Origin of the sequence: Paenibacillus sp. FSL H3-0321 (genome assembly GCF_038002865.1) — a bacterium.
GTDB lineage: Bacteria > Bacillota > Bacilli > Paenibacillales > Paenibacillaceae > Paenibacillus_AQ.
The window spans coordinates 807400-865070 of record NZ_JBBODH010000001.1 but is presented as its reverse complement, the minus strand read 5'-3'; the positions used below and the strand labels follow the sequence as shown (position 1 = coordinate 865070).

Genomic DNA, 57671 nt, shown 5'->3' with positions numbered 1-57671 from the left:
CGGAATATGTACGTTCCGACATTTCAGCGCTGGGCTATGAGACCCAGCCGATGGGGGGAACCATCATTAATCCGGGCAGCAGCTTCCTCAAGAATCTGAGTATTTCCCGTTCCGGAATGATTCCTGCATATGAGAATGAATCCTGTATCCACTGTGCACAGTGTGATACCGTTTGCCCCGATCAGTGTTTTGTCTGGGAAGAACGGCTCGACCGCAAAGGCCGCTCGCAAATGTTCCTGCTGGGCATTGACTATCAATATTGCAAGGGCTGCCTGAAATGTGTAGGCGCCTGTCCGACCTCTGCGCTGTCCATTCTGCGTGAGAAGGAAGGCTATGCGGACAGTCATACGGTGCACCATCAATTCGATCTTATATCGCAGTCTTAATCTTCTGAAGAAAGGTGGAATGAACAGTGGCTATTGATTATGAAAAAGAAATAGGTTCCGCCAAGGTGGAACAGAAATTCCTGTATGAATCAGGAAATGAAATGGCGGCATATGCTGCACATCAGATTAATTACCATGTCATGGGTTATTTCCCGATCTCCCCGTCGACGGAGGTTGCCCAGTTTCTTGATACGATGAAAGCAAGCGGACAGCATGATATTATGCTGGTTCCTTCGGACGGCGAGCACAGCTCGGCAGGGATTTGTTATGGTGCTTCTACAGCAGGCGGACGCGTATTCAACGCGACCAGTGCTCAAGGCTATATGTTCATGCTGGAGCAATTGCCTGTACAAGCCGGTACGCGGATGCCTATGGTCATGAACCTGGTCTGCCGCTCCATTTCCGGTCCGCTGAATATTCATGGCGACCATTCGGATTTGTATTTTGCCCTGAACACCGGCTGGCCGATCCTGATGTGCCGTGATCCTCAGTCCGTCTACGACATGAACCTGATGGCGCTGAAGCTGGCAGAACATGCCAAGGTCCGTCTCCCGGTTATGGTTGCTTCTGACGGTTATTTCACCTCCCACCAGAAACGCCGCGTGCAGGCTTTCGCCCACCGCGAGGATGTTCAGAAATTCGTAGGCGAACAGCCGCCAACCGGTTTTACCGATACATTGGACCGCAACAATCCGGTTACGGTAGGCCCTTATATGAATGAACCGGATTATATCAACAACCGTTACCAGCAATCGGTAGCGATGTACAATGCCGGTGAAGTGTTCGAGGAAATCGCCCAGGAATTTGCTGAGCTGACCGGACGCCATTACCCTATGATTGAGGAATACCGGATGGAGGATGCCGACGTAGCGGTATTCCTGATGAACTCCGCTTCCGAAATCATCAAGGATGTGGTAGATCAGCTTCGCCTGCAAGGCATCAAAGCCGGTGCGATCTCGCCGAATATGATTCGTCCTTTCCCGCAGAAGCAAATTGCCGAAGCGTTGAAAAACGTTAAAGCGATCACTGTCGGGGACCGCGCTGACTCTGTTGGCGGACACGGCGGCAATATGGTCAACGAAATTAAGGCGGCCCTGTTCACTTACGGCAACACCACTACCAAGGTAATCAGCCGCATTTATGGACTGGGCGGTAAGGATTTCTTCGCTGAAGATGGACATCATTTCTTCCAGCTCGCCATGGACGCTGTGGTCGCGGATCGCGTAGAAGTGCCGTTCGATTATTATGGACATAATCCTGGTGAAGCGGAAAAAGCTCCGAAACGATTGCTGAAACCGATGAATTTCGAGTCGCTCAAGACCGGACTGATTACGGTGAAGCAGGATGAAGTGACCGGCAAGCTGAGTGTGAAGGTGCCTCCGGTCCGTAGCCTGATGAAGAAGCCTAGACGGTTGTCACCGGGTCATGGTGCTTGTCCGGGCTGCGGTATTTTCTCGGGCCTGGAGCTGTTCTTCAAAGGGATTGAAGGAGATATCGTAGCGCTCTATCACACGGGCTGCGCAATGGTAACCACAACAGGTTATCCGTACTCCTCCCATAAATCAACGTTTATTCATAACCTCTTCCAGAACGGTGCAGCTACGCTGTCCGGTGTCGTGGAAATGTTCTGGGAACGCAAACGCCGCGGTGAGCTGGATGGACTGGGCCTGCAAGAGGACTTTACCTTTGTCATGGTTACCGGCGATGGCGGTATGGATATTGGTATGGGACCGGCCATCGGCGCAGCGCTGCGCGGCCACAAGATGATCATCGTAGAGTACGATAACGAAGGTTATATGAATACAGGCGCACAGCAATCGTATTCTACGCCGCTCGGACACCGTACTTCGACATCCAGCATCGGGAAAACCCAGCAGGGCAAAGTAACACAGCATAAAGACACCGCGCAAATTATGGCGGCTACGAACATTCCTTATGTGTTCACCGGCTGCGAGGCTTACCCGCAGGATCTGCTGAAGAAAGCGGCCAAAGCACAATGGTATGCTCAGAATGAAGGTCTGGTCTATGGCAAGATTCTGATTGCCTGCCCGCTGAACTGGATGTCCGAAGACAAGGATGGAACCGACATCGTATCCCTGGCTGTCGAGTCTTGTTTCTTCCCGCTCTACGAAGTAGAGCAAGGAGCGACGAATATTACGTACAATCCGGAAGACAAAAATAAACGGGTAGAGGTCTCGGCTTGGCTGAAGACGATGGGCAAAACCCGCCATCTGCTGAAGCCTGAGAACGAGCCTGCGCTGCGCAGCTTCGAGAACGAGGTACAACGCCGCTGGAACCGCCTGAAAGCGAAACATGAGCATCCAGACTTGTAAACAATGTTAAGCCAAGTAGTTTATGTCCAGTAAAACTCAATATGAGGGTATAGACAGTCCTATAATCATCTCCCAAGATGGTTATGGGACTGTTCTTTTATTTTTTTGTTAAATGTAATTGAAACGGACGACAGCGTTGCGTTAAGATGGCATTATTCTCTCGGAATTCATTTTTGAGGAGGTTAAGCCGTTTGTTTTGTAACCGCTTTAAATTTAGCACCAAGCTGATAGCCGCGTTGTCAGTGGCAACACTTATCATCTCGGGTATAACCGGACTGATTACATACAAGGTGCATCTCTCGCTGTTTAATCAGGAGATCAGCCGCCAATACAGACAGACTACAAAACAAGTGCTGGCTCGTCTCGATTCCCGGGTAAAGGACATGTACAGGATTACAGACTATATCACACTTAATCCTTCGGTGAAAACAGCGATTCTTAATCAGACGGCAGGGGCAACTTCTTTTGAAAGAATGCAGGTTGAGAGAGTATTGGATGAACAGTTATACCAGGTCCGGCTAGACGCTCCGGAAATGATAGGTATGCGAATCTATGATCTCAAGGGTAATATTATGAACCTGGGAACTTTATCCGGTTCTTTCCAGCGTCTGGACCCAACCTGCTTGGAAGACATGATAGACAGGCTGGAAGGAACCGCTGGGGAATATGTCTGGAGCCGGGTCAAACTTGACCCCGGGAGCCAGATGGAACCTACAAATTGGGTAATGGCGGGCAGATTGATGCGTTCTGTTGATCTGGAGACCTATGGAATGATGCTTATTCTGTTTAATACCTCTTTATTTGAGTCTCATCTTAAAGATTTGCGCGTGCATGAGGATGCGAATGCTTATCTGTTCGATGGTGACGGTAAGCTGCTGTATTCATTGAGCGGGGACGCAGAATCTGTTCCGGATTTGCCGGAATTGGGCACTGATGCGAATCTGATCCAGAAAGAGGGCGGAATCTCCTATTTATATACGAATCAAGTAGCGGACAAGGTAAATTTCTCGCTGGTGAGCAAGGTTTCGCTTGAACAGATCCAAAGCCGGAGTAAAGTGATTTTACAAGTGGCCATTATATCCGCCCTGGCTAGTCTCTTCTGTTCCTGGTTAATCATTACCGTAATCAGCAGAAGGCTGCTTCGCCCGCTGGGAAGCCTTGTGCAAGGAATGAGGCGGGTGCGTGAAGGGAAGTTCGACACACGGGTCAGCATCAGGACACGTGACGAGCTGGCTTTTATTGGGGACAGCTTTAACCGCATGACTTCCCGGATAGAAACGTTGATACATGAGGTTTATGAACGGGAGATCAGTGAGAAGGAAGCAGAGCTGAAAGCTATTCAGGCACAGCTTAACCCCCATTTTCTGTACAATACATTGGGTATGTTTTTTTGGAAGTTCTACATGCACGGCGATGAGAATTCAGCGCAACTTGTCAATAATTTGTCGGAGATGCTGCAGTATACGTTGGAGCCGGTACAGCATTTGACGACCTTGCATGATGAAATCAAGCAGATTAACAACTACCTTGAAATTCAGAAGGCGCGTTATCAGGAGGCGCTCTCAATAGAGATTGATCTTCCAGACGAGCTGTTGAACTGCCCGGTTATCCGGCTGCTGCTTCAACCCATTGTGGAAAATGTGTTTGTGCATGCTTTTCGTAACAAAAAAAACGACCGCCGCCTAACGATCAGCGGATACCGGATGCTGGCGGCCGGAGAAAATCCGGAGCAGCTGGTTCTGGAAATCGCCGACAACGGCAGCGGTATGGATCAAGCTCTGATCCGGAGCATTTTGGAGTTGCCAGGCATCGCGGACGATGGCGGCCGGCATATCGGTACCAGGAGCGTCATCCGCCGTATTGAATTGGTGTATGGCGCTCCTTACGGGGTGGATATTCACTCAGCAATAGGGAAGGGGACGCTGGTACGCCTGCGTCTTCCATATCATTCTGCGGGAGGGGGGAACGGATATGATCGGAAAGCTGCTCGTCGTGGATGACGAAGCTTGGTTCCGCGAAGGGCTGATGAAGTTGATCAGCACCAATGAGCTGGGATGGGAAGTGGTCGGCGAAGCGGCAGACGGGGAGGAAGCTCTGGCTGCAATGGAGCTGTGCATGCCCGATTTGGTCATTACAGATATTAATATGCCTGTTATGGATGGTCTTTCGTTGACGGAAAGGCTCTCGGACAGCAATCCAAACGTCATGGTGATTATTCTGACCGGTTACCGGGAATTTGAGTACGCACAGCGGGCGGTACGGTACGGTGCAGTCGAGTTCCTTCTGAAACCGTTTTCTCTGGATGAAGTTTACCGCGTCCTGCGCAAGGCCTATGAGAAGTTCCGCCTGAACATGCTGGAAAAAAAGGTCCGGCTCAAAGAACGGCAGATCAATCTGTTCCGGGCGGCTCTCTACGGATGCTCCCACGATCTTGAGGCGTGGGAGGCCTGCAGCAGGGAGTGGGCAGGCTTCTCCTTCTGTATTCTAAGAGTCCGAAGCTATTATCCGCATGAGAAAACTTATACGCAGCGGGATGTAGGGCTTCTGCATTATGCGGTATCCAACATTATAACGGAGTTGATGGTGAGGCATGGTGTGCGGGGAATATGGTTCCCATTGAGGAGTGAAGAGTTTGCCTTCCTGCTGGAGCCGGGGCCCGTTGCCGCCGCTTATCAATCGACAGTTCGGAGCACGGTAAGCCGCTATACTGGTATTCAGGTCTGCTGGCTGGATGGAGGAATTCTCCGGCAGCTTGACGGCTTGGCGGCACAATACCAAAAAATCGGGAAAGCAGCCGGCGGGGAAACTCCCCCCGACGGGATGAATCCGCAGCGCTCCTACCCGTTCAAGGAAGAATTGCTGTCCTTGTTGATCACAAGTAACCTGCAGGGGGTAAGGGAAAGGATAACAGCTTATCTTCAAAAAGCATCAATCATGGACCTTCAGTCCGGAAAAACGGAGGTCTACACGATGATGACCGCTTTCTCGGATATTCTAATGAATGACTTCAGGCATTTGAAAGCTGCCGGATATGAAGCCCTGAATCCTGGAGCGATCCTGATGCTTCGCTCTGTACCCGAGCTTATGGAATGGGCCGAGGGCAAGAGCAGGGATTTCATCGCCTTATTCGTACAGTGGCTGCAGGAGAAGCAGGGTGATGTCGTCTTACGGGCGAAGCAATACATTGACTCTCATTACCGCGGGGTATGCACGCTGCAGACAGTGGCCGGGCATGTGCATGTGACGCCTAATTATCTCAGTAACCTGTTTAAAAAGGAGACAGGCATAGGGTTTACCAGCTATGTTAGCCACCTGCGGATTGAGCGGGCAAAATCGCTTTTGGCCGGAACTAAACTAAGGATGCTGGAAATTGCCGAGGAGAGCGGATTTGATAATTCCAGTTATTTCACGACCGTTTTTAAACAGCTTACCGGGAAATCGCCCAGCGAATACCGTAAACAAACAGGTGAAGGCTTGATTGATTAATGTATAAAGGACTCCACACAATAACATCCAAAACTCAGCCATTGGCTGGTTTTTTTTGGGTTGCAAGAGATTGAATATTTCTGCAATCAATCCGTTTTGTATTTCTCAGATAATGAGGTACACCTCGTTCAGAGGACGGCAAACCTGTTCTACTTGTGTAGAATTTCAATAAATCATCGGTAAATATCAAATGATTGCGTTTGCAGATGTCACTAGAATAGATTACAGATGGATACAGCCTTGAGAGGAGAGAAGAGATGAAGGCAGCACGCACAGTGAGAGGCCCGGTATTCCGGCCGGGAGATAAGGTCGCGAAGCACAGAACAAGACAGCAAGCGTTAAGACGGTTCAAATCAAACATTCCCCTGCTGATCATGTTTGTGCCCGTCATATTATTTTATGTGATTTTTCGGTATGCGCCAATCGGAGGGTTGGTTCTTGCGTTCAAAGATTACAATTTTTACGATGGAGTTTTGAACAGCCCGTGGGTGGGATTTCAGCATTTTCAAACTTTGTTTCAGGATTCCAGGACACTTGAGATTATTCGAAACACTGTGGGTTTGAGTTTGCTGAGCGTTGTATTCGGATTTCCCATTCCGATTATTTTGGCAATTATGCTTAACGAGGTAAGGAATATGGGATTCAAACGTACAATTCAGACGATTGTCTATATGCCGCATTTTCTCTCGTGGGTCATCATTGCCATGATGGTCACGACAGTTTTCTCTATGGAGCATGGGATAGTCAACAATCTGGTGGAAAAGATCTACGGTGAACCTTTTGCCTTCATGTACAGCAAAGGCTCTTGGATCGCGATATTTGTCGGCTCCGGCATATGGAAGGATATGGGGTTTAATGCCATCATTTTTCTGGCGGCCTTAACAACCATTGACCCGAGCCTCTACGAGGCCGCAGGGATGGACGGAGCAAGCAAGCTGCGCCAGATCTGGCATGTAACCATTCCGGGCATCCGGCCGACCATTATCCTGTTGCTGATCCTGTCGATGGGGCGTGTCATGGAAGTGGGCTTTGACCAGGTCTACATGCTCCAGAATTCAAACGTTAACCAGATCGCGGATGTAATCAGCACATACATTTACCGGACCGGTCTGCAGGGCGCCCAATTCAGTCTGACCACCGCCATGGGGCTGTTCGAATCGCTGGTTGCGTTCCTCCTGATTTTCAGTGCCAATTATATCGCCCGCAAATTTAACGAAGGATTATGGTGAGGAGGGGATAGCTGTGAAAGATACAAGAGGTGAACAAGTTTTTTATACGCTCAACTATATTGTCCTGTCCCTGATTGCCTTAAGCTGTATACTGCCGCTGCTGAATGTCACAGCATTATCTCTCAGTGGTGCTAATGCTGTGATGGCGGGACGTGTAGGACTGTGGCCAGTCGACTTCAGCTTATTCTCTTTCGAGAGCCTGTTCAAGGGAACGCCGATTGTGCGTTCATTCTGGAACAGTGTGGAGATTACATTGATCGGTACTGCGCTCAGTATGGCTGTAACAATCATGGCTGCATATCCGCTTTCCAGAAAACAATTCTACAGCAGAAGATTTTTCACCATGGCTATGGTATTTACAATGATTTTTAACGGCGGTCTGATTCCGACTTATCTGGTTGTCCAAAAGCTCGGCTTGGTCAACAGCTACGGGGCATTATGGCTGCCTGGACTGGTCAGCACGTACAACATGCTTATTATGCGTTCTTCATTTGAGAATTTGCCGAAGGAAGTGGACGAAGCGGCACGTATCGATGGATGCAGTGAGCTGGGGCTACTATTCCGGATTGTCCTCCCGCTATCCAAACCGATGCTGGCTACGCTGGCCTTATTTTATGGAGTGGGCTATTGGAATTCATTTATGAGTGTGATGATTTATATCAATGACACTGTCAAATTCAATATGACGGTACTGGTCCAGAATATGATCAAGTCTACTTCGCTGGTCCAGGATTTCTCCGATCCTACGATGGTTTCCAACCTGACACCTGAGGGTGTAAGATCAGCGGCGGTCATTGTTATGATTGTTCCGATATTGGCCGTATATCCATTTCTGCAGAAATATTTTGTGAAAGGTGTAATGCTTGGCTCCATTAAAGGCTGAGTGTTGTTATAAATTCCATAAGAAAGAGGGGCTTATGTATGGCTGACGGATTCAAGAAATGGATGAAAGGTTTGATGGTTGGAGCATTGGGAGCTGGACTACTGGCCGGATGTTCCGGCGGCAATGGTGGAGAGGCAGACGGCAAGCAAGCGAAGGAGGAAAGTGGGGAAAAACGGGGCAATATTTCATCCACCATCTATGACCGGGGAGCAGTACCCAGCGGTATGGGGACGATCGAAGATAACATGTGGTCAAAGTGGATCAACGAAAACGGCCCAGCGAATGTGAAGTTTACCGCAGTCCCACGCTGGGAATCACAGTCCAAGCTCAATGTGCTACTTGCATCGGGAAGTGCACCGGATTTAATTTTTGAGTTCGGCACCAGTATCCGCAATACGCTGTTTGATCAGAAGCAGCTTCTGCCGCTCGACGATCTGATTGAAAATACCAGTGTCGAGTATAAGGCGCTGCTTGTGAAATATCCGGAATTAAGAAAAGCCGGTACCAAAACGGATGGCAAATTGTATGAAGTAGGGCGCATAAATGAGGTATATCCATTAATGAGCTTCTTCATTCGTGAGGACTGGCTGAACAAGCTTGGACTCCAGCCTCCGGCAACCGAAGAAGAGATGATTGAGGTGGCCAAGGCTTTTACCGATCAGGACCCGGACGGTAATGGCAAGAAGGATACGTATGGGATCGGCGGCCTGCAGTTTGGAGACACAGCGGGGCTGTTCCGCTATATGTTTAACGCTAACTGGGTGAATGTGGATAAAAATAATGATATCGTCGTGGGGCTTAACAATATGAAAGAATCTACTGCGTTTAAGCGCAGCCTCTATGAAGCGGGAGTGGTGGACAAGGATTTTCTGACGGATAAGGATGGCTCTAAAACCAAACAGGATTTCCTGAATGGGAAAATAGGCATGTATGCCTTTATGACCGGCGATTACACTGGCTTTGCAGCTAAGGAGCTGGATACGCTTACGCAGAATGTTCCAGGTGCAAAACTTAAAGTGATACCGCTCCCTACTACGAGTGTAGGACAGTATACGATGGTATGGAACAATCCGGTTCAAATGACGGCTGTGGTGAATGCGAGAGCAAAAGACCCGGAGGCGGTCATGAAATATATAGATTTTATGACTAAAACCGAGACTGGACGAACGTTTAAAAACGGTTTCGAAGGCACTCATTATAAAGTAGAAGCCGATGGCCGGATGGTGATTACCGATCAGGAGAAATACAAAAATGAAGTGAGCTGGGCGAGTGACTATGCAATGCTTTACAGCCGTCTTGAGGAAGGCAAGGCCGGGTATACAGAGAGTCTGTTTAATGAGGATATTCCGGTACAACAAGAAGGGCTGCGCCTGTTCAGAGAGGCCCGCGATGTCTACATGAACCATTTGCAGGTAGGTGAAGGCCTCACCCATTCCGAGCATATGCCGCAGCTGCCCAAAGGGTTGCAGGTGAAATTCAACAATGTCACTACTGAGGTAAACGATATTTTCACCCGGTCCATTATCAGCGGCAGCAAATATACCGTCGAACAAGCAGCGGCGGATGCGCAAAAGAAGTGGGAAAACGGAGGCGGCAAGGAAATAGAAGACTGGTACAAGGAATGGTGGGGCAAGGAAAAAGATAATGTTCTGGTATGGAGCGATTTCTATAAGATTTACGAACAGCAACAGGCAGACTACAAGAAATAAGGGCTTGAACAGGCGGATAACATTGGGCAAGACCCAAAAGCCAGTAGTTAACCAACGTCGTTCCTGCATAAATTAGGTATTATTTTGCCACCACACCCGGCTTAATTTCAGCGCACAGCATTTATAAGCTTCATACCGCCGCAATGTTAGGTTATATTGTTGTTATGGTAATTTGTGCCTAGCAAGTTAATGGCTGATGTGAAAACGGAAAGTGGAGGTACCTAAATGGTAAAGACGAACAACTGGCAGGATGGGATATGGACCAATGAACCGAAGAGCTGTACCCTACAGGGAGATCAATTGATTGTCGAAGCAGTAGAGGGCAGCGATTATTGGCAAAAAACGATGTATGAATTTCAGCATGACAACGGGCATGCACTGCTGGCTCCATGGAAAGATGGAGAAGCGGTTGAAATCAGCTTTTCATTGCAGGGCATCACAGAACTATACGATCAGGCGGGAATTATGCTGTGGCATAGCCCTACAGTCTGGATTAAAGCAGGCATAGAGATGAATGATGGCGTGCCTCATGCCGGTGCAGTTGTAACTGACGGATTCTCCGACTGGTCGTTGTCACCCGTGGCAGAATGGGCCGGAGAGACCGTAACTTTCCGCGCTTCGCGCATGAAGGATGCAGTCATCATCAGAGCCAGAACGCAATCGCATCCATGGCGGACCTTGCGGGTTGCCCGTTTTCCTTATGAGTCCGGTGTACAAGCGGGACCCTTCGTCTGTGCTCCTACAAGGGCGGGATTAAAGGTTGTCTTTACACGCTGGATAACTACGGGTCCCGATAAAGATGTACATACGGATCCCCCGCTGCTCTAATCCTGCTGCATATTTTTTGAACTCCCAGCCATCCTATAGTTAACAGGATCTAAGAATACTTGGCTTAGGGGGTATCGGATATGAAGCGCTATATTGCGGGATGGCTTGCTGCTGTTTGGACTGTAGGGAGTATGCTGACAGGCACTAACCAGCCTTCACAACATGATACAGATCAATCATTCACCATCCGGGCAGAGCTGAGAGGCAATACTCCGGACGTATATGGAGCGGTCGCTCCAGGAGAAACGTCTGTGACAGAATCAGAAACGGGCAACAAAGCCGGAATTCCAATTGTGTATACCTCGATGGATAAAGAGAGGGGCAAATACTCTAAAAAGGTAAAAGCGTTTTTTAACGGACTTTGGGGACATATGGGTGCCCATTGAATTTGTGGTGAAATGCAAAAAAACTCAAACTGAGGGAGATCCCGCAACGCATAGAAACAGGCCAGCCCGATTCCCGGCTGGCCTGTTTCTATCTGTATTTCTTGTGTATGAGGTGAGCTAAACCCTATCTACGTGTAATGCTGCGATAGTATCAAAATAAAGTCCAGTTGCCTTTCATTCTGGCATGTCTTTCTGCCCGGTACAGCGTGTAGCGGGTGCAGCCGATCAGCGCGAGGCTGCCGATAATCAGGATGACGAGAGACCACCACCAGCCTGTGCCGATGTCGTTATAAAGTGCCCCGCGCACCAGAATCAAGCTGTAGGTGACCGGGAACAGTGCAGATAATCCTGTAGCCCAAGCCGGGAAGACCGCCGGAGGTATGCGCACGCCCCCGAACAGCTGCATCGGCGCCTGGAAGATATAGTACAGAAACGAAGATTCCCTGGAGAACAAGGATACCGCACAGAGCAATGCTCCCCAGACTATGGCCGCTGCCAGCGTTACCAGGAGGACCATTAGCAGCGCGAGCCAGTTTACAGAGGACATATCCGCTACAAAGATGAAGGTGAGCAGTGAAAAGGAGGCGAACATCCAGATGCCGTGAAGCAGAGAATACAGAGAACGCCCGTACAGAAAACCCATCTTTGAGGACGGGGTCAGGAAGACGGTCTCCACCGTTCCGCCTTTGCGCTCCAATTCGAACAACCATGCCGATTCTACCGCTGTCCAGAACAGCTGAAAGACCAGATAGCCGCTCAGCAAAAATAGGGGGATTCTGCCGTCAGGGATGACCTGCGAGAGCATGGAGCCCTCTCCGCTGCGATAAGGCTTCATCGAATAATAGGAAGTCAAGAAGGCGAGCGCCGGCCAAAACAGCAGGGAGAAAAACACAGTCCGGCCCTTCGTACGGTTCTGGTGCTGCTTGCGCAGCTCGGCTGCAACCGTCAGCCATAAACCGCCGGGCCTCATGACACCCGTCCTTCCGAGAGCAAAATGATCGCATCCTCCAGATTGGGCTTGTCGCAGGAAAAACCGGTGATCACCAGACCGTTTGCTGCGGTCCAGGGCAGCAGCTCCGTAATCAGCCTGTCGGCGGAAGGGGTCTGCACGGAGATACGGTAGAAGGCATCGCTCCCAAATGAGGATTCATCGCTTCGGCAGCTGCCCGCCAGCTCTGCCGGATGGCCCAGCTGGCCCAGATGCTCCAGCAGTTGCGGGCGCAAGGCTTCATCCCAACCGGTGACATCGAGATGTGCGGTCTGCGATCCGGCAACCTGCCGGACAATCGCCTCCGGCTTGTCGCACAGCAGCAGCTCGCCGCGATTCAGTACATACACCCGGTCACAGAGCTCTTCAACCTCCTGCAAATAATGGCTGGTCAGGAGGATGCCTTTGCCTTGCTCTTTGGCGAGCTGCCGCACAGTGCCCCGCAGCTGCCTGGCAATAGGCGCATCCAGCCCGAGTGTCGGCTCATCAAGAAATAAATATTGCGGGTCATTGATCAGACCGCGGGCAATCTGCAGGCGCTGCTTCATTCCTTTGGAATATTGCTCCACAGGCTGGTCTGCGGCTTCAGTCAGGCCGACTTCAGCAAGTAGTCGATCACTTTCCACACGAATTTTGGAAGCACTGAGACCGTATAATTTGCCGAAATATTGCAGGTTTTCTCTTCCTGTGAGTCTCCAGTAGAGCATCCGTTCTCCACCGGCAATCATGTTGACCTTCTGTTGCACATCACGCCGGTTTCCGGCTAAAGAAACGCCGTCAATCTGAATATCCCCTGAGGTGGGATCAAGCAGGGTGGATAACATACGGATGGTTGTCGTTTTGCCAGCACCATTCAGGCCCAGCAATCCGACAATTTCCCCTTTATCAATGTTCAGCGACAGGTTTTTAACGGCAGTCACTCTCTTTAGCTCGGAGCGGAATAAGCCAGTTCTGTTCCTCGTTTCGTACGTTTTGGTAACCTCATTCATTTGAATCATTTGCTATTCACTCCTTCACTGGCTAAAATCGCTCAAACATTCCACGCTCCACGCGCCGGTTGCACCATAAGCCTACTGCGATGTAAAGGAACGACAGCAGCAGGACCAGGGGAACATCACGCAGTCCAACTACCTCTCCGGTAAGCAGACTGCTGCGCAGAAGCTCAAGTGCAGAGGTCAGCGGAAAAATCTCGGCTGCCTGCTGCAGATAACCGGGCAAATATTGCCGCGGGAACTGAAATCCGCAGAGCAGCGTAGTTACCGCAAAAAAAGTGTTTTGTACGATGTATGTATCTCTTGTGTACAGCATGATGCTTCCCAGCACCAGAGCCATCGCATAGCAGGACAGCAAGAAAAGCAGTCCGCTGGTCAATACCGACAGCAGATGGGGGGTGGGGAGGCGAAGGCCTGCCAGATATCCAAACAACAGGATCGTGATCAGTTCAAAACCGCTGCGGTACAGCTGCTGGGCGGCGTTGCCCAGAAAATATCCGTTCCGTCTGGAGGGGGAGAGCAGCAGCGCTTCCAGGGTTCCTTCCCGCCATTCTGTCATCAGCGCGCGGGAGACATTCATGATCATGCTGGTGGAGAAAATGCTTAGTGCCCCTCCGATGATTACATAGGCCAGGTAGTTGCTGCTGCCTGCAAAAACAGAGAACTGCGCATCCAGTTCGCCCCGGATCAAATAGTAATACGAGAAATAAGAAATTAGGACAAGATAGCCTCCTTCAATAATATGACCGAAGGTAAAGGTCCAGGGGTAAGCTCTCAGATTGGATCTCTGGTTCCTGACTGCGGTTGCGATTGCGGTTTGCCACACAAAGAAACAACTCCTTTTTCAGTAATCGGCGTTATTGTTCGAAAAACTGCCTTTGCAAGTTGATCAGACTGTCAAAGGCTTCCTTGTTGCAGAAGTAGAACAAGTAATTGCCTTTCCGCTCGGAACCCGCCAGTCCGGCCTCAACCAGTTGCTTCAACTGCTTCGATACAGCCGCTTCTGAGATGCCGAGAAGCGGGGCCAGTTGTTTCGTGCAATGCGGAGCCTGCCACAGCAGCTTTAGAATTCGCAGGCGGCTTCCATCACCGAGCGCCTTCAACTGGCGCAGCAGATCCTCCGGAGGTGCTTCGCTGTAAGGCAGGCCGGGAATATCCACGGCCAGCGGAAGGGTCAGTGTATCCTCGCTCCAGTCCATTAGCAGATGCGGGTGGATGAAGGTTGAAGGCAATACATACACCTGCTGCAGACGATCATAGGGGAAATAGTAGGTGACTGCCTTCTGGGCGGTAAAGGTTCCGCTCCCGGCGAGCAGGCGCGGGTGCAGCGAATTCAGTGCCTTTTCGGCTGAGCGGATTACATCTGCCTGAAACTGTGTGGCGGTTGTGCTGATCCACGGGGCGATGTAATCCCATTCCTTGCGGAAATACTCCCTCTCGTAGGTCTCCAGCACAGCAAGCAGCAGGTGGCGGACGTCTTTGAGATTCTTCAGCAGATACAGCCCGGCTTCATCCGGCTGTTCTCCGTGAGGGTTTGCTAACCTGCCCTGCTGCCATTCAAGAATCGTTCCAAGCGAGACCTTGCTGTTCAGCAAAAGGTGCATAAATTCTGCATCGGGCAGACTCTTGAGCAGTGCGATGCCTTCGGAGCATGTCAAGGAGGAGCCGGGACGAACTGGTGTCATCAGGGACAGCCATCCGTCCGATATCCTCCCGATAGTCTGAATCTCCTCGCACAACGAGTGCGGCATTTGCGCTGTAAGTTCCCTGGCCCAATGCAGCCGTTTCGGATGATGCTGAGGCTGATGCAGCACATGCAGACTGCACAGCAGTTCATGATACGGACTGATGACGGTTTTGATCTTGCGTTGCAAGGTTAAGAGTGAGCTCATCTCGTTCCTTTCCGATTAACCATTTGGTTAATCAAAAACCACTTTCGCGTAAAGTGTTCAATATTATAAATTTCACAGCCCCGGTTGTCAATGGATTTTTCCACAGCTGAAAAAGGCGAAAGAACACCGCGTGAATACCGTGCACGCATTTGTTCTTTCACCTTTGAGGGCAGCATTATTATGATTTGGAAGAGCTGTTATCGCTTCTTGCCGCGCATGGAGCCGGAGATAGTGCACATCTCATCTCTGACAGAGTAAGTGTAAATATGGGATTGCTCATTTGTCCATGCTCCAGTAAATATGGGCATTCCATTACTCTGTCCTATATTCCAGTTACGGCTGTTTATATATTTCACGCATGACATGGCGCAGCTCGGGAATAATCAGCCGTTCCATGGCCAGCTTAATTGCACCGGTGGAACCGGGCATGGAGAAGATAGCCGTGTTGCCGATCGTCCCGGCTATAGCCCGGCTGAGGATCGCAGCGGAGCCGATATCTTCCGTGAAGCTCAGCAGCCGGAAAATCTCCCCGAAGCCCGGCAGCGACTTGTCAAGCAGGGAAGCAACGGCTTCGTAAGTGGTATCCCGCGGTGAAATCCCTGTTCCCCCGGTCAGCAGTACGGCTTCGATGCCGGAGTGCACGGAGCTTTTGTAGACCAGTTCGCGGATATCTTCGTAATCGTCCTTGACGATGTCGCGGCCAGTGACTACAAATCCAGCCTCTTTAAGCATAGATTCTATCAGGGCGCCTCCGGTGTCGGTCTCCAGGGTACGCGTGTCCGAGACCGTTATAATATGGCAGGCCACCGTTTGGGGCGCTTCACGCCGGTGTTCCTCTACAGATGACATGCAGACCAACTCCTTCATCATTCATTATGGCTGACAGCTATCCAACGAGACGGCAGGGGCTCAGCCTAATCCTTCTTTACCCCATATTAGGGGAAGGATTACTTAAAGACAAGCTGCGGCCTTGACTGAAGTTGAAATCCCCCGCTCGCCTCCGGCCTCCTTGCGTGCATATGGGCACTTGTAGTACACTCGCTACCATAACGGAATTTTGTTGGGAGAGATGAAACTTGGAACAGGCATTGCCAGTTTACATATTGTCAGGATTTCTGGGGAGCGGCAAGACGACTCTGCTGCAAAGGCTGCTGGAACACTGGAAGACACAGGGACTCAGACCGGCAGTTATCATGAACGAGCTTGGCGAGGTGAACCTCGACGGGCTGCTGGTCGAACAATCCGTACCGATGGCAGAAATGCTGGGTGGCTGCATCTGCTGCACAAGCCGCGGTGATCTCAGTACGGAACTGACTACGCTGGTGAAGAAAGAATCACCCGATGTTGTTATCATTGAAGCGACAGGTGCGGCGAACCCGCTGGAAATCGTAGATGCCGTTACCGAAACCTCGCTGTACCAGCTGGTGGAGCTGAAGGGGCTGATTACCGTTGTGGATACCGCACATTTGCTGGAGCTGTACCGGTCCCAGCAGGGCGCTACCTACAGGCTGATGCAGGAGCAGATCCGCTGCGCATCCGTGCTTATACTGAACAAAACCGACCGCGTAACCACAGAGGAAGCGGAAGAGATATCCGCCGTGCTGCGCAAATGGAATGCCTACGCCCAGATCATGCCTGCGGTGCGCTGTGAATTGGAGCCGGAAGTGCTGCTTGGCAGCGTCGGCGGAGTTCATGCGGAGGCCCGTCCAGAGGATGAAGCAGCCGGTCCGGCGGACGGCGGTTTGAGTACGGAGAATGGGGGAGAATCCCATCATACCCATGATCATGTAATGGCATATACCCATTATTTTAAACGTGCGGTGAACAGTGAGGAGTTCGAGCAGTTCGTTAAGGAGCTTCCACGGGATGTATACCGGGCTAAGGGGATCGTAACTTTTAATGACACTGCGAGCCGCTTTCTGTTCCAATATGCCTACAGGGAAGCCGATTTCATGAAAATAACTCCTCAGGGCGATGTCCCTGATGTTGCTGTATTTATCGGTGAACACTTCTCATCAAGCGAGCTTCGCAGCAGGCTGCTTCAGCTGGAGAAACGTACATTGATCCGGCCAGGTACGGTGAAGAGGAGCCTTTAATCAAGCTTCCTTTGACAGGGGAATTGGTTCGTTCCTTTTCTTGCAGGTTAATAGATAGGCATACCCTATAATAATTGCAGGAGGTTTTAGGCTATGACCCGAATTCAATATCAGGAGTGCATTGACGCTTGTATAAAATGTATGAACGCCTGTAACTATAGCTATGTCTCAAGCCTGAAAGAATATGATCTAGCATCACTGCGGGAGAGCATCCGGCTTGACCGGGAATGCGCGGATATTTGTTCTTTCGCCGTTCAGGCAATGACCCGCCAGAGTCCATTTGTAGCGGAAATCCTTCGCTTGTGTGCTGAAATCTGCGAACGTTGTGCCGACGAGAGCAGCAGACATGAGCATACTCATTGCCAGGAATGCATCGATTCCTGCCGCAATGCCGCATTAGCTTGCCGTCTAATCAGCGATGTCGTTGAGGTATACGCGTAAATTTATAATTGCTGTTTTGCAGCAGATTATACAAGACCAGACCAACGCAGTAATTATACTGAGGGTTCTGGTTTTTTTGTATAGAATGGCTCCTCAATCTGTTCTTTCTCAAAGGAATTCAGTGCAGTTCCGGCGAATTATAGAGTGGAAGAACCAGTTGTCCATTAGATGCGCTAAGCAAGCATGGCTTCTGGCTAAGGGGGAAGACAGCCGAATGGCGTTTCGAAGTATTAGTGAACACCGACTGACGGACCGCAGCGGCCCTTTGATCGAACTTACCCGGGCTACCAAGGTTTATGGAGGGCGCCCGGTTTTACGTGAAGTCTCACTCATGGTGGAAAGCGGAACGGCTCTGGCTTTGATCGGACGTAACGGTTCCGGCAAAAGTACGCTGCTCTCCATTTTAGCTGGACTTACCCAGCTTACTTCCGGGACAATCCAACGCAGCAAGGATACGATTTCAATTGGTTATGCACCCGAGGCTTTCCCGGGTCTTAAATTTTCTGCTGAACAGTACTTACGCAGTATGGGCCGGATCGGCGGGATGCCGGAGGCGGGACTGAAAGAGCGCATAACAGCGCTATTGGAGGCTTTTCATCTGGAGCAGTTCCGGACGTATCCCATGACGAGCTTTTCTAAAGGAATGCTGCAAAAGGTGAATCTGATTCAAAGTCTGCTTCCGAAGCCAGAATTGCTGCTGCTTGACGAGCCTATGTCCGGCCTGGATCTTCCGGCACAGCATACGCTGATTGAACTTCTTCAAGAGTTGAAGCAAGGCGGTACAGCGATGGTATTCTCCGTTCATGAGCCGCTTTGTGTGGAAACCCTTGCCGATGGCGTACATGTGCTTCAAGCAGGCCAAACGGTCATAAAGGTATCAGAAACAGCGAGTCTGCAGGATAAGCCTTCCACATACATAATGTGCACAGCTATTGCTTCTCCACAAAAATCGGCTTTGGGGGAGATGCCCGGGTTGCTCTCTATAGAAGCGGTTCGGGATGAGTACGGGATGGAGTGTTCCGGTTTAACTGTGGAAAGGGAATGGACAGATCAATGTCTCAGGTATGTGCTTGATGCGGGCGGATCGGTGATTTCTGTAGAACGGCGCCGCGGCTTATCAGGGCTTATGCAATGGATGGACCCGAAGACTGTCCAGGAGGAACAACCTTTATGAGATCGCTGATCGCGTATTTTCTCCGCAGTTATACCTTTTCCCAGCGGTATTTCGCTCCCGTTGCCGGAACTCTGATCGCTGTGCTGATTCTCTACTCCTATAAGCCTAACCCGGTGATGAACAGCTATGCGGCGTCGGCAGTGATGTTATTTGTCGGTTGTGCCTGGCTGGGACTGAGCTTTCTGAATCATGAGCAGGCGGTGCAGCGGCAGGTAGCTGTAGTTCATCTGCGAAGTGCGGTTAAGCACAGCATTGGGGAAATGCTGACAATGGGGGTGCTTACTCTGCTGCTCAGCCTCGTGATTGTGCTGTATCCTATAGTTACGGGGAATTTTAGCGATCCCGTGGGAGGGTACCGTTTAATTCTTGCTTTAGCCGGACATGCGCTGCTCGGGTTCCTGGGAATTGCAATCTCGCTCTATTTGCAGTCCTCCTGGGTTTCCAAAAACAGCTATGCTGCGGGATCAATGCTGATCATCATCACGCTGTCTATAGGGGGTACCAAACTGCAGGAGCTTGTCCCGGGTCCTGTCATGCCGATCCTGCTGCCGCCAGTGTCACCGGTTATGGATGCTTTGATGAACGCGGATGATTTGCCTGCTTCATCACTGCTGGGGTCCTTCGCCCACACGCTGGCCTACATTTCCGTGCTGACCGGCTTTTATTTGTACCGCACCAGCCGAATGGATGTTAACAAAAACTTGTGAGAAACAGACTTGGCGTGAAGCCATTAAAATTCATTTTCTGAAAAATGAAGAGAGAGAAACGGGAGGAAAGATGAAGGATACACAAATACCGGAGAGTGAACAATCCAAAGAGCTATTTGCTTATTTCGGGCTGGCAGTCTATTATTGTCAGGCTCTGGAGCAGCAGTTGACCAATCTGCTGCTGCTTACGAAGCTGTCTCAGGGGAAGACACCTACTGAAGCGGATCTCGCAGATCTGTATCAGCGCAAACTCAGCAATTCACTCGGCCAGCTCATCAAAGAAATCCAGCATCATTTTCCATTCTCGGAAGAGGAGACGGTGCAGCTGCAAGCAGTCTGGAAGCAGCGCAACCATATTGTCCATGACTATTTCAAGGAACGTATTCAGGAGACCTTCACTCCGGCCGGCAGGGCCCACATGATCCGTGAGCTGAAGCGTTTCAAGAACAAGGCCAGAAGACTGGAAATCAAGCTGCAGGGCTACTGCACGGAGATGTACACGAAATTGGGTCTTGAAGAGGAGGATTTAATGTGAATGAAGTTTATAAGCAAATTCCACTGTACAGATACCTTAGTTTCTGTAATGAAAGTGACCTCGAACGCACTGTGCTGGATTGCGGAGCCGGTGGAGACAGCCCTCCACTTGGCTTGTTCGCCCAATATGGGTATGTGGCCAGCGGCATAGACTGTAATCCGGAGCAAATAGATATGGCTCAGACCTGGGCTGCAGAAAAGGGCTATGAACTGGATATACAGCAAGGGGATATGCGGCAGCTTGCCTTTGAAGATGAGTCATTCAGCTTCGTCTACTCCTATAATTCTATCTTTCATATGAGGAAATTGGAGGTCGCCCAATCCATAGAAGAGATGAAGAGAGTGCTGAAGCCTGGCGGGATCATGTTTGTTAACTTTTTGACGGTGAATGATTTCCGCTGCGGTGAAGGCGGCGATCTTGGACAGAACCAGTACGAGCAGTTGACGATGATCTGCCGGTGATCCACTCTTACTATACCGCTACAGAACCGGATGAATTGTTCAGCGGGATGAAGTTGCTGTATAAGGAAGACAGGGTGCTGGAGCGAATATATGACGGTCAACTGATCACTCAGGGTTTTGTAGATTATATCGTGCAGAAACCGCTTCGATAACGTGCATACATAGAATGGCAAAGAGACTCTCCCAGATAGCAGAAATGCTGTCCATAGGAGAGTTCTTTTGTGTGTAATTAAGAGCTGGGCTACAGACTTGCAGTCTCCAGTGCTTCAAGTCCACATGTCTTGACTACCTCCGGGGGAAATTGGATAGCGGATGCTCCTGTGCAGCGCGCTAGGCAGGACAAAGCTTGCCGCAGTGCGGGAACCATCTCTGCAGTAAGCACCTCTTCAGGCTCCCACCACCAGCGGGTAATGGTAAGGATGCCGCTTTTTCTGTTCATGACCGGCTCAAACCGGCCGATAAAACGGTCACCGTACAGGAGCGGAAGCACGTAGTAACCATATTCCCGTTCCACCACAGGTTTGTATACCTCCCAGCGGTAATGAAATCCGAACAGCTGCCGGATCAGTTCTCTGTCCCACAACAGATTGTCCAAGGGAGCCAGAGCAGCGGCGAAATTCACCGTAGAATGACTTCTTCCGGAATCTTCTGCCTCTTCCTCCAGCTGCAGCACAGCTTCAAGCTCGGGCGCATCCATTGTCCGCATGTAAAGCGGCAGCTTAATACCCTCCACGTGCACCTCGCGCAGACTGTCAATCTGCAGCAGACGCTGCACTGCCGCGGTCCGCTCTTTGCTCTTCAGACCGGATATGCCAAGCCATCCGTCACCTGATTTATTCCACTGGAGTCCGATGCTGCCAATGCGCCGCTGCACGTACCAGTCATGGTATTGTTCGGTCGTGGGATTGGGATCGGCTGCTGCAACGACCTGCTCCGGCAGCAGTCGTGACGTAAAATCGTAGTAGCGGCGGGTGTGCACACGGTGATGAATGGACACTTCACCCCGGAAGTACATGGTTTCCAGAGCTGCCCGCGACAATCTGGCAGGGGCCCAGGCCCAGTCAATCTTCTCTTTGCCTTCCAGGTCCAGAGAAGAGAGGGGGCCGCGCTGACTCAGCGCATCACGGACTTGCAGTACCGTTGCTTCCAAAGGTTCATTTCTCTGGTGATGCCCGGAGGCTGCTTCCCTCAGCCGCTGAAAGCAGGGCCAGTCCTCCGTGCAATAGATCGACATGTTCTTGTCCCAGCCGTCGGTCAGCAGCCTGTCCTGGTACAGAAGCTCATTGGCTTGAGCGGGAATAAAGCCGGGAACCCGTGCCTGAAGCACAAGCTCATGATTATGCCCGGCAATATTCAGCGGATCATACTGAATACAGCCTACATGGCGTACGAATTCATAAATACCTGTCTTACCGCCAGGAAGACCACCGGAGATCAGCCCCTGATGCTGCAGCAAAAAAAGTCTGGCCTGCTTCTTGCTTATATTGTAAGTAATCATTATCAATCACTCCAATCATATGTATTAGTTCCCATTATATAGAACAAATGTTCTGTGCACAAATACAATTTAGCAGGACTAAGGGAAGTTTAGTGATAGACTGGAGAGTATCATTAAGTTAATATGACAATTGGTGGTAAAGGGGATTTATCGTGTGAAGACTGGTGGTGTATAAAATGATTCATTTAATAATGCTAATTCAAATAGTAAGCTTCTTTTTTATTTATCAATCGGTTTCCCGCTATCACTTTAGTGTCAAAGAAATAACAATTTGGCTAATGATATTCATAAGCATTGGAGTTGTTTCTACATATTTTATCGGAGTATGGGGGGCCGTTGCTCTATTTTTCTGTTTTGTGGGCATGTCTTATTTTAAAAATCAAAAAACGTTTACCTCTTTAGGTGTGTTTTACGGGGCGTATGCGTTGGTCATGAATTCATTTTTAGGTTATCTCGCAGCAGATCCGATTACAAACTTAATTGAGTTTGTTTTTAGACAATCATCGGCTAATATAGACTATCTTCCTTATCTTTTTACAGCTATGGCGCCCCCCATTATGAATGAAATCGGTCTTAGAGTAGTACGCCACTATGTTCCACAGCTCAATAAAGAAATTCTGCGGGAATCCAGCAAAGTGATTCTTTTTCCGGTGATCATTCTTTTAATCATCATCATCCTTTCGGTATATCCGATTTTAACCATTGGTAATAAGACCGGTGATTTTAGCTCATTTCATAGAACATTATTATTAGGGATGTGGCTGCTATTTATCATTGCTTTGCTGTATATGCAGTTTCAATACAATCATATCCGGAAAAGAGAAATTGAAAAATCTAAAAGTGAGCAATTGATACAATTAACGGATTATGCAACGCAGCTCGAAAAAATTTATGATGAATTCAGAAGCTTCCGTCATGACTACGCGAATATCCTATTGACTCTGGAGGAAGGGATTCATCGGGAAGATTGGGATCAAGTCAAGCAGGTATATGAACAAACAGTTAAGCCGACGGGGCAATTGATGCGTAATAATGAGTATAGCTTTGTCAAGCTGCGCAACCTGCATGTATCAGAGATCAAAAGTATCCTAGCCGCCAAAATTTTAATCGCCCAGCAAATGAAAATTGATGTTGCTTTGGAAATTGAAGAACCCGTTCACGCCATTCAAATGGAACTGATTTCATTTACCCGGATTCTCTCCATACTACTGGATAATGCGATTGAAGCAGCAACAGATACGGAGGAATCAAGAATTTGCATTGTGTTATTGGAGGATACGGACATACAGCTGATAAGAATTGAAAATAGTTGCGGAGAGGAAGTCAATTTGCGACGGTTGGGAGAACGCGGATATTCCTCAAAAGGCAAGGGCCGCGGATTAGGTTTATATAATGTGCAGCAAATTTTAAAAGAAAATAACTTTGCGTCATTAGAAACAGCGCTCCAATCTGGCCTATTCTCACAGACGCTTATTTTAAGAAAGACTGGGGTACAGAAATGAATATATTTATTTTAGAGGATAATATATTTCAGCAGCAACGTTTAGAACGGCTCATCAAAACATTAGCGCTGAAGCATCAGATTCGTTACCGGAGTTTAATTTCGACCGCAAGACCTGATGATCTGTTATCGCAAATCGAGAAAGTGGCTGACCATCAATTATATTTTCTTGATTTGCAGATCAATCATGAGGATCAGAAGGGGCTGGAGGTTGCTAAGGAGATCCGGAAAAAAGATCCTTTTGGGACGATTGTTATTGTTACCACACATTCCGAGTTAGCGCCAATAACTTTTACATATCGAGTGGCTGCTTTAGATTTTATTGAAAAGGATTTACCGGAAGCAGAATTTATTGAAAAGGTTACAGAGTGTCTTTTAATTGCTGATTCGCGCCGGACGGTTCCGGTAAGTTCTGATAACTTTTCTTTTGAGAATAAGTATACCAGCTTCCAAATTCCATTTTCGGATATCCTATATTTTGAGACCATGGAAATTGCACATAAAATAAGATTAATAACAAAATCCAAAGTTCTTGATTTTTACGCTGAATTAAATGAAATTGCAGGTTATGATGAACGTCTGTTCCGTTGCCACCGGGCATTTGTAGTTAATTTAGCTAACATTAGATCCGTGGATAAAAAGAACAAGCTGGTCTTGTTTGATAATGATGAAAGTTGTTCAGTTTCAAGAAGACTGCAAAAGGAAACCCTTGAAAAGATGGAAGCGTTAAGAAAATGAGTTTTGAGTTACATACGAAGTGCTGGCAGCTATATCTTATATGGCTGTTAGCGCTTTTTTTGTATGAAAAAGTACCGTCTATGAAGGTTAAAGGACATTTGGTGCGATGAGGCTCTTGAATGGAGGGCAAAAGCCTTATGCTGTAAATGCACAACAACAATAGACCACACTTCATCGTTATCGTGGTTTGGAGTTGTGAAATTTTATCAATATAAGTTGAACAAAAGAACTACCTAGAGGCAAAAGCAGCGGAGGGGAAGTTTGGAACTGTAGGAGCGATAGCGACCGCCTTTGTCTACGGATTTCAACCGCAAATAGCGGTATAAATCAAGAAATCTGTAGACAACAGCGGCCGGAAGTCCAAACATTCACCGGAGTTGCGTTCTATGCCGGCTTGGTAAGTCTAAAGTTCAACTTATATAGAACGAGAGGCGGGGAACAATGGGGACCATGATCATGATTAACCAACTATCAAAGGCTTATAAGGGAAACGAAATAGTGTCAAATGTAACCATGCATATTGAATCTGGTGAAATCTACGGTTTCTTAGGACCGAACGGTGCGGGGAAAACAACAATTATGAAAATGATTCTAAATTTGGTGAAGCCAACATCCGGCGAGATTTTTGTGCTCAATCAACCTGTGTTACAAACCTCTTTTCAATACTTGGGACATATCGGCAGTATCATTGAATATCCCGTTTTTTATGAACGGTTAACGGCTGCCGAAAACTTACAATATCATTGTGATTATATGCAGATTCATGCTGAGGACCGGATTCACGAAGTCTTAGAAACGGTTGGCTTAACCGGTGTGGAGGATAAAAAAGTACATGAGTTTTCTCTAGGAATGAAACAGCGATTGGGTATTGCCAGAGCCATCCTCACAAAGCCGGAAATCTTGATTCTGGATGAACCGATTAATGGTTTAGACCCTGTGGGAATTAAGGATATTCGAATGCTTTTGCTGAAGCTTAAGAACGAGTGCGGTATGACAATTTTAGTCTCCAGCCACATTGTTTCAGAGATTGAATCGATTGCAGATACGATCGGAATCATTAATCATGGACAATTAATTAAGGAAGTTAAGATGAGTGAAATCATCAGCGAAAATGTTGAATACCTGGAGATAAAAGTGACTGACAGTAAGCAGGCTTCACTAGTGCTGGAGAGAAAATTAAACATCCATGACTATGAAGCGGTTGATCTGGAAACCATCCGGGTCTATCAACAAGATGTATCTCAATCGGTCATTAATAAAGAGCTGGTGCTCAATAATATCGTTGTAAATCGTATCGGAACACAGCAAAGCAACTTAGAAGAGTATTTCCTGGATCTCATTCATGGAGGCAGACAACATGCTTAGACTAATGAAGATTGAATGGAAGAGAAATAATCTGGCGGGATATAGTATTAGGGCCGTGATTAGTATGATGATTATATTTGGAATGGTTGCAGGAATGGCTGTCATGTCAAATGCTCAGGATGAACCTATGTTTTTAGATTTTACAGCCTTTATGTCACTGGCTAACATCTTTATTCGCGTTACCTTTGTCGTTTTTTCAGGGATTATTATTTCGAGGTTAGTGATTGATGAATTTAAGAATAAAACCATACAATTGTTATTTACCTATCCCATCCAACGCAAAAAAGTGATGCAAGCAAAGTTAATGATCGTATTAGTCTTTTGTTTCACATGTGTAGTGATTTCCACCTTCATCATTGAAATATTGACAGTGTTATTAAATCCGGCAGCTCATTTTTTTGAAACAACTGCATCAAAAGAAGATGTGTTGGCTACCTTTCCAGCCATTCTTATGGCTTCGGCAATGACGGCTGGTCTAAGTCTTATTCCATTGTCTTTCGGGATGCGTAAAAAATCTACTGCCACAACAATTACTAGTTCAGTAATCTTAGGGATTCTGCTGAATTCTATGATTTCTGATGGGAGCAGTTCTGTATCTATGTTTCAATTTATCGGCATACCTATAGTTTTCTGCTTGTTAGGGTTGGCTGTAGCTTATTTATCCTATCGAAAAATTGACAGAACGGATGTTGCATAAACCATGAAAACAAATAAGTGGATTTGGATATCGATGGCGGTTGTTCTGGTGGGAATCCTTGTTGTTGGCTTGCAAGGTGGAGCTCAAGATTTTGAGTTGACTGAAGACATTCCGGCGAATGAAATTCAGAGCATCGAAATGAATAATGATTCATGGGATCTTGTAGTGAAGGAATCAACAGACAATCAAGTCCATATAGACATTGAGGGTTATCAGACGGACAAGCAGAAGGCTCCTGTTGTAGTGACACGTAATTCTAATAACTTAGTTATACAACAAGATAAGCAAATTGGCGGGGCCTTTTCAGCTTTTTCTTTTCATAAAGAGGGAACTATCACAGTTTTAATTCCCAAAAATACAGTAGAAAGAGTCAGAATGGTCAACAATGATGGAGATATCAATATTCGAACGTTGGCAACCCATAATTTAATCGTTGAAAATAAAGCAGGTAGTGTGAAATTTAATCAAGTTGAAGCAGACTCGGGGGACTTAAATCTAATAGAAGGGGACCTAAATGTAAAGGATAGCTCATTTGATAGAATAGACGTAGCTGCCAGGGGGAATGACCTTTATTTTAAAAATGTAACCAGTTCTGTTATGAATCTTTATTCTAAAAGTGGCGAAATCGTTCTTGGAGGGGTAGCGGAAAAAGGTGAAATGAGAGTCGAAACATCAACTGGAGATATTCAAGTAGGGTATCAAACCGAGCCATCCAACCTGAAAGTAGCAGTGGAAAATGCAAAAGGAGATACGACGGTTCACTTGAAGAATCTCTTGACTACGAAGAATACAGACAAGAATGTAGATGGAACTATTGGCGATGGGGAGAATTTACTACAGGTCAAAACTAAATCAGGAAGTATTAATATTAAGTAAATCAAAAAGAGACAGGCTCCTCAATACATGAGGAACTGTCTCTTTTTAAGGAGAAGCAGTTCAAACACTAGCCCTGCTTGAACGAAGGCTGCAGGACTGCGGCAGAGGCGGAAGAAGATGCGGAAGCCGAGTCGGCTGCAGCTCCATTTTCCGCACCGGCACCGAGTTGAAGCTGGTACATGCGGAAGTAGCGACCACCCAGCGCCATGAGTTCATCATGGCTGCCGCGCTCAACGATTTCACCGTGATGCAGGACAAGAATCTGATCCGCACTGCGGATTGTGGATAAGCGGTGAGCGATGATGAAGGTGGTGCGGCCTTTCTTCAGCACCTCCAGCGCTTCCTGAATGATGCTCTCTGTCTCGGTATCGATGTTGGAGGTCGCTTCATCCAGGATAAGAATGGCCGGATCAAAGGACAACGCCCGGGCAAATGAAATCAGCTGACGCTGGCCGGCCGAAAGTGTGCTGCCTTTCTCCACCACTGGTTCATCGAAGCCTTTGGGCAGATGAGACAGCAGCTTATCCGCACCGACTTCCCGCAGTGCCCGTTCCACCCGTTCCCTTGTGATCCGCTCGTCTCCGAGACTGACATTGGAAGCGATGGTCCCTGTGAACAAGTAAGGATCCTGAAGCACAATTCCCATATGGCTTCGCAGCCACTGCTTCGGCAGATCTTTAACTTCTTGACCATCAATGGTAATGCTTCCGCGCTGCGGATCATAGAAGCGGAACAGGAGATTGATGATTGAGCTTTTACCGGAGCCGGTATGTCCTACCAGAGCAACAGTTTCACCAGAACGGGCTTCAAAGGAAATGTCACGCAGGACGAAGTCTTTTTTGTAAGCAAAGGAAACGTCTTTAAACACCACATCTCCCTTGTAACGCGGCATGGAACCATCGGTCACCGGCTCGCCGGGTTCATCCATAAGTGTAAATACGCGGCCGGCAGAGACCATCGAGGAATCCAGATTGGCCAGTTGGTTGACCATTCCGGTAATCGGCTGGAACATCCGTCCGAGCACGTCGACGAAGGCGTACAGCACACCCAGCGACACAAAGGTAGAGCCATCCAGGCTGCCGAATCCAAAGTACCATAATACTAGTACAAAGGAGAGACTGCGCAGCGAGTTCACCAGGTTGTGGGAAGTGAAGGCATTCAGGTTGAGCATTTTATTCTGGTATTTCAGATAATCATCGTTCAGGCGCTCGAATTCTTCACTGCTCTGCTTCTGGCGGCGGAAAATGCGGATGATCGACATCCCTTGAATCGATTCATTGATGATGGCGTTGATCTCACTAAGCCGCGAGCGGATGATGGTATTGTATTTGGTGGCAACTTTGCGGTAGAGCACAATCCAGAGAATCACAATCGGGACAATGAACAGACTGACCAGTCCGAGGTGAATATCCAGCAGGAACAGGGCGACATAAACACCGATGATATTGATAATCCCTGTGCTGAAGTTGGATAATACCGCTATGAACAGATCCTTGACTGCTTCCGTATCGTTCGTAACCCGGGAGACGACCTTACCCGCAGGCAGATTGTCGAAGAAATAAACAGGCAGCCGCTGGATATGGGCATATACATCGGTCCGCAGCTTGCGGATGACCTGATTGGCCGACGATTGCAGCCAGTAGGTTTTACCGAATTCCGCTATGATCGAGATGACCAGGAATATCGCGTACAGTCCTACCAGTTTATAAATGCCGGGGAATTCAGGTTTGTAAAAAGCGAATAATTCATTTGCCGAGAGCTTCTCGGCAGGATAGACACTCAGAGTGTCTCCGTATTGGATATGCATCTCTCCGTCACGGAAGGTCCGCTCGCCTGCAGGCTGCGCTACGGCTTCATTGATGAAGTAGAAGCTTTTTCCGACCTGTAGCAGGCGGATTTCCTGGCCTTTGGCTTCGCCTTCGGCAAACCGGTCACCGCGTTTGTAGAAGGAATTATTATATTCAGCGGCATCCTTGGAAGAGTCCGTCTGGAAGTAGGGCTTCTCTATGGCCAGCAGATGATTGTCAATCATGCTCTTGGCGATAAAAGGCCCTGCCAGCTCGGCTGCCACTCCGATAGTAAGCAGCAGTAGTGCTGCGATAAATGTTTTTTTGGCAGTTAATGCGTACTGCAGCAGGCGTTTGCCCGTACTTTGTGTCAACGGTGACACCTCCTAAACGTTTTTAGGGAGCTTCAAAAAGCCTATGCTCATCATTTATTCATTCGTTAAATTGTTCTCCACCTGCTGGCGGTCGAACTGCTCACGATACCAGCCGTTCATGTTCAGCAGCTCCTGATGGGTGCCCCGCTCTGTTATATGTCCGTTATCCAGCACAACGATCAGATCGGCATGCTCAATAGCAGAGAGACGGTGAGTGGAGATCAGCGTGGTTTTGCCGGCACGCTCCGAGCGGATGTTCTCGATGATTTTGGCTTCTGTACGTGCGTCTACGGCAGAAAGTGCATCATCCAGGATCAGAATATCAGGATTTGCGATAAAGGCTCTGGAGATCGAAACGCGTTGTTTCTGGCCTCCGGAAAGAGAGACACCGCGTTCACCCACTAGGGTATCAAGGCCGTCAGACAAGGTACCGAGGTCATTCTGAAAAGCCGCTGCCGTGATGGCTTCCATAATCCGTTCGTCGCTGGCGTTATTGTAGCCGAACTGGATGTTCTCACGAACCGATTTGGAGAACAGAATTTGCTCCTGCGGCACATAACCCATCCAGCCGTGCAGGCGGTCGAGGGCGATTTGCCCAATCGGCACACCGGAGATCAGGATGTCGCCTTTACCGGACGGATATTCATGAAGCAGCTGTTTCAGCAATGTCGATTTGCCGCTGCCTGTGCGTCCGACTACCCCGAGTGTCTGTCCCTGGGAGAGGGAGAAGCTGACGCCGCTTAGATTGTCGATGGTCGAAGTGGGGTAACGGAACGTTACATCCTTCAGCTCAATACGCGTCGGGTGTTCAACCGGAACCGGATGAGCAATATCCTCAACATCGGGACGGGAATTCAGCGTCTCATCAATCCGTTCTAGGGATGCTCCGCCGCGCTGCATAATATTGATCAGCTCACCGATCGCGAACATCGGCCACACGATCATCCCTAGATACATATTGAAGGAAACCAAATCTCCGAGTGTAATTTGATTGCGGAATACAAGATAAATGCCGTAGGTAAGCGCGATAATGTAGCTTAGTCCCACACAAAAGCGGATCGTTGGTTCAAAAAAGGCATCAACGCGGGCTACCGCCATATTTTTGCGGTATACATCCTCCGTAATGTCGGAGAATCGTTTCTCGTCCATACGTTCCTGTACGTAAGCCCGGATCACGCGAATACCGGATACGGATTCCAGTACCTGGTCGTTCATATCTCCGAAGGCATCCTGTGCCAGGCTGTAACGGTCATGAATGGCCTTGCCATAGTAAATCATGGCGATGGCGATCAGCGGCAGCGGCAGCACTGCCGCGAGAGTCAGCTTCCAGCTGACCAGAAAGCCCATGGCCAGCAGCACAACGGTAAGGTAAACCGTTGAATCCACCAGAGTCAGCATCCCGAAGCCTACGGTTGCCGATACGGCTCGGATATCATTGGTTGCCCGGGCCATAAGGTCACCGGTACGGTTGCGCTCGAAGAAGGAAGGCGTCATCGTCATAAGATGATTCATAAAGCGGGAGCGGAGCAGACGCTCCACAAGGTTGGAACCCCCGAACAGCTTATGCATCCATATGTAGGTGATCCAATAAATAATTAGAAGCATGAGGACGATCAGGCCAATATACTTCATAAGGGAACCGGCGGTTATCGAGCCGCGTACGATCTCGTCAATGGCATTGCCGAGCAGACGAGGAGGCAGCAGTTCAAGCACACCAACTACAATTAATAAAATCAGGCCTACTGTGTAGCGCCTTTTCTCCCGGCGGAAGAACCAACCGAGATTTCGGAGAACGGAGAACAAGGGAAATCCCTTCCTTTCGTATTGAATTGATTGCCGGCTGTTGAATGGTGCGGATAGTGGTTCAGCTCTTAACAGCATACAAAAAGGCATATCATCCGAAAACGGATGATATGCCTGTGATATACAGCAGTTATCATGTCCACGGTGCTAAGACAGCACAGAGACATGGAAGAGACTTGCATAACCTGAAATCAAGATGTACGCGTTACATACATGATTCTTCAGGTGCTTTCCACTACTTGGGCTGCTTTGGTATTCAGTTGTGTACAGTTGCCGACAATAGTATAAAAATCAACTTTAACAAGGTTAAACACCGCGCTCACCCTTTCCTTAGTTTTGGTAATAACTTGAAGACGCTTCGTTATGTTCAGAGTTTATCATCCGCCGTTAAGAATTGTCAAATGTAATTTTGAACAAATTTCGAATTAGCGGTATGATAAAATACGTTGCGATCATTTGGAATGTGGACTTTTTTTCAGTATGATAAGAAGAAACGGGAGGAGCTAAAAGACATGAAGATGGTAATCAGCCCAGAAGCCGCCGCCTGGTTTATGCGGGAATTAGATCTGCAGACAGGGGCGCATATCCGGTTATTTCCCCGTTACAGTTCAGGAGGAGGACTGCATCCCGGGTTTTCACTGGGGATCGCCACCGAACTGCCGGGACGTCCTGCTGTGCAGACTGAGCAGGGAGGCCTGATTTTTTATATGGAAGAGCAGGACTTGTGGTATATGGAGGGATACAGCCTATCCATTGTCTATGTGGAGGCTGAGGATGATATCGACTACCAGTATGAGCTTCTGCCGGTGGCCGGTGGAGTGCAGCAGTAATTCTGCCCTGTGCAACTGGGTATTACAGCACAGGTTGCTATCTTAAAAAGCCCTTGCCAAAAGGCAGGGGCTTTTTAAGATAGAGAATTTACGGATACAAGAATCTATAAGGTTGGGCCTATAAATCCTAAAACGTCATTAGTGCGAGCTGCGGAAGGTCTCTTCCTCCATAGCGAAATCAAAGTCATCAATGTCATACACCTGGACGGGGACTCCGCCTTCGATGATGCGCTGAATGAGCTCGAACTGGTCGGTAAGAATCGGTACTTTCTCACGCTGGGAAGAGAGCAGCAGCTCGGTTTCGATCGGATCAAACAGCTCTCCGTATGTAGCATTATCAATGCTGTTGATGATGGTGATCTGTGCCTGCCCTCCGAGCAGAATGCCGGAGCTCTTGGCCCATGGAACAGCCAGACAGCGGTTGATCTTCTTGGAATTGAGCGGTTCCTCGAAATAGGCGATCAGTTCACGGATCTTCAATTTGACGTGCTGATCATCATCCGCCCGGTTCATTAACGGCTCGTCACTGTCCCGTAGTTCATACAATTCCATGATGGTTGTATAGGGCACTATATATTCTACAGGGCTTTGCGGGATGAGAAGCTGGCCATAAATTGCCATCATGACCGCTTCTGTCACAAATTGTCTAGACATCGTTATCCTCCTGAAGTTCAGGTACTGCAATCGTACTTATGGACTTAAAAATATAAAAACACTGTGGAGCGCAAATGTCAACAGTACCCAGTCAACAAGGTGAAGAGAAAGGGCGTAACCATCTGTGAAACAATGGAAATCTTATTTTGTTTTTGTCCGGCCTTATATGAAATGGATTGTGCTGACGCTGATTATCGGCATGATCAAATTTAGCATTCCGCTAACACTGCCGCTGATTCTGAAATATGTGGTGGATGATCTTCTGAGCAACTCCGTACTGACTGTCGCGGAACGTGTCTCGAAGCTGATGTATGTCCTCGGAGGCGCATTATTCCTGTTTGTCATTGTCAGAGGTCCTGTTGAGTATTTCCGTCAGTATTTTGCCCAGCTGATCACAAGCAAAGTGCTGTTCGACATGCGCAACAAGCTGTACAGCCACTTGCAGCGCCTGTCACTGCGTTACTATCAGAATACCAAGGTAGGCGAGGCCATATCCAGATTCATCAATGATGTGGAGCAGTCAAAGAATCTCGTGGAAGTCGGGATGATGAACGTCTGGCTGGATATGTTCACGCTCGTCTTTGCACTAGGTTTCATGTTCTACCTCAATCCGGTGCTGGCGCTCGTATCCATAGCCATCCTGCCGCTGTACGGCATTGCCGTGAACACACTTTATAAGCGGCTCAAGCTGCTGACCAAGGACCGTTCCCAGGCGCTGGCAGCGATTCAAGGCTATTTGCATGAGCGGATTCAGGGCATTGCGATTATCCGCAGCTTCACGATGGAGCGGGTGGACCAGAAGCAATTTGAGGCTATCAACGGCAAGTTTCTGGAAAAGGCGATGGCCCAAACGCGCTGGAATGCCGTTACCTTTGCTATTATCAATACCTTAACGGACATCGCCCCGCTGCTTGTGATCGGTTATGGGGGATATCAGGTGATACACGGCAATCTGACGCTGGGTACATTTGTTGCCTTTTTCGGTTACCTGGACCGGATGTATGCCCCGCTGCGGCGGCTGATCAATTCTTCCACCGTGTTGACTCAGGCCTCCGCATCGCTGGAGCGGGTCATGGAGCTATTGGACGAACCTTACGATATCGTCGATCAGCCTGGAGCAAAGCCGCTGAACAATCCATCAGGAGATATAGAGTTTGATCAGGTATGGTTCAAGTATGGCGATGAGAACGAATATGTGCTGAAAGATATCAATCTGCGGATAAATCCCGGACAGACGGTGGCCTTTGTAGGGATGAGCGGCGGGGGGAAGTCCTCCCTAATCAGTCTGATCCCGCGGTTCTATGATATCAGTAAAGGCAATCTGCGAATGGACGGGCATGATATCCGGGGGCTGACGCAGGAGAGTCTGCGGCGGACTGTCGGCATGGTGCTTCAGGATAATTTCCTGTTCAGCGGTTCGGTGCGCGAGAATATTCTCTTCGGCAATCCGGCGGCTGGTGAGGCGGAAATTGTCTCTGCAGCGCAGGCGGCTAACGCGCATGATTTCATCATGCAGCTTCCTGATGGCTATGATACTGAGGTAGGAGAGCGGGGGGTGAAGCTGTCGGGAGGCCAGAAACAGCGCGTGGCGATTGCGCGGGTATTTCTCAAGGACCCGAAGGTGCTTATTCTTGACGAGGCCACCTCGGCACTGGACCTGGAATCGGAGCATCTGATCCAGCAGGCGCTCCAGTCGCTTTCATCCGAGCGCACAACGCTGATTGTCGCCCACAGACTGTCCACGATTACCCACGCAGACCAGATTGTTGTGCTGGAGAATGGAGAGATCACTGAGCGGGGTACCCACGAAGGGCTTATGGCGCTTGACGGAAGTTACGCCCGGCTGTTCAATGTACAGCGGCTGGATGCATGAATAGAGTTTACTGCTATGCGGTTCCTTCGGGAACCGCTTTTTCTTTGCATTTGAATTTAAGTTACAGTATACTGTAACTATAACAGCGAAGTGTAACTAATGTCGGAAGTTTAAATCATTTTTGCGAACGGGAGGATGGTTGGATGAATACCTATACCGGCAAACAGCTTGCCGATCTTGTTCAGCGGGAAGAGCCGGATATGAATCTAAGAACGATACGGTACTATACGCAAATCGGGCTTCTGCCACCGCTGGAGTTATCCGGCAACAAACGGGTCTATACCGACCGGCATCTGGAATATTTGCGGGCGATCCTGACCTTGTCCAAAAGCGGGGAGAGTCTGGCAGATATTCAAGAGAAGCTTACGGGATTGCCTGCGGAGGAAGTGGCTAAGATTGGTGAACGGCTGCGTTTCTACCAAACGGAGCATATTTTCCGCAATGAGACCCTAGTCATTAATGAAGATGTGATGCTTACGGTTAGTCCGCGCATATCTGCAGCGTTAAAGTCCGAGCTGGTTGAAACGGTGAACCGGCTGCTGAAGGGGGGCAACACCCCATGACTGGAGCAGAAATTACGATTGAGGTGCGTCTTGCAAAATCTGTGCTGGAGAATGAAGAGGGAATGAATCACCTCTGGGTCCATTTGGAGCCACTTGGCGGGGTGAAGCAAGCGGTACTTGAACTGCAGCTTCCAGCAGGGGTCCATTGGGACGGGAAAGTAAAGGGCTATCCACAGGATACCAGTGGCAGAGTCATTATTGAGCAGCCCGAAATGCCAAATGACCTTTTACTGGGGATTTATACAATCCAGCCTATAGATTGCGGCTTAGTCAGCTTGAGCATTGATGTGTCACTCATAGATCACAGTGGTATAGAGATCTGTAATACAGTGCTCGTCCCGCTTAGCATTGTTGATGCAGAAAGTGTGGATGAGGAAACGGTAGAAATAGACGAGGAGGTCATTAGAAGAGTCAAAGAACAGGCCCTAACTGAGCCAACGAGCACTCATCCGGACGGCAGCAACAGCGGAATGCTCGATTGCTCACTTCCCAAGCTCATTCGCTATGACCCCCATTACCGCTCAGAACTCGAGGAAAAATACCGGGTTGAGGGAACAGGTTTATAAGCTTCATCCGCATCCCGACATACCAAACAGGCAGGCCACTCCGCTCACAGTGAGCAGAGTGGCCTGCCTGTCTCCATCTTTAAACCATTATCCACGTCCAATCAGCAGGGAGAGGATACCTGCCGCGATCAGCGGACCTACGGGTACGCCCTTGAAGAAAGCGACACCGATAACCGTGCCGATCAGCAGGCCGGCAACGATCGTAGGCTGGCTGCCCATAAGCACTGCTCCACGCCCACCCAAATAGGCAACAAGAATACCGATCCCAATGGCAAGCAGCGATTTCCAGTGGTAAAAGGAATGCCAGATCATTTGCAGCGATATTTTACCGCTCGCCAGCGGAGTCATCACACCGATGGTAAGGATGATGATCCCGACAGTCAGGCCATACTTTTCCAGCCACGGAAAAGCCTGCTGCAGTCCAAGCACCCTCAGCAGCAGCAGCACAACCATTGCGATCGTTACCGGTGAATTGCTGCTGATAATGCCGAGGGCTGCGAGGCCCAGCAGGAGGAGCGAGGTGATATCCATCGTAACGAAACACTCCTTATTCTAAGTAAGCCGTTTTGAAATGATGTGATCTGCAATCAGCTTCCCGTGGCCCCGTCCGGTTTCGATGAATACCTCATTGGCATTGCGTCCGGAGGCGATAACACCGGCTACATAAAGTCCCGGGATGTTAGTTTCCATCGTGGACGGGTTATAGGCAGGTTTATCCTGTTCGTCGTCCATTATTGCCCCTGCGGAAGACAGAAGTGTCCTGCTGGGGCGGAAGCCGGTTAAGGCGAGTACAAAATCATTGTCGAGTTCAAGTGTCTCACCGTTTGATTTAGTAACAATGACTGAACCGGGTGTAATTTCGGTTACCCGTGATTCCAGATGGAGCGTTATCTTTTCTTTAGCTACCATGCTTTCAAAGATAGGCCGTACCCACGGTTTGATGTTCTGCGAAATGCTGGCTCCCCGGTAGACCATATCTACGGAAGCGCCCACCCGCATTAACTCAAGTGCCGCATCCACAGCAGAATTGCTGCCGCCGATGACAGTAACCTTCATCCCCGTATAGGGATGGGCTTCACCGAAATAGTGCGTGACCTTAGGGAGCTCCTCCCCGGGGATGCCGATCATATTGGGCTGGTCGAAGTAACCGGTGGAGATCACCACGTTTGAGGCTGCATGGGTTAGCTGTTCCCCCCGTTTAGTGATCGTATGTACAGCGAAACTTCCGTCCTCCAGACGTTCGACTGAGAGCGCTTCTTCGTAAGCGGCAATCTCGAGTCCATGCTGCTCGGCGGCGCGGCGGTAATAGACGAGTGCTTCATGGCGGTAAGGCTTGTCATTGGGTGAGGTGAAGGGCACATCACCAATCTCCAATAAAGAGGTTGTACTGAAGAACTGCATGCTGGTCGGATACAGATAAATGGAGTGAACAATAAAGTTTTTTTCAATGATCAGGCTGGACAGCCCTTGGCGCTGGCATTCCATTGCGGCCGAAAGCCCGCAGGGACCTGCCCCGATAATAATGACGTCTTTCATATGGATGGCAACCTCCTGATGTATACTTTCTTTTCTCTAAATCGTACCTTAAATTTAATGTTTTTGCTATCTGTGCAGCATATTCAGCTAATCGTTATTGCTCTCGAGATTGGATTGGAGTATAATTAGATATATATCTAAACATAGTTTAATCGTAAAAATTGCTTGTAAATGTTATAGGAGAGTGACCCCGATGCAGCTGGAGAAAATTGTGAATTACCATAAAGCTTTATCCGACCCGACACGCCTGCGCATGCTGCTGCTGCTGTCCAAGGGGGAGGTGCACGGACAGGCGCTGGCGGAGAAACTTAATTTATCACAGCCTACCGTAACACATCATGCCGCCAAGCTCCGGGAGGCCGCAATGATCAAGGAACGCAGAGACAAGAATACGGTTTACTTTTCGTTGAACCCTGAGTTTATCGAGGCCGGTTCAGAGGCATCGCTTAGATTTATTTTTGCCAAGGGGGCAGAAGATATGGACGAGTTATCTACGGAAAAGAGCCTGAAGGATTCAGTGCTGCGCAACTTTTTTGCCAAAGACGGCCGGCTGCGCCAGATTCCCGCACAATACAAGAAGAAGCTGATCGCACTGCAATATATGGTTGAGAAGCTTGAACCCGGTGTAGTGTATACGGAAAAAGAAATCAACGAGTTTATCAGACCATTCCATGAGGATTATGCCACGATCCGCCGGGAGTTCATCATGCACCAGTTTATGTACCGGGAAAATGACAAATATGAGCTTAACCCGCCGGAGATGTGGACTCACTGGGAAAATGTCAAATAATGATCTAATAAATGGGGATTTTTTGTGACAATTGAAGGTTCGACTGATTAAATGTCCGAATAACGAATAAACTGGAATTGTAAGCGTTATCTGACATATACTTCGAAAGGAGACTTTCAGTATGATATTCAAACGCGCGAAAAAAAATACACCTCCCATTCATCTCACTGTTACTTTGCCGCAGATCAAGCAAGCTGTTAGGCAATTTGAAGAAGATATGCCTGCTCCGATCAACCGTACCGCACTGATTCTGGAGGATAAGAGCATTGACCTTATCCGGCTCAAGAGATATTTGGGCGGAGTGCCTCATCAGAAGTTTTACATGTCGCGGGAAACGTTCGAAATTTTTGAGGAAGCTGACAAGATGGTGCCTTATTATATTGATATGGTTCAGTCGGCTGTGGATAATTATATCAACGACACCGGCAAGCTGCCGCTGCTCGAGGATGCCTGGCTGCCGGAGGTTCATTACCGCCTGCTGCACACTGAACGTTATCTGAAAGAAACACCGCCATTTCCCCTGTACATCACGGAGGAAGAGATGATGCTGACCCATCGGCCCGAGCATTTTGAATGAATGAACGATTTACAATTAACACTAGAAAGACTGTTCAGTTGAGGGGCACTGAGGCGCCTGTCAGCAGAACGGTCTTTTCTTTGTTCATGTTGGCATAGTACAATGAATTTCTGGTAACACGTTCCGGAAGAATTCATAGATTAGGAGAATTATTGCATGAACAAAGTACAAGCACTTCTGTTTGATCTGGATAACACGCTCATGGACCGCGATTCAACCTTCCGCAGTTTCAGCGAACAATTTGTACGTGATCTCCTCGGGCATTTGCAGCCGGAAGAAGCGCAGCGGGTAGTAGAGGATATTATTGTACGGGATGCCGACGGGTACCGGGACAAGGATGGTTTTTTTGCCGAGCTCAGCGAGGTGCTGCCGTGGGAGAAGGCAGTGTCGGCTGCGGACATCCGGACCTATTATGATGAGACCTACACCGGGCACGGAGCGCTTATGAAGTACGCCGAAGATATTTTGAACTACTGCCGGGAGCAGGGCTATATTCTAGGTCTGGTTACGAACGGCAAGAAACAGATCCAATATGGCAAAATCGATCTTCTTGGACTGCGCGGCTTCTTTAAAACAATAGTCATTTCCGGCGAAGCAGGAATCAGCAAGCCGGATCCGGCAATTTACCGTCTTGCACTTGAGCGTCTGGGCACAACAGCGGAACAGACGCTGTTCATCGGCGATCATCCGGTGAACGATATCTGGGGTGCAGGCAAGGCAGGTATGGAAACAATCTGGCTGAAGCGTAATCATGAATGGGATGACAAGCTGGATGTGCATCCATGGAAAACCATCCATGAGCTTGATGAGTTGAAGGGAATTCTTTAGCTTTGCTGTTGACAATATGCTGCCGGCAAGTTTATTATTACAGCATATTAGTTCGGAAGGAGACGATGTTATATGACAGTTTATATTGCAATTGCGCGATTGGTAACAACTGTTGTGGATACGTGTCTTCCGGGAACAGCAGCTGCAGTGTAAGTAACACGCAGCTTTGCGGGTAAGCTCTACGATGCCTTTTAGAGCCGCCGGGAACCGTATGTGTTCCGGCGGCTTTTTTGCGTGGATCGGTAAGTACGGATACGGTTATTGTATTCGTGCATACCGGATTCACGCTCAGAAATGTGCTGGTTCTCCTCTTCGGAGGAGGAATAGCATGCTCTGATCTTGACTTCACAGAAATTGTCCCTTGCCATAGTGCAGGGGAGAGTTTCTGTGAAGTCCGCCGCCGGAATGAGGATTCCGGCGGCTTTTTGTGTTCCCGTAATACACGTTAGTCAGAAGAAACGAAGTGATTTATTTCCGCCGCCGGCTTCTTTCGAAGCCGGGCCGGGAGTGTACGAACTAAACAATCAGGAGGATTTAGATGACAATAGTACAATATGGCTGGAATGAAACCTGGATGAACAAGTGGAACGAACTGCATCAAAGTCTGGAAAACAAAACATTTGTACCCGGCAGAATTGTTGGCGATTTCGGCAGCAAGTACAGGGTTATGACGGAAACGGGAGAAACCTGGGGTGAGCTGGCAGGCAGGCTCAGACATACCTTAACCGATTCCGGGGATTATCCGGCAATCGGTGACTGGGTGTCGCTGGCGATGATGGATGGTGGAGAACATGCCGTTATTCATGGCGTGCTGCCCCGGCAAAGTGTGATTTCGCGGAAGGTGGCGGGAAATACAAATGAGGAACAGATTGTGGCCTCCAACGTAGACACTTTATTCCTTGTCAGTGCGTTAAATGATGATTTTAATGTCCGGCGGATGGAAAGATATCTGATCATGGCCTGGAACAGCGGGGCAAACCCGGTGATCCTGCTGACCAAAGCGGATTTGTGTGATGATGCAGAGAGCAAAATTGCAGAGATGGAGCGGGCAGCACCCGGAGTGGCCGTGTACGCAGTCAGCGCCTTGCTCGGAGACGGGCGGGATAAACTGCTGCCCTATATTGGCAGCGGTCAGACAGTGGCCCTGACCGGCTCCTCGGGCTGCGGGAAGTCAACGCTGGTTAACTGGCTTAGCGGAGCAACCCTGCAGCTCACCCAGGATGTCAGGGAAGGGGACAGCCGGGGGCGGCACACAACCACTCACCGGGAACTGTTCATCCTCCCGGACGGCGGTATCATTGTCGATACCCCGGGAATGCGCGAGCTGCAGCTGTGGGAGGATGAAGGCGGACTTGATCTCGCATTCGGGGATATCAGCAGTCTGGCAGCAGATTGCCGCTTTAGCGATTGCAGACATGAACGTGAAGAGGGCTGCGCAGTTCTTGCGGCAGTATCAAACGGTGCGCTGGAAGAGAAACGGCTGCTGAATTACCGCAAAACCCAGAAGGAGCTGCTATACCAGAGCAGCAAAGAGGTGAAGCAGAAGCGGAAAACAGCAGCCGCTGCGACCAAGGCAGCGCCTTCCCGTTCCAGAAATTCCGGCTGGCGCCGGGAGCTGGAGGAATATTGAGGAACAGTATAATTAAGCAACAGTAACCTGAACAAGAGGGTCCCTTGAAGCCTTAGAATGGCTGTAAGGAGACCCTCTTGTAACGCAAAGGCGCAGCTCCAGAGAAGCTGCGCCCTTGCTATATATAAATAAAAGTCCGGCTAATTGCAATGCATATACCTAATTAAAGTGCGGATGTCTATCTTTAGAACCGGACCTTTAATACTGGTGTGTTCTTAGAACGATGCAGCAGCAGTCTTGGCCAGTTGCAAACCGCTCGCGATGATTTCTGCGGATTGTGCAGGGTTCTGGTTGTGGCCTTCAATAATCACTTGAGTAGTATCTTTGAAGCCCCAGAAGTTCAGGTTGCCCATGATGAAGTTAACAGCCATTTCAGCGCTTGCTGCCGGTCCTTCGGAATAGATGCCGCCTCTGGCATTGAGTACAGCAGCTTTTTTGTCAGTCAGCAAGCCAACTGGACCTTCAGCAGTGTATTTGAATGTGGTGCCTGCCTGGTTCAGGTAGTCGATGTAAGTATGAAGTACAGCCGGAACAGTCATGTTCCAGAGCGGGAAAGCAAATACTACTTTGTCAGCGGCAAGGAACTGATTCAGGTATTTCTTAACCAGTGCAGCGCCGGCAGCTTCTTCAGGAGTAGCTTCGTAGCCTTGAGCAGCTTTATAAACACCGGTAATCAGTGTGTTGTCATAATATGGAAGTTGCTCTGCGAACAAATCCAGTTCAGTGATTTCGTCTTGCGGGTGGGACTCCTTGTAGCTTGCCAGGAATTCGTTGTAAAGCTGAACGCTTACGGATTGATCTGCAGGGCGGTTATTGGCTTTGATGAAAAGTACATTAGACATTATGATTTCTCCTTAGATATATATTTAATACTTACTATCAATAATATAGCATTTAATATTTAGTTTGTAAATAACAGTCGAAACAAATTTTTATTTGCTCGACAGCAAAGGCCTTTTCTTTGCAGGGCTACTACATCTCTTAATGGACGAATTGTTTTTTTGGCAGAACATCAATATGTAGTGAAACCGCTTTGACTCAGCTTTTTTTTCATTTTTGGGCAAAGTTTAAGGAATTCAGGACCCGGTTATATAGGTGTTACAAGGATTAAAGGAAATGATTTCCTCACCTCAGGTTGGCAATACAACTTATTGAAGAAGGAGCGATTGACATGTCCATCGACCGTTTTATCATTAAAAAACTGGACAACTGTCACGAAGAGCAGACTCGTCGCAACTTAGTGAAGTTGTTCAAACTGCGGATTCAGAAGGCAGAAAAGGAAGAGAACAGAAATCACCGGATTAGTTGAAGATATGCCGCTGAAGTACAGATACCCGGCCAACATATAGAGCGAGCAGAGCACATCCCATCTTAATGAAGGGGTGTGCTTTTTTTCTGTACAAAAAAACAACCCCTCTAATTAATAGAGGGATAGCGCCAATGAATCATTTTCACTATAACTGTGCAATATAGCTTCAGAGCCTTTAATTTCGATACTAATCAGAGAATTTAAGCATTTCTGCAGAGCACTTTTGCCCTTCTGGATTTTTAGCTCCAGTGTGCTGTTCAGCAACCGGATAACCTTCTGGGTGGGCTGTTTGTTTTCTGTAGTGAAGTACACAGGTACAAGCTTGTTCTGAAATGTGATGAGCATTCTCATTTTGAAATCACCTCGCTACAAGTATTTCATGATATAGATCATACCCCTCGTTTCTTAATTTTACCTTAAAATTAGCTTATGATAACATAAAGATTACAAGTTTTATAGTTTGGGACTTTTTTTATTGCAGTGTGATTCCAATGTTAGCGGGATCCGGGAAGGATATATCAATGTGAATAAAAAGGATAAGGTATATTTAGCTAATTTTCTGTTCCCAGATAAGCCAGCGGGGAAGGAAATTTCGGATCTGATGCAAATGGCAGCATCCGCGGACCGAATATGCCGGTTAAAATACTGTGAAGGTGATCAAGTGCAGGATATCTGCCTGCAGGTACATAAGGATATAACATTGATCGCAGGCATTGAGCCCTCAGATTCCTTCGTCTATAGACTGAGCGATCCACAGAAGGTGCAGCGCGCTTGTTATTATCTGTTTAATTGCTTTGAGCCTGAAGAGTTTAGCGTAGAGGATGTACCGTGTCTGCATCTGTCCAGACGGAGATATGAGGAGCTAAAGGAAAGCGCCGCAACCTACAGCTTGTGTTTTTTGGCAGAATGTCTGACAGCGGAAACAGGGGATTTGCTGCAATCCGCACAGCTTGCGAAGGTCATGAAGAACAAAACGGCTGAAGGAGAGCTTAAGCTGTGTTCACGCAGTAAAGAGGAGTGTAAGCTTCAGCATGCCTTTTTTATTGAAGATACTTCCAGCGGCTGGCTGCTGCGTATGAGCTGCGAAGCCGCGGAGGACTGGATGGTTGCCATTCCAGTTACGAAAGCGCAGATATGCTCTGCTCTCTATGAGTGGGTACAGCAAACATCTCCAGTGTTTACTCCAGAATGATTGTGGAATAAGCAGGCAGTGTAAGCATGCTGTCCGCCAGACCCGCTTCTCCCCGGAGCGTCTTGAGTATAGAAGAATAAGTAACGGTGTTCGTGCCGGGATGTAGCGGAATGTTCTGTGTCCCGCCAGTTAAATTGTGAACCACCAATACCTGCTTTCCGGCAGTGATCCGTTCGAAGGCCATAATGCCACTGTTTCCGGAAGAATATTCGCGAATTCCACCGTCTCTCAGTGCAGGTACTTCATTGCGCAAGGAAATAAGCTGACGGTAATGCTCCAGCAGAGAACCTCTGTTCTGCAGCTGACTCTCCACATCAGCACCGGAATTAGCGGCGTTATTCTTCGCCTGCTCCCAAGTGGTGGTCTGGCCATCTCCTTGACCATCGGCAGTCCATTTCATAGGCTCACGGAGGCCTTCATCGGGCTTCACTCCAAGCATTCCTATCTCTTCCCCATAATAAATAAACGGGTTGCCCGGTAAGGTCAGCAGAATAGCGGCGGCCATTCTGGCATGATCCGGATTGTTCGCAAGCTGGCTCATAACTCTGTTCTTATCATGATTATTCAGGAAAGTGGCATCTGTAAAGGCTCCCCCTGAAATCTGCGAATATAGCTTATAAGTTCGCTCCAGAGTAAAGGCAATCCCACTGTCTTTTTCTGTATTGGCAGAATTCAGCACTGCTTCGGCCAGGCCGAAATTAAACCCCGAATCAAATGCTTGATCCAGATAGGCCCCTACGGAAACAGCTGAATTCTCCCATACCTCCCCTACGATATACGCGCCGCGAGTGAAAGTTCTGGTGCCGTAGAAGCGGTAGGCTGGACGGCGCTTGTACTGTTGTTGTCAGAGCATCCGGCAAGCAGGGCAGCAGTTATGCCTGCGATGGCCAAAGTGCACATCATGCGGCGGTTAGTCAAGGTTAAAGGCTGGCGCTGCATCTGTTGCGGACCCCTCCAATAAATAGCTTCATTAGTATGTTGATGTGATAAGCGCTTTATTGATATCTTAGTCGAATGCATGATTTTGGTAAAACGTTTGCACAAACGAAAAATTAACGAATTAAGCGATTTATGAAGATTTATAGTGATATATCATTGATTATTGTTTGTATTCTTCTGATATCTCGTGTTTATGCGGAAAATCGTACTTTCATTAAAATAATTTCATACAAGGAACCGAAATATTCGCCAGTTCTTTCACTTTGAAGTTCTATAATGAAGCGCAAACGATACTACACATACTCTTTAACCTTTTCGTAGGCATTCGCATATGCTGCAAGCAAGGGCAAAAGACCCGGGAAGAAAGGAGAATGAAGAATGAAAAACAAGAAAAAGCTGTCGCTGTCGCTCATGATTCTCGCCTTGTGTTTTTCAGTGCTCGCCGGCTGCGGCGGAGACTCGGCTGCGGTAAAAGTGAAGATCGGCGAAGTCACCCGATCCGTCTTTTATGCGCCCGAATATGTGGCATTATCCCAGAACTTCTTCAAGGAAGAAGGGCTGGATGTTGAGCTTCAGACCATACCCGGCGGTGACAAAACAATGACTGCACTGCTCTCAGGAGCCGTTGACGTGGCGCTTGTTGGTCCAGAAACTTCAATTTACGTCTATCAGCAGGGAGCGGATGATCCCGTTATCACTTTTGCCCAGCTGACCCAGCGGGACGGTACATTCCTGTTCGCCCGCAAACCGGATGCGGACTTTAACTGGGATAAAGTAAAGGGGTCGACCTTCCTCGGACAAAGAAAAGGGGGAATGCCGCAAATGGCGGGTGCCTTTACTTTGTTTAACAAAGGGATTGATGCCGAAAAGGATCTCACGCTGATTCAAAATATCGACTTCGCCAATATTGCCGGTGCCTTCGCCTCCGGGACAGGTGATTATGTACAGCTGTTTGAGCCGCAGGCTTCCATTTTTGAGAGTGAAGACCGGGGCCAGGTGGTGGCATCCTTTGGGGTGGAGAGCGGTTATCTTCCTTATACGGCTTTTATGTCCAAGGGGAGTTATATCAAAAAAAATACTGATACTATGCAAAAATTTACCAATGCAATCCAGCGTGCACAGCTATGGGTGAAAGAGCATAGTCCGGAAGAGATTGCCGATGCGGTACTTCCGTATTTTGATAAAACGGAGCGTGAGATTGTGATCTCCGCGATCAAGCGCTATAAAGAGCAGGACACCTATGCCGTGGATCCGGTCGTGGACAACGAAGAGTGGAACAATCTGCTGGATGTGATGGATAATGCCGGAGAGCTGAAAGAGCGGGTTCCGGCGGAGAAAATTGTGAACAACAGCTTTGCGGAAAAAGCGAAAGACAACGTCAAGTAGGCGTTGTCTTCGTCAAATTGATTAAGGGTTAGGAGGGGCTGATATGCTGCCAGTAGTGCAATTGGAGGAAGTGACGCATGCCTATCTGGGTGACCGCGAGGCTTCTCTGGCCATTGAGGACCTCAGCCTCAGTGTTGAACAAGGGGAGTTCGTCAGTCTCGTCGGGCCTAGCGGCTGCGGCAAGACGACACTGCTGTCGATCATTGCCGGGCTGCTCAGTCCATCCCGCGGCAAAGTGTTCGTTAACGGACATAGTCTCAAGGGACCCTCCCCGGAGGTAGGGTATATGCTCCAGCAAGATTACCTTTTTCCATGGCGGACGATCCTGGACAACGCGCTACTTGGACTGGAGCTCACCGGAAATCTGAACGAAAACACACGTCAAAAGACGCTGGAGCTGCTGAAGGATATGGGGCTGGAGGGCAAGGAGCAAGCCTATCCGTCACAGCTGTCCGGCGGCATGCGCCAGCGTGTGGCACTGGTACGGACACTGGCCACCGACCCGGGGCTGCTGTTGCTGGATGAGCCGTTCTCTGCGCTTGATTATCAGATCAAGCTGCAGCTCGAGGATCTGGTATCGGAGACACTGCGCCGCCGCGGAACCACGGCGGTTCTGGTTACCCATGATCTGTCAGAGGCAATCGCCGTCAGCAGCAGGGTGATTCTGCTGCAGCGGAACCCGGGGAGAATACGTAAAATATTTACCGTTCCGGAGGAAATCCGCAATACACCCCCGCTGTATGCGAGGGACTTGCCCGGTTTCGCGGAGCTTTTTCATGGAGTCTGGAAGGAAATGGAGTCGGCTGGGAGGGAAGACGTGTGAAATCAAGTCAGCAAAGCGAAATAACCGCTTCCCGCGCACAATGGCTGGAGCAGAAGCATAGCGATTACAGGAAGAAAAAACGACGCTGGCAGAGCAGAGTCATGGCCGTGCGGGGCAGTCTGCTGCTGCTGTTTTTTCTGCTATGGGAAGCAGGAGCCCGGCTGGGTTGGATTGACGAACTGCTGTTCAGCTATCCGACGAAGGTCTTCCGTCAGATCTGGGAAGACATGATTAGCGGAAGCCTCTGGCCGCATTTGGGGATTACCGTAGGGGAGACCGTGGTCGGCTTTGTACTCGGAACGCTGCTTGGAACATTGCTGGCAGTGATCATCTGGTGGTCGCCTTTTTTATCAGCGGTGCTTGACCCGTACATGGTCGTGTTTAACAGTATGCCTAAGGTTGCGCTGGGGCCTATCTTTATCGTGATGTTCGGTGCCGGATTTACCGCAATCGTGATCACTACTTTATCCATCACTGTTCTCATTACGACACTTGTTGTATATAACAGCTTTTGCAGCGTAGACCCGAATCTCGTGAAGGTGGTCAGGTCGTTTGGGGCGACCAGAGTACAGGAGTTCTTTAAGGTTATCCTGCCGGCATCCTTTCCTACGGTTGTTTCAACCTTGAAGGTAAACGTTGGCATGTCCTGGGTGGGTGTAATTGTCGGTGAATTTTTAGTCGCAAGGTCGGGGCTTGGATATCTGATCATATATGGTTTTCAGGTGTTCAATTTCACTCTTGTCATGTCCAGTCTGCTGATTATTGCAGCGGTGGCTACGGCGATGTACCAGATGGTCGTCTATGTGGAGAAGCTGTTGTTGTCGAGGCGGTGAGAAACATGTCATATTGTGTCTCCCCGGAAAATCTTGTACCATGTTTATATCTTTACCTGAACGATGAAACGCCAAGGAGAGGTATTTACATGGGATTTCGAATTATCAAAACAGCGGCGGCAACGCTGCTGTCCATTCTGCTGGCAGCAGCTATAGGTATACCCAACGCGCAAAGCGCGGGCCTGCTTGCAATCCTCGGAGTGGAAACTACACGTAAAAGGAGTCTCCGAACGATAATGGCGCGTTTCTCAGCCTCGCTTGTGGGACTCTTTTTAGGCTGTATTCTGTTTTTCACCCTGGGCTTTCATTATTGGGTACTTGGCTTGTATGTACTGTTCGGTTTTCCGCTGATCGTTAAATCGGGCTTTAAGGAGGGCATCGTTACCAGCTCGGTAATCGTGTTCCGCGTGTTCGGACAAGCTGAGCTGTCACTTCATGTTCTGCTGCAGCAGATTGAGCTGCTGGTAGTGGGTCTGGGATCGGCGGGTCTGGTCAATCTGATCTATATGCCGCAGACTGGCGGGGTAATTGCGGGTATCCGCAAGGAGGTCGACAAGTACTTTTCGATCATATTTGTACAAATGGCAAGGACGCTGCGGGACCCGGGTTATGTATGGGACGGTAAGGAGCTTATCGGCGCGAACGAGGCCGTGCAGCGGGGACTTACGGCTGCGTCCAGGGAAATGGAAAATCATGTGATTCATCCCGATGAGGCCTGGAATATTTATTTCTATATGCGAAAGGAGCAACTGGAGTCGATCCAGAATATGATGCAATTGCTCTCCCAGGTGTACCGTCAGCTGCCGCATGGAGATATGGTTGCCGAATTGTTCGATCAGCTTTCTAATGATGTACTGGCAGAGGAATACACCGGACGGACGGAGCGGCTGCTGGATGCGCTTGAGCAGGAGTTCGAGCGGATGGAGCTGCCGGAAACCCGTGAAGAGTTCGAGGTCCGTTCTGCGATTCTGCAGCTCTGCCGGGAGCTGGCACTTTATCTGAAAATTGCCAAACGCCATAAGGTTCCGGTTGAAGCCAAACCGTTGAAACGACCGGCCGCTTTCCGTGGCCCCTCGTAATCTATAATATGTAAATGTCAGTGAGGTATTAACATTGCTGCGTAAAATAACGATAAGATATGTAAGAACTAAAAGTGAGCTGGTAATTGTCCCGTCGTTCAGTTTTTGTTCAGGCAACAGGATTAATGTGTTATTCATTAGAAGATGGGGCAGTGAAAGTTCCAATTACTGCAGACGGTTCGCATAGGTGAATTTCTGCGCAGGTAGGTGAGGACTATTGAACAACAGCAATGAACAATATATCGGTAAACAGCTTGTTGAGAATCTCTTCAACCATAATGGCGTGTTTGTTCTGCCCGCACTGACTTTGTTAAGCAGTGATCATATCCGTCTGATCAGTCAGCACAAGATCTTTCTCGAGCCGCATGATGTGGTTCAAGTGGACAGTGCAGCTTTCTATCAGATTGCGGTTGACGAGTGTACGTCTGCGATGGAGAGTATCTTTGAGCAACTACGTTTTAACAAGAGCAAACGGCTGCCCATGATTGAGCTGCGCAATGAAGTCATTCCCTTTATCCAGCGGGTTAGTGAGAAAAACGATTTTTACGGAATATTGGCTGCGTTGCAGTCCAAGGATGATTATACATACAGACATAATGTTGCAGTCGGAATTTTGTCTACACTTCTGGGGAAGTGGCTCAAGCTGAAACCGGAAGAACTAAGTATGCTGACCATTGCCGCAACGCTTCATGATATCGGGAAAATTATGATACCTGCTGAAATTCTGTCCAAGCCCGGACCCCTGAATGAAGAAGAGCTTGCGATGATGAAAAAGCATACCACTATCGGATACGAGATGATCAGGGATACGGTCGGAACCAATCATATGCAGGCACTCGTTGCGCTGCAGCATCATGAACGCATGGATGGCAGCGGATACCCTTTTGGTGTTCTGGGCCACCGGATTACTGATTTCAGTAAAATAGTTGCTGTGGTGGATATTTTCCATGCGATGACTTCTGACCGCTACTACCGGAAGGCCTCGCCTTTATATGAGGTTTTGAGGCAGATGGAGGATAATGTCTACGGCAAGCTTGACCCTTATATTTGCAGTGTCTTTATCAATAAGCTGATGCAGTCAATGATAGGCAATGAAGTAGTGCTCTCGGATGGGCGGATAGGCAAAATCATCATGATTCTCGCGCATGATCCGCTGCGGCCATTGGTTAATATTGATGAGGATTTCATTGATCTCAGCAGGCACCGAGATTTGGGGATTATGCGGGTAATACCGTTATAACACCTCGTATGAAGACACCCGCAGGCGGTTGCTGCGGGTGTCTTTGCCTTTCTGGTAAGAAGAATAACGGGCTGTAATAGCAGGAGTGGAGTTACGACTTGACGGAAGGTCTACGGTTGCCTGTGGGCTGTCCGTTTTTTGCTATGTACTCATAACCAGGGGATTATTGCAATAAAATGAACTATGAATCTTATAACGGGGCGCATGGAGGGCTTACCCAAATTTATTTCTACTCTAACAATCAACAAATGCCCAGAACGTGCATACACTTGATAGTGAATGATTGTATGGAGGAGGTTTAAAGATGTCATTAAGTCATAAACGTCAAACAAGGGAGATCATTACGAAGGCAATTTGCGGCAAAGGTCGTAAGTTCTCTACCGCAACTCATACCGTGACTCCGCCACATCATCCGACAAGTATTCTGGGGGCTTGGATTATTAACCACCAGTACGAAGCGGTTGCCGCCGGAAACGGAATCGAAGTAATCGGTACTTACGATGTGAACATCTGGTATTCGTACGACAAAAACAAGCAGACCGAGGTAGCCAAGGAAACGGTCTCCTACGTGGAGCTCATTCCGCTGTCGTATCTGGATCCGAGACACCGTGCTTCCACGGTAGAGGTCTCTGCGGAGGCAACGCAGGAACCAAATTGTGTGGAAGCCGGTGTCTCTCCGGGCGGCGGCAGTGTGACGCTTCGCGTAGAGCGGGAATTCGAAGCGGAACTGGTGGCTGAGACCAAGGTTCGCGTGTTTGTCACTGATCAAACGGATGATCCGGAAGACAAGGATTACGATTTCGACGGTGAAAGCTTTGATTTCGATGATCTGGATCCTGACGCCCTGGATGATGAGCTGTAAGGAAGGAATGCGCCGCCGCCAACTGAATATCGGGTGGGTTATAATCCATTATATGTAGTGAGGGCGGCGGCGAGAGGGCGAATGCCCTCCTTTTTATTTTTTATTTATTTTTCAGCATCAAGAACTGGAAGATCTAAAGTTAGGGGAACGAACCACTAGGGAGGAGCCAGCGTGAATGAAGGGTTAAAGGAGTACCTGCAGCTAACTCCGGAGCAACAAGAGCTCCGGCTGCGGCGCTGTGGACTGGAGGCTGCTCTGTCTGCCGGCGGGAATCGCTTGGAGAGGGATGCAGGGCAAGCCGGAAGAATAGCTGTTGCAAATGGCCATACATATAAGAAGGGTCCTGATATGGACAGACACAAACAGCAATACTTGGTTAAGGTATTCAATCTGGCAGTGCTTGAGACCACACCACTGGGTACCGGCCGGGCCATGAGTGCTGCAGCGGGGAATTCCCGCCCAGCTACCTCAATCGGTGGAGATAGTGTGTCCGGGGGTACCGGTGTTAGCTTGCTAGATGAGGGTGAAATTGATAACCATGGAGATCATGGAGACCCTGGAAATCCCGGAGATTACGGAATACTCGGTGAACAGGCGCATTACAGTCCCGGCCCGGAGCGGCGCGGAACTGCCGGACTGGTGAGGGGAATTGCTGTTAGAGCTTTATACAGTCTGGGGCTGGACAGCGGTGAAGTCCGGCTAAAGGCTATGGGCGGAAGGCGATACCTTGTGGAACAAATCCTCCCGCTCGCAGAACCTGCCGGCAAGCCGCTGCCGGAGCCTTACTGTACAGCGTCGCTGGCGCTGGCCCGCGAGCTGGCCCGGGAGCTGCCTGGCCGTCCAGGCATGCTGATGGGCATGGACCCGGAGTTTCTTCTGCTCCGGGAAACCTCCGGCCGCGTCGTGCCCGCGTCGCGGTTCCTGCCCGTAGACGGCGTCGCGGGCTGCGACGCCGGACCTCCGGGAACGCGCGGCATGTTCCCGGTCGCTGAGCTGCGCCCTGCGCCGCGCGGGGAACCGCGCGCACTGCTGGCGCAGCTGATGTCCGCCGCAGCCACGGCGGACCGGATGGTATCCGACCGCTCGCTCCGCTGGCGGGCGGGAGGCATGCCGCTGCGGGGCTGGGCCCTCGGCGGCCACCTGCACTTCAGCGGCGTCCGGCTGACGGCGCCGCTGCTGCGCGCGCTCGACAACTACTTGGCGTTGCCGCTGCTGCTGCTGGAGGACGCCCGGGCTGCGGCGCGGCGTCCGCGTTACGGGGTGCTCGGCGATTTCCGTATTCAGCCGCATGGCGGCTTTGAATACCGGACCTTGCCGAGCTTCCTGGTGTCCCCGGTCATCGCCAAAGGCGCGGTCTTCCTGGCTCACCTGATCGTGAGCCGCTATGAAGACCTGACGCAGCGCCCGCTGGACCGGGAAGAGCTGCATGCCGCCTATTACAGCGGCAGCAAAGATCTGCTGCGCGCCGCCTGGGCTCCATTGCAGGCCCAGCTTCGCGCACTGGACGGCTACGCGCGCGCCGCCCCTTACGTGGAACCGCTGTTCCGCTGCATCTCCGCGGAACAGACCTGGGATGAATCGCGGGATATCCGTCCGCTGTGGACCGGGAAAGAGTCCATGAGGAATCAGCGGTAATCAGGTTGGGAATTCTGTCGCCCTGAGGCTTATGCACCTGCGCCTGTAAGTTGATTTTCTTTATGTAGATAAGTCATGGACCATTTGTCGATATCGCGGAAACCGAGCTTTTTGTAGATTAAGCCTGCTTGAGGATTGTTATAGAAAAGGCATAGCGATTTTCCCTCGGCCAGAATATCGGCACAAAGCTGTGCGACTACCTGTGAAGCTAATTTTTGTCCTCTGTATTCCGGATGGGTGGCTACGGCGACTATCATCGCTGACCGGGAATTTTCCGCCGCGGTTGACGCGGTAGCAATTACTTCCCCGTTCTGTTCCACGAAGTAGGTGCGGCCGGTTCCGCTTTCCAGCGTTTTGAGCAGAGTTTTACGAGCATCCTCTGGACTGCTGGTAAACTCTGTAATAACATCCGTCAATGTACAAATGGCATCCACATCCTGTGTTGTAGCTTTTTGGATGGGCACAGGAGCGGATGCCGCTGTACGGATTTCCTCATTCATCTCTGTCAGCTCGGCGAAAAGCATCTCTTTTTCCTGCCGGATATTCAACCATTTACTGAGTGTCCGCACAACCTCTAAAGAGCCTGAGATCATTTCGGCGTTTTTGTTTCTGCGCAACAGTTCCGCAAAACCCTCCGCATCAAAAGGCCCCTCTGAATATGGCAAATAACTTCCGTAGAAACGCAGTATCACTGCTTTTAACGGCCCGTCTACAGAGTCACTTTCTCCCCAAAGCTCCATGAAATCCTGCTCGAACCCGAAATTTTCCACGTCTCCGATAATGTATAAATTGATAGCCGGATTTTTGCCTACCAGTTCCATCAAATCTTCCCGGTCGGCTTCATTTAGTTTGCGTATCAAGCTTGTACCTCCTTCAGTTTCAGTAATGTATAATAATTCCTTTATAATTTTACAGCAAATTATTGAAAAAGCACATCATATGGTCATGTTGATCTTCAATGGCTATAATTAACAATATCTGTAATGCACCCGATGCAGGCAGCGTTCCAGCTCTGGTGTTCTCTTAGTGTTCGCTTATTGTGACTTCCCGGGGTGACTTTGCCTTGCAGGTTTCTGTTATAATAGAGAACACAGAAGATAGGTATGGAGGTCAATGATGGCAAAATATACGCCGATGATAGAACAGTATTTAAAGGTCAAAGAAGGGGCAAAGGACGCTTTCCTTTTTTTCCGGCTGGGCGATTTTTATGAAATGTTCTTCGAGGATGCGGTTCTGGCTTCGAAAGAGCTTGAGATTACTTTAACCGGCCGTGAGGGTGGGGGCGAAGAGCGCATTCCGATGTGCGGAGTGCCATACCATGCCGCGGAAGGTTACATACAGCGTTTGATCGAAAAGGGCTACAAAGTTGCGATTTGCGAGCAGCTGGATGATCCCGCCGTAACAAAGGGCATGGTGCGCCGGGATATTGTCCGCGTTGTCACACCGGGTACAGTAATGGACGGCAAAATTATTACGGACAAAAGTAACAACTACCTCGTTTGCGTGACCGAGCAGGACGGGATGATGGCTCTGGCTGCCTGCGATTTGACTACGGGTGAGCTGTATGTCACTTCCGTTCTTTCAGGTTCGGAATGGCTGCGTGACGAGATCGGCATTTATGAGCCAGCCGAGATTATCGGAGATGCTGACCTGCTCGAGAGTTTGCGCAGTGAGGCCTCACTGCTGGCGAAGCCGGTCGTGTACACTCCTTGGGAGAAACGCGAAGAGGAATTGGCCCGCCGCCAGTTCGGCGAAGCGGCCTGGGTGCGTCTGGAGAGTGAACGGGGCAAATGTCTGGCGATGCTGATTTCCTATTTGAGTGAAACCCAGCGGCGTTCCCTGGGACAGCTTAGCCAGATTTCGCCGTATGAGCCTGGCAACTATATGATTCTGGATCCGTTCACACGCCGCAATCTGGAGCTCACTGAAACGGTGCGCGAGCGCTCCAAAAAAGGTTCACTGCTCTGGCTGCTGGACCGCACCGAAACCTCGATGGGCGGGCGTCTCCTGCGCCGCAGAATCGACAAGCCGCTCTTGCAGCGGGCACCGATTGAGCGTCGTCTGGAGGCTGTAGATTATCTCTATAACCAGTTTATTGTCCGTGAGGATTTGCGCGGGGCGCTGAAAGAAATCTATGACCTGGAGCGGCTCGTCGGGCGTATCGCCTTCGGCAGTGCTAACGGACGCGACATGAATGCCCTGAAGCAGTCACTGGCGCAAATACCAGCCCTGAAAGATATGTGTCTGACTTCAGGTTCAGAGACCCTGAGAGAGATCGGTTCCACCATGGATGAATGTGCAGAGCTGCGTGAGGATATCGAGCGGGCCATTACCGAGGATGCGCCGGTATCTGTGCGGGACGGGGGAATTATCCGGACAGGCTATCATGAGCGTCTGGACGAGCTGCGGGAAGCTAGCAGCAGCGGCAAACGCTGGATCGCCGAGCTGGAGGCGAAGGAGCGCCAGGCTACAGGCATCAAGTCGCTGAAGATCGGCTATAACAAAATTTTCGGCTATTATATAGAAATTACCCGCTCCAATCTTGCTTCCTTGCCGGAAGGAAGATATGAACGCAAGCAGACCTTGGCGAATGCAGAGCGTTATGTTACCCCTGAGCTGAAAGAGAAAGAAGCGCTGATTCTGGAAGCCCAGGACAAAATGACCGATCTCGAATACAGCCTGTTTACCGAGCTGCGGGACCGTATCGGGTCACAAATTCCCCGGCTGCAGGCCTTGGCGGAGAAGGTTGCAGAAATAGATGTGTATCAATGTCTTGCTGCGGTCAGCGCCGAGCACCGGTTTGTAAAACCCAAGCTATCCGACGGTTATGACCTGCGTCTTACGGGTGGACGGCATCCGGTAGTAGAAGCGGTGCTGAAAGATTCTGCATTTATAGCAAACGGCAGTACACTGAGCAAGAATGAAGGCAATATATTGCTCATCACCGGCCCTAACATGGCTGGAAAAAGCACCTACATGCGCCAGGTGGCACTGATCTGCATTCTGGCTCAAATCGGCTGTTTCGTTCCGGCAGAAAGCGCGGAGGTTCCGCTGATAGACCGGATCTTTACACGGATTGGAGCGGCGGATGACCTGATCGGCGGGCAGAGCACCTTTATGGTGGAGATGGCCGATATTCAGGTCATGACTGAGAAAGCGACTTCGCGCAGCCTTATTATTATTGACGAGCTGGGCCGGGGCACCTCGACAAGCGAGGGCATGGCGATTGCCCAGGCGGTAATTGAATACGTACATGATACCATTGCCTGCAAAGCACTGGTCTCGACGCATTTTCATGAGCTGGCCCATTTGGAGCAGAGCCTGCAAGGCCTGAAGAATTATTCTATGGCCGTGCAAGAGAGTGGAGACAAAGTGAACTTCCTGCGCAAGCTTGTGCCGGGAGCCGCCGACAGCAGCTATGGCATCTATTGCGCCCGGCTGGCCGGATTGCCGGAAGGTATTATCGACCGGGCATACGGTCTGCTCCAGAGCATTGAGCAGTCTGCGCCTCCGGGCTCGCCAGCGCTGCAATACGGGACTGCCTATGAGAGCCGTCATGGTGTGAAGGAACAGGCAAGCGGACTATCTGCAAGCCGAACGCAAGACGCGGATGTATCGCCATCGGGAGATGATGCTGCCTACATGCATGCGGGCAATGCAGCCGCCGTGAGCACATCAGGCGGATCAGCTTACACCAAAGCTGCCGTATCGCTGGCTTTCCTGCCGGATGCAGCAGACGCTGAAGTCGTACAACTGTCGATCTTTGGAGAAGAAGAGCCGCGCAGGAACCGTAAAGGCGGAGCGGGTTCCGCACCTGCACCTGTTAAAGAAAATCCGCTACTGAAAGAGCTGGTTGCCGCTGTTCAGAGTGCAGATCTGATGAATATGACCCCTCTGCAGGCAATGGGCCTGCTGAATGAGCTTAAGCAAAAAGCCAAAGAGCTTTAATTTAAGGTATTTCCAAAAAAGCGTAATTCTAGCGAAGAACAAACATCACTATTGGCGAGGTGAATACAAAATGGCTAAAATTCATGTACTGGACGAGCATATTGCCAACCAGATTGCAGCGGGTGAGGTTGTGGAGCGGCCGGCTTCCGTTGTAAAGGAGCTGGTGGAGAACGCGATTGATGCCGGCAGCACCCGAATTGAGGTTTCTGTTGAAGAGGGCGGACTGCAGAGCATCCGCGTCAAAGACAACGGCTCAGGTATTGAGCCTGAGGACTGTGAGACCGCCTTCTACCGGCATGCGACCAGCAAGATTGCAAATGGACGTGATCTGTTCCTGATCACGAGCCTTGGCTTTCGCGGCGAGGCTCTGCCCAGTATCGCCGCTGTCTCGAAGGTATCCCTTCTGACTGCCAGCAGTGATGATGGTAAAGGCAGACTGATTGATATCGAAGGCGGGAAGCTAATCCGCAATGAGGATACACCTTCCGGTAAGGGAAGCGATCTTGCAGTAAGGGAATTATTTTTCAACACACCGGCAAGGCTGAAATATATGAAGAGCATCCAAACCGAGCTGGGGCATATTTCGGATGCGATGTACCGGATGGCTTTGGCTCATCCGTCCATCTCCTTTACGTTGCATCACAACGGCAATCAGCTGCTGCATACACTTGGCAACGGCGATCTGTTGCAGGTGATTGCTGCCGTTTACGGTACATCAGCGGCCAAGGCGATGCTGCCGATCTCAGCAGAAGATCCGGATTACCGGATTACCGGCTTTGTCAGCAGGCCGGAGTGGACCCGCTCCAACCGTAATGCGGTCACCACGATTGTAGGCGGAAGATACATCCGCAGCAACGGGCTGAATGCGGCTATTATGCGGGCTTATCACACGCTGCTGCCGATTAACCGCTATCCGCTGCTCGTATTGCAGCTGGACATGCATCCGTCACTCGTCGACGTCAATGTACACCCGGCGAAATTGGAGGTGCGTTTCAGTAAGGAGATCGAACTGTACGCATTTGTTGAGCAGGAGATCCGCAAGGTTCTGCTGGGCCAGAGTCTGATTCCGCGGCCGGGCAAAGAGATAATAGGCGCCAAGGGCAGCAGTTCCTTTATCCAGGAGCAGTTTGCCTTTCCAAAAGGAGCCATTCCTCAGCCAGCTGATGGTTTGCCAGGCATGGCCCGCAATGATCAAGACGGTCCAGACCCGCGGACCGCTGGTCCGCAAAGTGATATGCCCTCCGGGGTTGCTCCGCAGAGTGATCTGCAGCAAGCGGGTACATCAGATGCTAATCGTCCCGCAGAGAGACCGGGTGCTTGGAACCGCGGAGTCAGCGGTGCTTCCCCCTTCGGCAACGGGGCTGCAGCAGGTGAACGCTACTCCGGCAACGCACAGCAGCGGACGGGAGAGCC

56 protein-coding genes (2 of these 56 only partly in view) are annotated in these 57671 nt (G+C 49.5%); 40 read left to right on the top strand and 16 right to left on the bottom strand.

Going from position 1 to position 57671, the window contains the following annotated elements:
- From MHI45_RS03695 to MHI45_RS03655, 9 genes are all read left to right on the top strand, one after another.
- A protein-coding gene (locus tag MHI45_RS03695) for a 2-oxoacid:acceptor oxidoreductase family protein (protein WP_076109579.1) crosses the window boundary here: on the top strand, positions 1-386 show its end. 625 nt of this gene lie to the left of the window's left edge; the window shows 386 of its 1011 coding nt (coding positions 626-1011); its start codon lies off the left edge, out of view; it ends in the stop codon at positions 384-386.
- Positions 387-412: 26 nt separating this feature from the next.
- On the top strand, positions 413-2719 hold the full coding sequence (locus tag MHI45_RS03690) for a thiamine pyrophosphate-dependent enzyme (protein ID WP_076109457.1): 2307 nt from the start codon (positions 413-415) through the stop codon (positions 2717-2719).
- Positions 2720-2910: 191 nt separating this feature from the next.
- Positions 2911-4719, top strand: coding sequence for a cache domain-containing sensor histidine kinase (locus MHI45_RS03685; protein WP_076109458.1), 1809 nt, complete (start codon positions 2911-2913; stop codon positions 4717-4719).
- Positions 4691-6205, top strand: a complete 1515-nt coding sequence (locus MHI45_RS03680; protein ID WP_076109459.1) for a response regulator transcription factor — start codon at positions 4691-4693, stop codon at positions 6203-6205. Before MHI45_RS03685 ends, MHI45_RS03680 begins: the two co-directional genes overlap by 29 nt.
- Positions 6206-6462: 257 nt before the next feature.
- Complete coding sequence (locus MHI45_RS03675; protein ID WP_038593140.1) at positions 6463-7434, top strand: ABC transporter permease; 972 nt, start codon at positions 6463-6465, stop codon at positions 7432-7434.
- A 13-nt stretch (positions 7435-7447) separates the two neighbouring features.
- Complete coding sequence (locus MHI45_RS03670) at positions 7448-8317, top strand: carbohydrate ABC transporter permease (protein ID WP_038593138.1); 870 nt, start codon at positions 7448-7450, stop codon at positions 8315-8317.
- A gap of 38 nt (positions 8318-8355) precedes the next feature.
- Entirely contained in the window at positions 8356-10026 is a 1671-nt protein-coding gene (locus tag MHI45_RS03665; RefSeq protein WP_076109460.1) for an extracellular solute-binding protein, read from the top strand.
- Positions 10027-10251: 225 nt separating this feature from the next.
- A complete protein-coding gene (locus MHI45_RS03660; protein WP_076109461.1) occupies positions 10252-10854 on the top strand; it encodes a DUF1349 domain-containing protein in 603 nt (200 codons plus the stop codon).
- Positions 10855-10934: 80 nt separating this feature from the next.
- Positions 10935-11240 (top strand): hypothetical protein, encoded by a 306-nt coding sequence (locus MHI45_RS03655; RefSeq protein WP_076109462.1) that lies wholly within the window; start codon positions 10935-10937, stop codon positions 11238-11240.
- A 151-nt stretch (positions 11241-11391) separates the two neighbouring features.
- Here MHI45_RS03655 and MHI45_RS03650 read toward each other — a convergent pair whose 3' ends face one another.
- The 5 genes from MHI45_RS03650 to MHI45_RS03630 all read right to left on the bottom strand — a co-directional run bounded on the left by MHI45_RS03650 (position 11392) and on the right by MHI45_RS03630 (position 15961).
- Complete coding sequence (locus MHI45_RS03650; protein ID WP_038593130.1) at positions 11392-12210, bottom strand: ABC transporter permease; 819 nt, start codon at positions 12208-12210, stop codon at positions 11392-11394.
- Entirely contained in the window at positions 12207-13226 is a 1020-nt protein-coding gene (locus tag MHI45_RS03645; protein ID WP_076109463.1) for an ABC transporter ATP-binding protein, read from the bottom strand. Before MHI45_RS03645 ends, MHI45_RS03650 begins: the two co-directional genes overlap by 4 nt.
- Before the next feature lie 22 nt (positions 13227-13248).
- Positions 13249-14046, bottom strand: a complete 798-nt coding sequence (locus MHI45_RS03640) for an ABC transporter permease (protein ID WP_076109464.1) — start codon at positions 14044-14046, stop codon at positions 13249-13251.
- A gap of 31 nt (positions 14047-14077) precedes the next feature.
- Positions 14078-15112, bottom strand: a complete 1035-nt coding sequence (locus tag MHI45_RS03635) for an ArsR/SmtB family transcription factor (protein WP_076109465.1) — start codon at positions 15110-15112, stop codon at positions 14078-14080.
- Positions 15113-15445: 333 nt separating this feature from the next.
- A complete protein-coding gene (locus MHI45_RS03630; RefSeq protein WP_179091686.1) occupies positions 15446-15961 on the bottom strand; it encodes a MogA/MoaB family molybdenum cofactor biosynthesis protein in 516 nt (171 codons plus the stop codon).
- A 227-nt stretch (positions 15962-16188) separates the two neighbouring features.
- On the opposite strand from MHI45_RS03630, the gene MHI45_RS03625 reads away from it, so the two are divergent.
- From MHI45_RS03625 to MHI45_RS03595, 7 genes are all read left to right on the top strand, one after another.
- Positions 16189-17208, top strand: coding sequence for a CobW family GTP-binding protein (locus MHI45_RS03625; protein WP_076109466.1), 1020 nt, complete (start codon positions 16189-16191; stop codon positions 17206-17208).
- Positions 17209-17301: 93 nt separating this feature from the next.
- Complete coding sequence (locus MHI45_RS03620; RefSeq protein WP_038593119.1) at positions 17302-17649, top strand: four-helix bundle copper-binding protein; 348 nt, start codon at positions 17302-17304, stop codon at positions 17647-17649.
- 214 nt (positions 17650-17863) lie between these two features.
- A complete protein-coding gene (locus MHI45_RS03615) occupies positions 17864-18823 on the top strand; it encodes an ATP-binding cassette domain-containing protein (protein ID WP_076109467.1) in 960 nt (319 codons plus the stop codon).
- Complete coding sequence (locus tag MHI45_RS03610; RefSeq protein ID WP_076109468.1) at positions 18820-19530, top strand: hypothetical protein; 711 nt, start codon at positions 18820-18822, stop codon at positions 19528-19530. Before MHI45_RS03615 ends, MHI45_RS03610 begins: the two co-directional genes overlap by 4 nt.
- Positions 19531-19600: 70 nt before the next feature.
- The gene (locus tag MHI45_RS03605; RefSeq protein ID WP_038593114.1) at positions 19601-20065 is read left to right on the top strand and encodes a hypothetical protein; all 465 of its coding nucleotides are present in this window, start codon (positions 19601-19603) and stop codon (positions 20063-20065) included.
- Positions 20062-20526, top strand: a complete 465-nt coding sequence (locus tag MHI45_RS03600; RefSeq protein ID WP_256718038.1) for a class I SAM-dependent methyltransferase — start codon at positions 20062-20064, stop codon at positions 20524-20526. Before MHI45_RS03605 ends, MHI45_RS03600 begins: the two co-directional genes overlap by 4 nt.
- Entirely contained in the window at positions 20523-20678 is a 156-nt protein-coding gene (locus MHI45_RS03595; protein WP_256718039.1) for a hypothetical protein, read from the top strand. Before MHI45_RS03600 ends, MHI45_RS03595 begins: the two co-directional genes overlap by 4 nt.
- A gap of 89 nt (positions 20679-20767) precedes the next feature.
- On the opposite strand, the gene MHI45_RS03590 is transcribed toward MHI45_RS03595, so the two are convergent.
- The gene (locus tag MHI45_RS03590) at positions 20768-22024 is read right to left on the bottom strand and encodes a winged helix-turn-helix domain-containing protein (protein WP_076109469.1); all 1257 of its coding nucleotides are present in this window, start codon (positions 22022-22024) and stop codon (positions 20768-20770) included.
- Between the two features lie 176 nt (positions 22025-22200).
- On the opposite strand from MHI45_RS03590, the gene MHI45_RS03585 reads away from it, so the two are divergent.
- The 5 genes from MHI45_RS03585 (at position 22201) to MHI45_RS03565 (ending at position 27201) form a co-directional block, all read left to right on the top strand.
- On the top strand, positions 22201-23526 hold the full coding sequence (locus MHI45_RS03585) for a sensor histidine kinase (protein ID WP_076109470.1): 1326 nt from the start codon (positions 22201-22203) through the stop codon (positions 23524-23526).
- Complete coding sequence (locus tag MHI45_RS03580; RefSeq protein WP_076109471.1) at positions 23523-24263, top strand: response regulator transcription factor; 741 nt, start codon at positions 23523-23525, stop codon at positions 24261-24263. Before MHI45_RS03585 ends, MHI45_RS03580 begins: the two co-directional genes overlap by 4 nt.
- 441 nt (positions 24264-24704) lie before the next feature.
- Positions 24705-25628: an ABC transporter ATP-binding protein gene (locus MHI45_RS03575; protein ID WP_076109472.1), complete on the top strand. Its 924-nt coding sequence runs from the start codon at positions 24705-24707 to the stop codon at positions 25626-25628.
- Positions 25621-26325 carry an ABC transporter permease gene (locus MHI45_RS03570; protein WP_076109473.1) on the top strand — a complete coding sequence of 235 codons (705 nt, stop codon included), beginning with the start codon at positions 25621-25623 and terminating at the stop codon, positions 26323-26325. The genes MHI45_RS03575 and MHI45_RS03570 overlap by 8 nt, the downstream gene beginning before the upstream one ends.
- A 3-nt stretch (positions 26326-26328) precedes the next feature.
- The gene (locus MHI45_RS03565) at positions 26329-27201 is read left to right on the top strand and encodes a DUF4097 family beta strand repeat-containing protein (RefSeq protein WP_076109474.1); all 873 of its coding nucleotides are present in this window, start codon (positions 26329-26331) and stop codon (positions 27199-27201) included.
- 67 nt (positions 27202-27268) lie between these two features.
- On the opposite strand, the gene MHI45_RS03560 is transcribed toward MHI45_RS03565, so the two are convergent.
- The gene (locus MHI45_RS03560; RefSeq protein WP_144024244.1) at positions 27269-29362 is read right to left on the bottom strand and encodes an ABC transporter ATP-binding protein; all 2094 of its coding nucleotides are present in this window, start codon (positions 29360-29362) and stop codon (positions 27269-27271) included.
- A gap of 54 nt (positions 29363-29416) precedes the next feature.
- Positions 29417-31165 (bottom strand): ABC transporter ATP-binding protein, encoded by a 1749-nt coding sequence (locus MHI45_RS03555; protein WP_076109476.1) that lies wholly within the window; start codon positions 31163-31165, stop codon positions 29417-29419.
- 512 nt (positions 31166-31677) lie between these two features.
- Between MHI45_RS03555 and MHI45_RS03550 the strand changes: the two genes are divergently transcribed.
- A complete protein-coding gene (locus MHI45_RS03550; protein ID WP_076109477.1) occupies positions 31678-31995 on the top strand; it encodes a HesB/YadR/YfhF family protein in 318 nt (105 codons plus the stop codon).
- A 138-nt stretch (positions 31996-32133) separates the two neighbouring features.
- Here the strand turns inward: MHI45_RS03550 and MHI45_RS03545 are convergent, their stop codons facing one another.
- Positions 32134-32649 (bottom strand): ADP-heptose synthase, encoded by a 516-nt coding sequence (locus tag MHI45_RS03545; protein ID WP_076109478.1) that lies wholly within the window; start codon positions 32647-32649, stop codon positions 32134-32136.
- A 124-nt stretch (positions 32650-32773) separates the two neighbouring features.
- On the opposite strand from MHI45_RS03545, the gene MHI45_RS03540 reads away from it, so the two are divergent.
- The 3 genes from MHI45_RS03540 to MHI45_RS03530 all read left to right on the top strand — a co-directional run bounded on the left by MHI45_RS03540 (position 32774) and on the right by MHI45_RS03530 (position 35651).
- Positions 32774-34522, top strand: coding sequence for an ABC transporter ATP-binding protein (locus MHI45_RS03540; protein WP_076109479.1), 1749 nt, complete (start codon positions 32774-32776; stop codon positions 34520-34522).
- 143 nt (positions 34523-34665) lie between these two features.
- On the top strand, positions 34666-35085 hold the full coding sequence (locus MHI45_RS03535; RefSeq protein WP_076109480.1) for a MerR family transcriptional regulator: 420 nt from the start codon (positions 34666-34668) through the stop codon (positions 35083-35085).
- The gene (locus MHI45_RS03530) at positions 35082-35651 is read left to right on the top strand and encodes a hypothetical protein (RefSeq protein WP_076109481.1); all 570 of its coding nucleotides are present in this window, start codon (positions 35082-35084) and stop codon (positions 35649-35651) included. The genes MHI45_RS03535 and MHI45_RS03530 overlap by 4 nt, the downstream gene beginning before the upstream one ends.
- Positions 35652-35738: 87 nt before the next feature.
- On the opposite strand, the gene MHI45_RS03525 is transcribed toward MHI45_RS03530, so the two are convergent.
- Together MHI45_RS03525 and MHI45_RS03520 are read right to left on the bottom strand one after the other, a co-directional pair.
- Positions 35739-36182: a DUF441 domain-containing protein gene (locus MHI45_RS03525; RefSeq protein WP_076109482.1), complete on the bottom strand. Its 444-nt coding sequence runs from the start codon at positions 36180-36182 to the stop codon at positions 35739-35741.
- Between the two features lie 21 nt (positions 36183-36203).
- Positions 36204-37187, bottom strand: coding sequence for a YpdA family putative bacillithiol disulfide reductase (locus MHI45_RS03520; RefSeq protein WP_076109483.1), 984 nt, complete (start codon positions 37185-37187; stop codon positions 36204-36206).
- Between the two features lie 193 nt (positions 37188-37380).
- On the opposite strand from MHI45_RS03520, the gene MHI45_RS03515 reads away from it, so the two are divergent.
- From MHI45_RS03515 to rsgA, 4 genes are all read left to right on the top strand, one after another.
- Complete coding sequence (locus MHI45_RS03515; RefSeq protein ID WP_076109484.1) at positions 37381-37977, top strand: DUF2087 domain-containing protein; 597 nt, start codon at positions 37381-37383, stop codon at positions 37975-37977.
- 121 nt (positions 37978-38098) lie between these two features.
- Positions 38099-38554, top strand: coding sequence for a DUF3939 domain-containing protein (locus tag MHI45_RS03510; protein ID WP_076109485.1), 456 nt, complete (start codon positions 38099-38101; stop codon positions 38552-38554).
- Positions 38555-38710: 156 nt separating this feature from the next.
- A complete protein-coding gene (locus MHI45_RS03505; RefSeq protein WP_076109486.1) occupies positions 38711-39382 on the top strand; it encodes an HAD family hydrolase in 672 nt (223 codons plus the stop codon).
- A 538-nt stretch (positions 39383-39920) separates the two neighbouring features.
- The gene (rsgA, locus tag MHI45_RS03500; protein WP_038593058.1) at positions 39921-41012 is read left to right on the top strand and encodes a ribosome small subunit-dependent GTPase A; all 1092 of its coding nucleotides are present in this window, start codon (positions 39921-39923) and stop codon (positions 41010-41012) included.
- A 215-nt stretch (positions 41013-41227) separates the two neighbouring features.
- Here the strand turns inward: rsgA and MHI45_RS03495 are convergent, their stop codons facing one another.
- Positions 41228-41854 (bottom strand): FMN-dependent NADH-azoreductase, encoded by a 627-nt coding sequence (locus tag MHI45_RS03495; protein WP_038593055.1) that lies wholly within the window; start codon positions 41852-41854, stop codon positions 41228-41230.
- Between the two features lie 329 nt (positions 41855-42183).
- On the opposite strand from MHI45_RS03495, the gene MHI45_RS03490 reads away from it, so the two are divergent.
- The gene (locus MHI45_RS03490) at positions 42184-42321 is read left to right on the top strand and encodes a hypothetical protein (RefSeq protein ID WP_179091687.1); all 138 of its coding nucleotides are present in this window, start codon (positions 42184-42186) and stop codon (positions 42319-42321) included.
- 111 nt (positions 42322-42432) lie between these two features.
- On the opposite strand, the gene MHI45_RS03485 is transcribed toward MHI45_RS03490, so the two are convergent.
- Positions 42433-42672, bottom strand: coding sequence for a hypothetical protein (locus MHI45_RS03485; RefSeq protein WP_038593052.1), 240 nt, complete (start codon positions 42670-42672; stop codon positions 42433-42435).
- A 172-nt stretch (positions 42673-42844) separates the two neighbouring features.
- Between MHI45_RS03485 and MHI45_RS03480 the strand changes: the two genes are divergently transcribed.
- Entirely contained in the window at positions 42845-43513 is a 669-nt protein-coding gene (locus tag MHI45_RS03480; protein WP_144024245.1) for a hypothetical protein, read from the top strand.
- On the opposite strand, the gene MHI45_RS03475 is transcribed toward MHI45_RS03480, so the two are convergent.
- Both MHI45_RS03475 and MHI45_RS03470 read right to left on the bottom strand, forming a co-directional pair.
- Positions 43500-44288 carry an alpha-amylase family glycosyl hydrolase gene (locus tag MHI45_RS03475; protein WP_306080815.1) on the bottom strand — a complete coding sequence of 263 codons (789 nt, stop codon included), beginning with the start codon at positions 44286-44288 and terminating at the stop codon, positions 43500-43502. The two genes, MHI45_RS03480 and MHI45_RS03475, sit on opposite strands and share 14 nt — an antisense overlap.
- On the bottom strand, positions 44282-44452 hold the full coding sequence (locus MHI45_RS03470; protein ID WP_156130904.1) for a hypothetical protein: 171 nt from the start codon (positions 44450-44452) through the stop codon (positions 44282-44284). The genes MHI45_RS03475 and MHI45_RS03470 overlap by 7 nt, the downstream gene beginning before the upstream one ends.
- Positions 44453-44830: 378 nt before the next feature.
- On the opposite strand from MHI45_RS03470, the gene MHI45_RS03465 reads away from it, so the two are divergent.
- From MHI45_RS03465 to MHI45_RS03435, 7 genes are all read left to right on the top strand, one after another.
- On the top strand, positions 44831-45838 hold the full coding sequence (locus MHI45_RS03465) for an ABC transporter substrate-binding protein (protein WP_076109489.1): 1008 nt from the start codon (positions 44831-44833) through the stop codon (positions 45836-45838).
- Positions 45839-45881: 43 nt separating this feature from the next.
- Positions 45882-46661 carry an ABC transporter ATP-binding protein gene (locus MHI45_RS03460; protein ID WP_038593043.1) on the top strand — a complete coding sequence of 260 codons (780 nt, stop codon included), beginning with the start codon at positions 45882-45884 and terminating at the stop codon, positions 46659-46661.
- Between the two features lie 44 nt (positions 46662-46705).
- Positions 46706-47494 (top strand): ABC transporter permease, encoded by a 789-nt coding sequence (locus tag MHI45_RS03455; RefSeq protein ID WP_379140429.1) that lies wholly within the window; start codon positions 46706-46708, stop codon positions 47492-47494.
- Between the two features lie 89 nt (positions 47495-47583).
- A complete protein-coding gene (locus MHI45_RS03450; RefSeq protein WP_038593041.1) occupies positions 47584-48573 on the top strand; it encodes an aromatic acid exporter family protein in 990 nt (329 codons plus the stop codon).
- Positions 48574-48790: 217 nt separating this feature from the next.
- Positions 48791-49813 carry an HD-GYP domain-containing protein gene (locus MHI45_RS03445; protein WP_038593039.1) on the top strand — a complete coding sequence of 341 codons (1023 nt, stop codon included), beginning with the start codon at positions 48791-48793 and terminating at the stop codon, positions 49811-49813.
- Between the two features lie 304 nt (positions 49814-50117).
- A complete protein-coding gene (locus MHI45_RS03440; protein ID WP_038593037.1) occupies positions 50118-50675 on the top strand; it encodes an outer spore coat protein CotE in 558 nt (185 codons plus the stop codon).
- Between the two features lie 171 nt (positions 50676-50846).
- Entirely contained in the window at positions 50847-52310 is a 1464-nt protein-coding gene (locus MHI45_RS03435; protein WP_341118897.1) for a putative amidoligase domain-containing protein, read from the top strand.
- Positions 52311-52339: 29 nt separating this feature from the next.
- On the opposite strand, the gene MHI45_RS03430 is transcribed toward MHI45_RS03435, so the two are convergent.
- Positions 52340-53170: a GNAT family N-acetyltransferase gene (locus tag MHI45_RS03430; RefSeq protein WP_340897902.1), complete on the bottom strand. Its 831-nt coding sequence runs from the start codon at positions 53168-53170 to the stop codon at positions 52340-52342.
- A gap of 256 nt (positions 53171-53426) precedes the next feature.
- Here MHI45_RS03430 and mutS point away from each other — a divergent pair, with 256 nt between their 5' ends.
- Both mutS and mutL read left to right on the top strand, forming a co-directional pair.
- Entirely contained in the window at positions 53427-56258 is a 2832-nt protein-coding gene (gene mutS / locus MHI45_RS03425) for a DNA mismatch repair protein MutS (protein WP_340897903.1), read from the top strand.
- 70 nt (positions 56259-56328) lie between these two features.
- On the top strand, positions 56329-57671 hold the 5' portion of the coding sequence (gene mutL, locus MHI45_RS03420; RefSeq protein WP_341118896.1) for a DNA mismatch repair endonuclease MutL. It continues 766 nt past the right edge of the window; 1343 of the gene's 2109 nt are visible here — the first part of the coding sequence; its start codon is at positions 56329-56331; its stop codon lies beyond the right edge, outside the window.

Excerpts from the sequence above, each read along its gene's own strand:
- MHI45_RS03650 (WP_038593130.1), bottom strand. The coding sequence starts at position 12,210 with ATGAGGCCCGGCGGTTTATGGCTGACGGTTGCAGCCGAGCTGCGCAAG.
- MHI45_RS03575 (WP_076109472.1), top strand. The coding sequence starts at position 24,705 with ATGGGGACCATGATCATGATTAACCAACTATCAAAGGCTTATAAGGGA.
- MHI45_RS03570 (WP_076109473.1), top strand. The coding sequence starts at position 25,621 with ATGCTTAGACTAATGAAGATTGAATGGAAGAGAAATAATCTGGCGGGA.
- rsgA (WP_038593058.1), top strand. The coding sequence starts at position 39,921 with ATGACAATAGTACAATATGGCTGGAATGAAACCTGGATGAACAAGTGG.
- MHI45_RS03545 (WP_076109478.1), bottom strand. The coding sequence starts at position 32,649 with ATGTCTAGACAATTTGTGACAGAAGCGGTCATGATGGCAATTTATGGC.
- MHI45_RS03525 (WP_076109482.1), bottom strand. The coding sequence starts at position 36,182 with ATGGATATCACCTCGCTCCTCCTGCTGGGCCTCGCAGCCCTCGGCATT.
- MHI45_RS03535 (WP_076109480.1), top strand. The coding sequence starts at position 34,666 with ATGAATACCTATACCGGCAAACAGCTTGCCGATCTTGTTCAGCGGGAA.
- MHI45_RS03450 (WP_038593041.1), top strand. The coding sequence starts at position 47,584 with ATGGGATTTCGAATTATCAAAACAGCGGCGGCAACGCTGCTGTCCATT.
- MHI45_RS03580 (WP_076109471.1), top strand. The coding sequence starts at position 23,523 with ATGAATATATTTATTTTAGAGGATAATATATTTCAGCAGCAACGTTTA.
- MHI45_RS03615 (WP_076109467.1), top strand. The coding sequence starts at position 17,864 with ATGGCGTTTCGAAGTATTAGTGAACACCGACTGACGGACCGCAGCGGC.
- mutS (WP_340897903.1), top strand. The coding sequence starts at position 53,427 with ATGGCAAAATATACGCCGATGATAGAACAGTATTTAAAGGTCAAAGAA.
- MHI45_RS03680 (WP_076109459.1), top strand. The coding sequence starts at position 4,691 with ATGATCGGAAAGCTGCTCGTCGTGGATGACGAAGCTTGGTTCCGCGAA.
- MHI45_RS03505 (WP_076109486.1), top strand. The coding sequence starts at position 38,711 with ATGAACAAAGTACAAGCACTTCTGTTTGATCTGGATAACACGCTCATG.
- MHI45_RS03520 (WP_076109483.1), bottom strand. The coding sequence starts at position 37,187 with ATGAAAGACGTCATTATTATCGGGGCAGGTCCCTGCGGGCTTTCGGCC.
- MHI45_RS03465 (WP_076109489.1), top strand. The coding sequence starts at position 44,831 with ATGAAAAACAAGAAAAAGCTGTCGCTGTCGCTCATGATTCTCGCCTTG.
- MHI45_RS03665 (WP_076109460.1), top strand. The coding sequence starts at position 8,356 with ATGGCTGACGGATTCAAGAAATGGATGAAAGGTTTGATGGTTGGAGCA.
- MHI45_RS03590 (WP_076109469.1), bottom strand. The coding sequence starts at position 22,024 with ATGATTACTTACAATATAAGCAAGAAGCAGGCCAGACTTTTTTTGCTG.
- MHI45_RS03485 (WP_038593052.1), bottom strand. The coding sequence starts at position 42,672 with ATGAGAATGCTCATCACATTTCAGAACAAGCTTGTACCTGTGTACTTC.
- MHI45_RS03460 (WP_038593043.1), top strand. The coding sequence starts at position 45,882 with ATGCTGCCAGTAGTGCAATTGGAGGAAGTGACGCATGCCTATCTGGGT.
- MHI45_RS03550 (WP_076109477.1), top strand. The coding sequence starts at position 31,678 with ATGAAGATGGTAATCAGCCCAGAAGCCGCCGCCTGGTTTATGCGGGAA.
- MHI45_RS03655 (WP_076109462.1), top strand. The coding sequence starts at position 10,935 with ATGAAGCGCTATATTGCGGGATGGCTTGCTGCTGTTTGGACTGTAGGG.
- MHI45_RS03675 (WP_038593140.1), top strand. The coding sequence starts at position 6,463 with ATGAAGGCAGCACGCACAGTGAGAGGCCCGGTATTCCGGCCGGGAGAT.
- MHI45_RS03605 (WP_038593114.1), top strand. The coding sequence starts at position 19,601 with ATGAAGGATACACAAATACCGGAGAGTGAACAATCCAAAGAGCTATTT.
- MHI45_RS03610 (WP_076109468.1), top strand. The coding sequence starts at position 18,820 with ATGAGATCGCTGATCGCGTATTTTCTCCGCAGTTATACCTTTTCCCAG.
- MHI45_RS03565 (WP_076109474.1), top strand. The coding sequence starts at position 26,329 with ATGAAAACAAATAAGTGGATTTGGATATCGATGGCGGTTGTTCTGGTG.
- MHI45_RS03530 (WP_076109481.1), top strand. The coding sequence starts at position 35,082 with ATGACTGGAGCAGAAATTACGATTGAGGTGCGTCTTGCAAAATCTGTG.
- MHI45_RS03660 (WP_076109461.1), top strand. The coding sequence starts at position 10,252 with ATGGTAAAGACGAACAACTGGCAGGATGGGATATGGACCAATGAACCG.
- MHI45_RS03620 (WP_038593119.1), top strand. The coding sequence starts at position 17,302 with ATGACCCGAATTCAATATCAGGAGTGCATTGACGCTTGTATAAAATGT.
- MHI45_RS03440 (WP_038593037.1), top strand. The coding sequence starts at position 50,118 with ATGTCATTAAGTCATAAACGTCAAACAAGGGAGATCATTACGAAGGCA.
- MHI45_RS03495 (WP_038593055.1), bottom strand. The coding sequence starts at position 41,854 with ATGTCTAATGTACTTTTCATCAAAGCCAATAACCGCCCTGCAGATCAA.
- MHI45_RS03645 (WP_076109463.1), bottom strand. The coding sequence starts at position 13,226 with ATGATTCAAATGAATGAGGTTACCAAAACGTACGAAACGAGGAACAGA.
- MHI45_RS03630 (WP_179091686.1), bottom strand. The coding sequence starts at position 15,961 with ATGTCATCTGTAGAGGAACACCGGCGTGAAGCGCCCCAAACGGTGGCC.
- MHI45_RS03635 (WP_076109465.1), bottom strand. The coding sequence starts at position 15,112 with ATGAGCTCACTCTTAACCTTGCAACGCAAGATCAAAACCGTCATCAGT.
- MHI45_RS03470 (WP_156130904.1), bottom strand. The coding sequence starts at position 44,452 with ATGCAGCGCCAGCCTTTAACCTTGACTAACCGCCGCATGATGTGCACT.
- MHI45_RS03490 (WP_179091687.1), top strand. The coding sequence starts at position 42,184 with ATGTCCATCGACCGTTTTATCATTAAAAAACTGGACAACTGTCACGAA.
- MHI45_RS03510 (WP_076109485.1), top strand. The coding sequence starts at position 38,099 with ATGATATTCAAACGCGCGAAAAAAAATACACCTCCCATTCATCTCACT.
- MHI45_RS03515 (WP_076109484.1), top strand. The coding sequence starts at position 37,381 with ATGCAGCTGGAGAAAATTGTGAATTACCATAAAGCTTTATCCGACCCG.
- MHI45_RS03585 (WP_076109470.1), top strand. The coding sequence starts at position 22,201 with ATGATTCATTTAATAATGCTAATTCAAATAGTAAGCTTCTTTTTTATT.